Consider the following 44,456-nt stretch of genomic DNA (forward strand, 5'->3'; position numbering starts at 1 on the left):
TATCGCCCGCCAGTCGGCGCTTGCCGGCTTCCATGAACTCTTTCGACCAAGTGTAATAAAGGCTCTGCGCGATGCCTTCCTTGCGGCACAGTTCGGCAATGCTGTCTTCGCCGCGCAGACCATCGAGAACGATCCGGATCTTGTCTTCAGCTGAAAAGTGCCGTCGGGTCGCCCGGCGAATGTCCTTCACCACCTGCTCGGCAGGCTTTTTGGTGCTCGGGGATTTAGCAGTCATCTTGGTTCCTTCGTCAGACGACGAGACCAAAACACTCCTTAAAGCTCAACCCTGAATCTGTGCCATGGGCGCTGACGGGGAACACGCTGGCAATCATCGGAAATTCGGGTGCCGGCAAGACGACGCTCGGCAAGATGCTCGTCGGCTCAATTCTGCCGACTTCCGGCAGCGTACGTCTCGACCTGATGGACCTTCGCAACTGGGACCAGCGGCAGTTCGGCGAAAATATCGGCTATCTTCCGCAGGACGTGCAGCTCTTTCCGGGCACGATCAAGGCAAACATCGCACGCATGCGAGACGACGCCACGGACGAGCAGATCTTCGAAGCGGCAATGCTGGCTGATGTGCATGAGATGATCGCAAACCTTCCTCATGGCTACGAGACGATGGTGGCAGCGGACGGATCGCCGTTGTCGGGTGGCCAGAAACAGCGGATCGCGCTTGCACGGGCCTTTTTCGGCAGCCCACGCATGGTCATCCTTGATGAGCCGAACTCCAATCTCGACAGCGCCGGTGACGCTGCGCTCATGCGCGCTCTGGAACATGCAAAGCAGCACAAGATCACTGTCGCCACGATCACACAGCGCCCATCTCTGCTCGCAAGCGTCGACAAGGTGTTGCTGCTGGTCAATGGCACGGTGGCTCTCTTCGGGCGACGGCAGGAAGTGCTGAACGCGCTGGCCTCGCGCGGCATCAGCATCGAAACCGGCTCGTTCGGCCATCAGCTTCAATAGGAGCGGAAATCCGATGACAACAGACTTGGCAAAGATCCAGGATCTGGAATGGTACAGCGAGGTTCCGCGATCAATCCGCAAGCAAACGATCATCGGCCTGGCCATTCTCGCAGTTTCGTTCGGTGGTTTCGGAATATGGGCGACGACCGCGCCACTGGCGGCGGCGGTGATCTCTCAAGGCAGCTTCGTCGCCACCGGCCAGAACAAGGTGGTGCAGCACTTCGAGGGCGGCATCATCAAGGAGATGCTCGTAAGCGAGGGCGACGAGGTGAAGGAGGGGCAGCCGCTTGTGCGCCTGGACGAGACGGCGGCGCTTGCCAAGGAGCGCGAGCTTTTCCTGCGCCGCTCACGGCTCGAAATTATCGTCGCCCGGCTCAGCTCGCAATTCCGCGGTGACGAGACAATGGCTATTCCCGTTCCGGTGGAGCCACATATTGGCGACCCTGACGTGGCGGCGATCCTCGCAAGCCAGAAGCTGCATTTCGATACCGCACGAGTGAAGCGTTCAAGCGAACTCAAGTTGCTGGAGCAGAACGTCAAGTCTCTCGACTTCCGCATGCAGGGCTATCTGCATTTGCGTGACTCGATGATCGAACAGCTGGGGCTGTTGCGCGAAGAGCATGAGGGCAAGAAGATACTGCTCAACAAGGGGCTTTTGCGCGCGACGGAAGTCAGTGCGATCCTTCGTGCAATTTCAGAGGCTCAAGGCGAGATCGGCCGGCTTGAGGCCGAAATTTCCGAGACTGGTGCGCAGATGATCAAGGCCGAGCAGGAAATTGTCGGGACCACCGACAAATTCAGGGAAGACGCGCTCGATCAGCTCCAGAACATCCAGGGCGAACTCGAAGTGGTCCGCGAACAGTCGCGTGAGGCAGAGAGCGTTCTGCGACGCGCGACGATAAACGCGCCGGTTTCTGGCACGGTGATCCGCCTGCACTACCATACCCCGGGTGGGGTCATTGAAAGCGGAAAGGGCATCATGGAGATTCTGCCAGCCAATGTTCCGCTGATCATCGAAGCTCAGGTGCCACGCAACGATATCGACAGTGTCACCACCGGGCAGAAGGCAACTGTTCGCCTGACTGCGCTCAACCAGCGCACCACGCCCGTTCTTGAAGGCAAGGTCTTCTACGTTTCCGCGGACGCATTGCAGGATCAAAATACAAATTCACCCGCCGAGGTCTACGTTGCCCGCATCAGCCTGCCGGCAAGTGAACTTGGACGGGTTGCCGGCTTTTCACCCACGCCGGGCATGCCAGCGGAAGTCATGATCCAGACCGGCGAACGCACATTTTTCAGCTATCTTGCCAAGCCGATCACCGACAGCATGTCACGCGCATTCTCCGAGCGGTGATGGGTTCGTGCGTTCCCAATCGTTTCGGGGTTTCGCAGCTTAAAGTGAGACATTTCGCAAAGCCTCGACCTGATTGGGTTCATCATTATTATTGGCCACGCGTGCGCCAATAGCGCGCAACACCACGTCGTTCGATGAGGTCATGACGCAGCTCCCACCAGAAGAAAGTCCAGAACGATCCGGTTGAATTCACCTGGCACCGTTTGTGAGGCAGCGTGGGCAGTATCATGCTAGTGAGCCTCGCATTGGGATCGCAACACGCGCCTGTCTTGCCCTATGCAATGACGTTGAAGTGCCGCGAAATCCAGTAGATCTGATAGCCAAGTTTGAAGATCACGAATGCGACATGGAACGGTTTGTTGCGTACGATCGCAGCGATGATGCAAAGCAGGATGATGAGCGGTGTCCGAATGATATATTCAGGACCTAACGACACCAGGTAATCATTCCCTTTTATCAGTGTATCGGCGATATCCATGACGTAGGTGACGGCCAGGGCGCCGAAGAACCAGCCTCGCCGGTCATGAAAGAATTCCGCGTAGTTTCGATAATCCTCCATGCCGTCGGGGAAAAGAAGCGCGCACAGCAGGAACAGAACGACAGCATAGCTGATGACAAAGAGGTATTTTCCGAAGGTCCAGGTCTCCACCTGGTACAATCCAAACTCCCACCACCAGAAGCTTATCAGCATCAGCAATACCGATGCGACCCAGGCGAGATGGACAAAATACAAGCTGCTTCGCTTTGGGTACTGAACGATGCGGGCCACGCCCGAAAGCAGACGGGCAACGCCCAGACCGATGACCATGCCCATGACAATACGGATATGTGGAAACAGCTCCGGCGCGGCGACGACTTGTGGTTCCAATGGTACTCCCCCCATCGCATGAACAATATTCGCTGACGCTAAACGGATTTGGTTAAACCTATCCGTTCACATATCCACGCTTCCAGCGTTGTCGCTGTGTCCCGTTTCGAAAAGCGAACCTTGCACGATCAAAAACTGATCCGCATGCCCACACTCAGGGCGTGCGAGTTGGCGTTCCTTTGAAAGTTACCTTGATAGTGGGCGAACCAATCGCGGTTCTCGCTGGTGGCCAGGTTCAGTTCGGCTCCCAGCCGCAGGATGTCGCGCCCGAGGGCCGCGCTTTGTCCTTCAATCGAGCCGCCAAGCAGCGTAACCGATGTTGCGTTGCTGAGGTCGCCGCTCAAACGTGCATAGGAAATGTCACCTGCCAGACGCAGCGAGCCGTATTCCACCTGAAGAGCCGACGATTCGATGCGAAGCCCGGCTCCGGCCTCAACCTGGCCATAGCTTGCTGCCGGCAGGGATAGATCGAAAATTCCAGCCCCGGTTTCGTAGCCGGCGCCCGTGTTTTGCCAACGCGTTGCGACTGAGAGATAGGGGGCGATCGTGAAGTCATGGGAGAGGTCGAGGCGACGGCCGGCCTGAGCGGACAGCTCGAACCCTGTCCCCGATAAATTTGAGCGCCCGACCGGGGCAAAGCTCACGCCGACAGCACCGCCAATCGCACGTCGCTCGATCGACTGGTTGAAGATGGCTGCCTGTCCCGTGCCTTCCAGGAACCAGCCTCTATCGGTCCATCCGGCATATGCGCCAAGATGGAAGGCGTCGGAACTTCCGCTGTCGTCGGCGTGGCGCGTTTCCAGCCGGGTATTGGTGTAGCCGAGGGCAAGACCGAATCTGGCCTGATGGTTGCGAACGAAGTCTGCGCCGATGACGAGGCCACCCAGATGGCTTGTTGCACCGAAGGACGAGGACGATTCGTTGATTGAAGCGGTACCGAATAAAGGTGCGATCCAGATGTCTGGCGTTGCAGTGTTGGGGACCGTGATGACACTGCCTGCCTGGTCACGAAGCGTGCTGGCATAGCTGAGCAATGCGAAATCGGTGTCGAGAGACGGTTTTGGCAAATGCGGTGCCGTGAGGCGCTGTCGCAACAGTGTGCTGACATGCCCGAGCGTGGCGAAGCGCGACCACGCAGCGTTAGCAAACGTGCCCGCTGTGGCAGGCGCGGCCGTATCGACAATGTTGCCGATGTTGAGCAGGCCCCAGCCGTAGACCGGATCGATGCCGGGATCGCCGACGTCGGTTGCCGTCTGCAGGACAAGCTGCGTCAGCTCTGAACCTGTGGCTTGCGGGAACAGTTGCGCGGCAATCGCGACAGCGCCGGTGACGTGCGGCGTGGCCATCGATGTGCCGTTGATGCTGTAATATCCGCTGCCCGGCCATGAAGACCAGATGGCGTCGTTCGATCCGTCGTCGCCATCTCCGCCTGGCCCGGCCAGACACCATGCTGCCGCGACGCCGCAGCGTTCGGCGTAGCTTGCGATGTTGCCTGTCGGCCCCACGGAGGTCACTGCAATCCAATTGGACTGGAGTTCCGGATGAAAGTAGGGCAGCGCTGAAAATACATCTGGTTGAGGTTGTTTCGAGTTGCCGGTCGCGAAGACCTGAATGATGTCGGCGCGCGTCGATTCACGAAGGGCAGTCAGCGTGTCCTGAAAGTTCTGTTCAAAGAAATCGGGGGCGACGTCTGCAACCGTCAGGGTGCGTTTCTCGCCTGTTACGGGGTCGGTGAACTTCATTCCCCAGGAATTGTTGACGACCCGGACATTTTGCGCCGTCGCCCATCTGAAACCCGCTGCGTAGCTGGAATCAGTGCGGACCGGTACGGCCCAGTTGATGCCCGAGATCATGCTTTCCGACGCAACGCCCACCTTGTGCCCTGCAATCGTTCCAGTCACATGGGTGCCGTGAAAATCGTTCCCATAGGGACCGTAGGGAGTTCCATCAACGTTGAAGCCGCCAACCCAGCGGTCGCCAAATTCCGGATGGTCCGGTTGCGCCCACTCATCCATCACACCGATATGAACGCCGCGGCCACGCAACCCGTTTTCCCACGCCTTGCCGACGCCGATCATCGACATGCCCCACAGCCGCTCGTCGATTTGAGCGTGCGCATGGTCTATCGACGCCGCCATTGTTGCCAAAGTCAGCGCGCCAGCTGTCGCGAGAATATTCTTCATGTTGTCCCCGGTGCATCGAACGACTTCGAATCGCCTAGCTTCCAGTAATTACATGAAAACGCCGTCGCGCTAGCAGGTTTTGCCGAATTTGTCGTTTTTTGAGACATGCTTCGAGCGGTCAGGATTGCATGCGAGGTTGGATCGGCTCGCGCCAACTGGCGGACGCATCGAGACCTTTCCTCTCGAAAATTCATACGCCTTTTCACGCTGTCTGATAACGGATCTGCTGATCAAAATAAGCTTCAGTAGTTGTTGAAGCGGCTTGCGACAATTCAACCGTCCGGGAGTTTATTCCCCGTCAGTCTGGCGTTTTGCTATCGATCATTTCGACCGCGGAGCAATGCGCACTGGCAGGCTTTTCTTGCCGATGTACAGTATACACTGGACAAACAATATCATGAGTCATAGTTTGACCGCATTTTGGCTTGGAGGGGCTGGGTATTTCTATTCGTTCTTATGCGGCCGGTATGGCTATCGCCCTGCTGACTGGTTCTGTGGCACAGGCAACACAATTTTTCGTCGGCGTTGATCCCAGCAACCCTGGGCGGCTAGGGTTTTCGCCATCTGCGTCTCCGGACCGGCCTGCAGACGGCAGCGCTATTCCGGCAAATACGCCGTCGCTGGAAATCCTCAGGTCAAGGATTGATCAGCTTTCCTCAAGCGGTCACTTCCCCTCCGCAGGCCAGCAGCCGAGTCTGACGCCTGAACAGATTGCGGATGTTGTGGCCGCGATCTTGAACCCCACTCAACCGGACGGATCAGTCACCAGCGACGTTCCCGCGTGGGTAGCGGATGCTCTTGCCCGAGTTCCTGATCGCAGCTCTTCCGATGAAGCCCAGGCGGCACTTCGGGACATGCTTGGGCTTGATGGCGCGACGGGTGCAGGATCGGAAGGTGATCGGCGCACTGATGCCGAAAGGGCTGCGCATGAGCGTCTCCTCAGGGCTCGCCAACAAGCTCTACAGGCTGAACGGATAGCCGCCCTCGAACAGCAGCGACTGGATAGGTCTCGCCAGGAGGAGGAGAAGGAACGTCGCCTGGCTGAATTGATCCGCAAGCACACGGAAGCACGGGCGCCAGATCCAGAGCCAGACCCGCTGCCGCAGCCTGATCGCTTTGAGAACTACCCGTTTTCGTTTGCGCAAGACTATACGCTGGACCTTGACACGGACATCACGCGCAGCGGCGAATATCACGGATTTGCCAGAGGCATGGACTTTGCCGACAATGAGATTGACGGTGCGGTGTCACTGACGTTCGATCTGGCCACAGCAGCCCTTTCCGGCAGGTTCGATTTTGGTTCCACGGGATTGCTGCATGTCAGCGGCAACGTTGATGCCGGTGCCCTCAATATGGAGCTGGACCGTTCCCAAACGTCGTCCTTTGGCGGATTTGAGCTTGATCCCGCATCTGCAGCATTTGATGGCGTCAGTTTCTTCGGCCCTACAGGCGAAGAGATCGGCGGCTACTGGGGTATTGACATTGAGCAGGGCACTGCCTGGGGCCAGTTTGTCACGGCGAGGCAGCCGTGAAGGGGCGTCTTCTTGCCAGCTTGACGGCTGTGGCTCTGCTGGGTGCGGCCACAAGCGCATATGCCCGCATCAATGATGGTGCCGCGTCGACGCCGGACCCCCGCGCCGTGCTTGCTGCGGCTGAATTTCTTCGGGCGGGTCGTGCGGTGGAAACCTGCATGTTGCTCGACGTCGCCGCAGGACCACAGACATCCTATGTTCCCGCGCTGGTGCTTTACGGCCAGTGCCATCTGGATCAGGGACATATCTCGGATGCCGAGGTGTATTTTACGCGGGCACTGAAAATTGAGCCGCAAAATGGGATGCTTCGCAAGCGCGTCGAGCTTGTACGCGCAATACGCGAGTTTGTTCTGGCACCGGAGCCGGCCATCCGCCCGTCGGCGCGCCGGGTTGCCGAAAAGCTGCCAGCGCTGGTGGCAGAGCCACGCCCTGTGGCAATGCAGCCAGCGCCAAAGCGTGCGCCGCGTCTGAGTCAGTCGGTCACAGTCGCGCGCGGCTACGACAGCAACGTCAATAGCGGCACTTTTCAGACTTCTGTCGACGCTCTGATCGGGGGCGTAACCGTTCCCCTGACATTGACACCTGGCTCCAGGGCGCAGGGCGATGCGTTCACCCGACTGCGCAGTGATTTCGCGTTGATGCAACCGTTCTCCAGCAATAGTGCCGGGCAGCTGGTGGCATCTGTCGACGCTGTCGTGCACGACCGGTTGTCTGAATATGACAAGCTCGGCTTTGCTCTTTCTGCAAGATATTTGCGGTTGGGGCGTGAGTGGAGCGTCAGCTTCGGTCCGAATTTGTCCTATGAGCTTTCAGGCAGCAATCTGAACAAGGGAACGGTGGGCGGCACAGTCTTTGCCCGTCATGCGCTCAGCCGGCAGTTCGAGCTTCAGGGCCAGCTGGATTTGCGGCACGAATTCTATCCAGGCAGCGCCAGTGGCAACTCAAACGCTGCGACGACCCGCCTGGGCTTTTCCTATGAGCTTGGGAATGACTGGAAGCTCGGAGCATGGCTTGAAAATCGCCTGATGGACCGGTCGACGCCGTCGCGCAGTTTTGCGGGTGCCGGCGGCCGCCTTTTCCTGCGCGGGCAATTGAGCGAAGATCTCGCGCTTCAGGCCAGCTATTCCGTAATGCGAGATGCCTATAAGGCGGGGCTTGCCGCGTTCCCGCAGGATCGCATCGACATCGAGCAGGCAGCAAGCATCGGGCTTGACTGGAGGCTTCCTACGACCGAGGGGCTGAGTCTTCTGACCAGCTACAGCTTCCAGTCGATCGATTCGACGATTGATGCCTATGACGCGAAGCGACACGTCATCTCGACGGGGCTGCGTCTCGCCTTTTGAAGGCTGGGGCAGTGGACTTGGCGGTGCTCCTTTTGAGGGTGAACCGCCGAGCCTTGCTGCCAGCAGGTCGCTTTTCTCACATTATCTGGGTGTAACATTGCCGGGAGAGTGCTAGGCGGTGCCACCACCGCGCTGATTTTGCGTAGGGTGGTTGCACAGAGGCCGCCGACTACAGCATGTCTCCCGAACGTGGGAACCGGTTCCGGGATAAGACATGCGTAAAACAAGGAGCTAAAGCGCTGGGAGCGAATCTGAAAGATCGCGACGCGTTTTAGCCGGGATGATAGGGCAATGAACATCCAGATTTACGCAATCAACCTCGATCGTTCTGTCGACCGATGGAATGCGTTGTCGCGGCGCGCCGAAGAGTTTCAACTTCCGATCGTTCGTGTGTCCGGCGTTGATGGCACCCAGACGCCACCGGAGCAGCGCGTTGACTGCGACATTGCCGCGTTCGAATTCAAGAACGGGCGGACCATGTTGCCGGGCGAGTACGGGTGCTACCGCAGTCACCTGAAAGCGCTGACGCAATTTCTTGCAAGCGGCGACGGCCTTGCGGTCATCGTTGAAGACGACATTGTCTTGCCTGCCGATCTTCTCGATCGCGTGCGCGCGGCCGTGGCAGCTGTTCCGGATGCAGATGTCATCAAGTTCTTCAATCACCGGGTGGTTGCGTTCCGAAAGATTGCGACGTCCAGTCTGGGCGATGAAATCGGACGCGCTGCGCATGGTCCGCTGGGCTCATCGGCCTGCTATGTAGTCTCGCGCAGCGGTGCACAGCGCTTGCTGGAGGGGATGCAGGTAATGGAATTTCCGCTCGACATGGCGCTGGAGCGGGGGTGGGCGTCGGGCGCCAGCATCTATATCACGCGCTTGAATGTTGCCGAGCCGACACGCGAGCCGTCGACGATCGCCTCGCGAACAATCTATAAGACCAACAAGTTCCCGTGGTGGAAGCGCCTTGGAACTCTGGCCACGCGAACCGCAGAAGCGGTCAGGCGGACGGCCTATGCGTTGAAGGGCTGAGACGCGTCAGGCAGCGATTGCCTGATGGTCGTTGCTGCTGTCGAGGCGTCGGATTCTCTTGCGTTCAGTTGCCAGCACGCCGACGAAAACGAGCACGATTGCGGCCACGTTGCGGTCACCAAGCAGCAACCCGTGCAGCGAGCCGTAAAGCAGGAGCAGTGCAAGAAATATCGCCATGTTCACCCGCATCGGGTGGTCGGTGGTTCTGAAAATACGGGTGAAAACGACCGCAAACAGCCCGATGAGAAACACCAGTCCCACGATCCCCCGGTCACGCATCTCGTCCAGTGCGAAGAAGTGGACATGCACGAAATCGGCATAGAGGCTAGCGTTCGGATCGGGGATATTCTGCTTGATCCGCTCCATGCTTTCCTTGCCGCCGACACCCAGAAGTGGGTATTCGCGCACGACGTCGATCGTACCCTTCCAAAGATTGATCCGGATATCGAGGCCCGTGGTTTCCTTGTCCGACGGTCCTGTCAGATTGCCCATTTCAAGCATCGTATAGGCGATGCGACTGGAGACGATGTCGCGTGTTTCATAGGCACCGGCCGCGATGACGACCAGACCGGCAGCGCCTGCAACTGCCAGCCGCCGCGCGCCCAGTTTTCTTGCGGCGGTGAAAAGTTCAGTCCGCAGTTCGATGATGTCGATGATTGCCGCGATGACAAAGATCGGCAGCACGCTTCGTGTTCCTGTCATCAGGACGGGAATGATCGCGAAATAGAACCACGCACGGCTGTTCGGCAGGTATTTCGGCGCATTGCTGGCATGGAAGCGAGCCATGACCGCCAGAACGCAGATGACGAAGGCGGCATTTGCAGCGTTGCCGCCGAGGCCTATGCGCGTTTCGCCCATGAAGCTCTCGAAAAGCGCCATCCCGACCGTCAGGATGAGCCCGACGCGTGCACCGAGTGCCATCTGCCGTACCGGGTTCCTGATCAGGACGAAGCCAACGAAGAGCGCGATGCCGAGCGAAAAATAAAGCGGCAATCCGATCCATCGGAGATTTTCGATGACGTTGCCATGATAAAGGCCGATCGCAACAGCGACCCCGCCATAGGCGAGACTGGCAGCCGCATAGTGTGGATCGATCAGCTGGCGCGAACGATGCCATCCGCAGATGAGATAAATTCCGACGCCGCCGAAAAACGCCAGGAGGACTGTGTCGAGGCCCAGCTTGATCGGAAAGCAGGCGACGGCAATCGACAGAAGGATCGGGTCGACAGAACGCCGCCACAGCAACAGCCGATGCATCAAGCCTGGCTTTGGCGACTGCACGGAGTGCCCCTCTTTTTTTCGCGGCAACAGGTTGTTTGTCACGTCTGCCTACTGGGAAAGAGTAGATTGGTGTCGGGAAATAAGAACGAGAGGCACGAGGGCTTCGCTCTGATCTGGGCACAGTCGTGAAAGATGTCGCTGCTTCCTGTGGTTGTGGCGATAAACATTCATCACTGTTGCGTCAAGTATACCGATGGGTTCATGCTACGTACTTTGGTGATGGTGCATTCGGTTCAGCCTGGCGCGGCGGTTCCGTCATTTGCTCGATTCGAACAAATGACGGGTGGCCACGTAGTCTCGTGTCAGCAAGAGAGACGTCAATCAACTTGCCCGAACCCATCCTTGATTGATGGCGGTCGCACCCGTGCCGTTTCCGGCAGGCTGTGCTTACCCCACCTTCAATCCGATTGACATCCATATTGCGCAGCTCTCGCTGGCGATATTCACGGGGCAGGCGGGAACTTGGCCGTGCTGACGACGGGCCGTTCGATCGCAAAGCGCTCTGCCAGCGGCTTGCGCAGCAGATAGATGGCAATCGCAAGGCCTGCGAACAGTGCCCATGTCAGGGGGGTGGCGCGCAGATCCGGCGTGTTCAGCCACCAGGTGCCCGTCGACACATCGATCACTTCCGTGCGGCGCAGGAAGACCTTGGATCCGAGCAAGCCGCTGTGGACCGCCACGGCGCACCAGAACGAGCCGGTGACCAGATAGGTAACGCACAGCAGTATTCCCAGCAGGAACAGCCCCACGAACAGCATCGCGTCCTCAGGCTGGAACCACGCCAGCGGGTCGGTCAGATTGTGAACCGAGGCAAAAACGAAGGACGAGAACAGCACCGCCCCGATCGTCACCGCCTTTGACGTGTTCCACCGCAGATAGCGCATGAGGAAAACACGGAACATCAGCTCTTCGGTCACGGCAAGCACGAGGACGACCAGGAGGGCAACAAATGTCCGGCGCGCAACGCGCCACGTCATTTCGTCCCATGCTTCCTGCGACCATTGAACATAGCCAAGTGCGCCCATCACCAGATAGGCGGCGATGACGATGGCCCAGGCGATGGCCAGCATGGTGAAGAAGCCACGCAGCGCGACTCGCCAGTTGCGCAGATAGAGCATGAAGAATTCGCGCACATTATCCCGAGCGACCAGCGTGACATAGCCCAGCACCATGACGATGACGGTGAACAGCATCGAGACCTGGCCGATGCCGCGTGTGTCAAAAATCGACAGACCACTGCCGCTGACACGATATACGGTCTCAAGAAGGGCGAGCGGTAGAGGCAGGAACACCAGAAACAGGCAGATGTAGAGGTAGCGCATGAGGGTCCAGACGTGAGGGGCGAGATGAGCCGGGGCCGAAAATCGGATGGACTATTGTCGAAGGTGGGTGATTACCCGCTTGGATCATCAAGCGCAACGTTTGGAACGTTCACGACCTCTGGCGTCTCTGGGGCGCTTTCTGATACCGCTATGCGGTTGCGCAGTGCCGGAGGATGGCGCGCGCGAGGGAGTTCACATTCATGCTGAAACAGCAGGAAAGCTACGATGCGCTCTACGAGACCTTCCGATGGGACGTCCCGGAGCGCTTCAATATCGGTGTCGCGGTCTGCGACCGTTGGGCCAGTCGTGAGCCGGATCGGATCGCGCTCTATCATTATGACCCTGGCAGTGCGCCACAAACGCTGACTTATCAGGAGCTTGCCGCGCGCTCGAACGCACTTGCCAACGCGCTGCGTGCCTGCGGGGTGGCGCGCGGCGATCGTGTTGCGCTGCTGCTGCCGCAATGTTTCGAAACGGTCATTGCGCATGTCGCGATTTACAAGCTGGGCGCGATAGCGGTGCCTCTGGCGCTCCTGTTCGGGGTCGAGGCACTGGAGTACCGGCTTGAGACGGCTGGGGTGAAGGCGCTTGTGACCAACGAGGCTGGTCACGAAAAAGTGCGGGGCCTGCGCGCGCGGTTGCCGTCGCTGCAATGCGTTATCAGCGTTGATGGCGCAACTGGCGGAGCGCTCGGCTTTGACGAACTGGTGGCGCGCCATGCGTCGATCTTCGAGGCGGAGGACACCGCTTCAGATGATCCCGCGATGATGATCTTCACGTCGGGAACGACCGGCCCGCCCAAGGGCGCGCTGCATGGACACCGGGTGCTGCTGGGGCATTTGCCGGGCGTACAGATGGCGCATGAATTTCTGCCACAGCCTGACGACCGGCTCTGGACTCCCGCCGACTGGGCCTGGGCCGGCGGTCTGCTCAACGTTCTTCTGCCGGGGCTGTATTTCGGCGTTCCGGTGGTGTCAGGCCGTTTCGAACGGTTCGATCCGGAGATGGCGCTTGCCCTGATGGAGAAGATGGCGGTGCGCAATGCGTTCATTCCGCCGACAGCCTTGCGCATGTTGAAGGCAGTGCGGGGGATCAGGTCGCGCTACAAGCTCCAGCTTCGCACCGTTGGGTCCGGTGGCGAGGCTTTGGGCCGCGAAACCTATGATTGGGCAAAGGCGGAACTTGGCCTGACCATCAATGAATTCTACGGCCAGACCGAGTGCAATCTGGTGCTGTCGTCCTGTGCGGAGCTTGGTGTCAGTCGCGGCGGCGCCATCGGCAAGCCGGTGCCCGGTCATCAGGTCGCGGTGATCGACGGCGAGGGGCGTCCGGTCGGCGTCGGTGAGGCGGGCCAGATCGCGGTGCGCCGACCCGATCCGGTGATGTTTCTGGAATATTGGCAGAACCCCGAAGCAACAGCGAAAAAATTCATCGGCGACTGGATGGTCACCGGCGACCAGGGGGGTCTTGATCCCGATGGCTACATTCATTTCTTCGGGCGCGACGACGATGTCATCACCTCCGCCGGCTATCGCATTGGCCCCGGCGAGATCGAGGACTGCCTGACCGGGCATCCCGACGTGGCGCTGGCTGCCGTTGTCGGCAAGCCCGATCCGCTGCGCACGGAAATCGTCAAGGCCTATGTCGTACTCAAGCCGGGCGTCGAGCGCCACGAAGAGCTGGCGGGTGACATCAGCCTGTGGGTTCGCGAGCGTCTTTCGGCGCATGAATATCCGCGCGAGGTCGAGTTCGTCGATTCGATCCCGCTGACGACGACCGGCAAGGTGATCCGCCGCATTTTCCGTGACCGGGCGCGCGCCGAGGCGTCATGAGCGTTTCAGCGCCTGCTGGATTCTCTGGCGTACGATGCGCGCCATGTTGCGTGTCTGTTTCTCGCGGTGAAGCTGGGTCGCAGCGCGGCGCGTTGCACGATCCGACCCGGCGCTCAGTCCGACGACCATCGTGCCGATGGGGCGCCGCTCTTTCCATAGTCGGCTGACGATCGGGTGATCCGGTACCGCGCAGGAATCGGTGATAGCCACATTCGGATCGAGCAGATGCGTGTGCGTCACCTCGATCATCAGCAGGGTGCCGGGCGAGAACCGCGCGTAGTTTTCATCATAGGCTGTTTTCCATGTATAGGCGACGCCGGCTTCGACAAACACGATCAGGCTGGCGATCACCTCTCCATTCAGATGCAGCGCGTGGACCCGGCACTGGTCGTTTTCAGCCAAACGTTGAGCGGCCTCGCGAGCGAAGGCGGCGCGGTAGCGGTCGACGGCCATGGCCGAGCCTTCGCGTCCCTTCCAGCCTGAAGCTTCCAGCGCGAGGAAATCCTCCACCGCCTGCCGCACGTCGTCGGGCTGGCGTGCGATCCGGTACTCCAGCGTTCCAAGATCGGCGAGCCGTCGCTTCAGACGCTGATATTCACGCAGATGCCGTCGGCTGATCGAGTGGTCGAGATAGTCCTCGGGCAGAAGCTCGCTCTGCAGGTGGGGGCGTTGCACGCGATTGGTGATTTCGAGCGGCAGACCGCGGCTTTCCGCGAAGCGGTGCATCATCGCGGCAAAAGTTCCGTCAAGACGTACATCCGGCATGACGAATATCCCGGGCAGCTTCAGATGGGGTCGCGCCAACATGCTGAAGAAGTCGTCGATAACGCCTTCCGGGTCGTCAGGATCGACGAGCGGCGTGCCCAGCGGCCCGAACGGGCTCGACCAGGTTCGCATGATCGAAGTGCCAAACAGCGGCAACCGTTCGACGGTGAACGGGACAAGAAGGCGCAATCGGCTTTTCAGGTCGTCGCCGTCCCGGATCACTGCAAGGCACACTTCCCTGTCCTCCAGCCGCGGCATTGCCGGTGCCAGAAAGCGTGGATTGAAGAAGACATTCGGGTCGATCGCGCGGGCGCATAAATGGCTGAGTTCGTCCACCAGTTCGAAACCTGCCGATGCGGCATAGATCGCCAGTTTGCGCGGTGGCCGCTTCTGCATCTCCTCCAGCACTGCGGGCAGAACCGCTTCGGACGCGTAGTCGGCAAATTCCCCGATCATGCGACCGGAGGCGCTGCCGCTCAGCTCTTCGATGATGGGATTTGCGCCCATCAGACGGTCTCCTGACGACGGGGCAGGCGGGCGTTTGGAACGATCATGACGATGCCAAGCCTCTTCCATACGGTGAAAGCGAGCAGGGCGGCTTCGCAGCTCAGCGCCACCGCCATTGCAATTGATGCGCCCCAAAGGCCGTGGAGCGGGATGAGGATGAGATTGAGGACGACGCTTATGCTGAGTGTCAGCCCATAGACCAGAGCGCAGATGTTCTGGTTGCCGGTCATCGTCAGCAGGCTTTCCGCCGGGCCTACCGACGAGCGGGCAATGACGCCGACAACCAGTACGAACAAAAGCGGATAACCGGCCTCGAAGCCGGGTCCAAACATGCTCAGCAGGGGTTTGCCAAGGAGTAGCACCGCGCCTGCCATCACCAGGGAAGGCCAGAAGGTCCAGGCGACTGTCTCGCGCGCGAAATCCGCCAGTTTTGCGGAATTCCCATCCTGCGCATAATGGGCATAGCGTTGCGCGACACCTGCCTTCACGGCGAAATAGACGAAATGTACCAGCGCCAGAATCTTCGTGGTCGCGAAATACACCGCCACGTCGCCAGGCGGCATGAAGTAGCCGACCAGCAGCACGTCGGCATTCGTCAGCATGAAATAGAAGCCTTCGATCACGAAGATCGGCAGCGACACCATCAGCCATTGGCGATGGTGGTATTTTGGGCGCACCTGGCGCAAGCCGGCGCGCGTGCGCGGCACGATGGTGACGATCTGGAACAGTGCCGTCAGCAACGTGGCGATGATCGCGGCGATGACTGCGGTCTGCCCGGTGGCGGGATAGCCAAGCTGCAGCGCCAGCCCCATCAACGCCAGAATCAGCAGGGGGCGCAACAGGTAGATTGGCCCCAGACCTAGAGCTGCCCAGGAATGCGCCCGCGCCGTGCCTTCCAGAGTGTCTGACAGCGCGATGATCGGCAGGCAGGCGATCCCCAGATAGAACGGCAATACGTAATAGCTCTCGACCGCGTCTGAAAACAGCCAGACGCCGGCAATGCCGAGGGCCGCGATCAGCGTCGATGTGGCCAGCACGAATATCTTGCTGGTCGCCATGATGCCGCGCAATTCGCCCAGTCGCCCGCGGGCGCGATATTCGGGGATGAAGCGGATGATCGATGTGTGAAAGCCAAGGCACGAAAGGTTGCCGGCAATCACCATGACCGTCCAGACCATGACAAAGATGCCGTAGTCGAAGCTGCCGATCCAGCGGGCAATCAACACCTGGCTGACAAGGGCAATGACGGCGCTGAGGACACGAATGAGAAACGCGATCAGCGAAGCGCGTCCCGCGCTGCCGTGTCGATCACCGGAGGCAAAGAGTAGGGCATCCAGATTGGTGAGGCCCGGACGTGCGCGCGCCGCAAGAAAGCTGGGCAAGAGCCGGTCAGCGGTCGCAGCAGCGGAAAATCGCACACACAAAATCCGTTTCCCCACAAACATGGGTGAAACATAGCGCGGAGTCTTTAAGAAACACTGGATGGTGGGAGGTCGCCTTGGCACGACACCACCGCATTTTCGGCGTTCTTGCGTTTTACCCGGTGATCTCCTAGCATTCCGGCAGTTCGCAAACTTGATTTCTGCTTGGGGAGGATCGATGGCGAAGGTCGATCCATCAATGCTTATCGACAGCATCTATGAGGCGTCTATCGTCCCTGAGTTGTGGCCAGATGTCCTTGAGCAGATCTCGCGACTTTCCAAGACAGCATGGACCGTCGCGGTGGCGGTGCGGGAGGATGAGCCGCACTGGATTCTGTCAGAATCGACGGCGCATGATGCCGTGGCGGCGCATTATGATCTTTATCCGGGCAATCAGCGAACCAGCCGTCTGGCGGCGGCCGAGCCCTATGGATTTGTCACCGACTACGATCTCCTGACCCAGGAAGAGATTGATCGCGAGCCGCTCTATCAGGAATTTCTGATTCCCAATGGCTTCGGCTTTGCAGTCGGAACCAAGCTCGCCTTGCCAGATGGGGACATGGTGGTGGTGCACTCCGAGGGACACTACGGTGACGGCCCGGTCTCGTCCGATGTGGTGCGCCAGCTCGACATGATCAGGCCGCATCTGGCCCGCGCCGCGCTTCTGTCAACGCGACTGTCGTTTGAGCGCACGCGAACCGCCGTCGAGACGCTCGAGGCGATAGGCATGGCGGCGTGCGGGGTTTCCAGATCGGGCTCGGTGTTGATTGCCAATCGGATTTTCAACGACGAGAGCCAGTATCTGACGACGCGCGGCAGCGATCGTGTTGCGCTGCACGATGCGCGTGCCAATCTGCAGCTGGAGCAGGCTTTGGCGCAAACGCTCAATGCAGGTGTGCAGTCCATCCCGGTATTGAGCGGGACGCCGGACGGCCTGCCAGCGGTGCTGCATGTCGTGCCGGTTCGCAAAAGCGCGCGCGACGTGTTCAATCAGGTTTCAGCGATCCTGATCCTGACCAAGGCCACACAGAACCCGATTCGCTCGAATTCGCTTCTTCAGGTGTTGTTCGATCTGACGCCGATGGAGGCCTCGCTTGCAGCGCGTATTGCCTCGGCTCAGAGCATTGAAGAGATCGCGCTTGAGGATGGCAAGACGCCGGGCACTGTTCGCACCCAGCTCAAGGGCGTGTTCGCCAAGACCGGTTGTCACCGGCAGGCGGAACTGGCGCGTCTTCTGACCCAGATCGTTCCTGCCGGAATGTGAGCACCCTACGCTGATGAACCGGGTCCATCAGCGTAGCAGATAGCCCGATATCAGCCGAATGCGCCGTGGCAGTGCTTGAACTTCTTGCCTGAGCCGCATGGGCAGGCTTCGTTGCGCCCGACCCGGCCCCATGTCGATGGGTTCTCCGGATCGCGCTCTTCGGCTGGCACGACGCGATTGTCTGCCAGCGCCACGCCACCTTCGTTGAAGTCGTCTTCGCCGGTCGTGGCGTCGATATGCTGGCCGCGCATGTCGGACGGGGCCTGCGGCGGCGGGGCATCGGCAGCCTCGCGCACCAGTTCAACGCGCATCAGCTGCGAGGTGACGACCTGGCGCAGATTGCCAAGCATCGCCTGGAACAGCTCGAACCCTTCGGTCTTGTATTCCTGCAGCGGGTCGCGCTGGGCGTAGCCGCGGAAACCGACCACCGAGCGCAGATGGTCGAGATTGACCAGATGTTCGCGCCACAGATGGTCGAGCGCCTGCAAGACGATCGATTTTTCGACATAGGCCATCACGTCCGGGCCGAAGCGCTCGGCGCGGTCGGCGGCAGCCGCGTTGGCGGCCTGCGTCACGCGCTCGTGGATCTGCTCTTCGTCGATGCCTTCCTCGGCTGCCCATTCGTGCACAGGCAGGTCGAGGTTGAGGTTGGTGACAACCGCTTCCTTGAGGCCGTCAAGATCCCACTGCTCGGCATAGGCCGTTTCCGGGATGAACTTGGCGATCATGTCGTCGATGACGTCCTGGCGCATGTCAGCGACGGTGCCGCTGAGATTGCCGCCGTCCATCAGCTCAAGACGCTGCTCGAACACGACCTTGCGCTGGTCGTTCATCACGTCGTCATATTTGAGCAGGTTCTTGCGGATGTCGAAGTTGCGCGCCTCGACCTTCTTCTGCGCCTTTTCCAGTGCCTTGTTGATCCAGGGGTGGATGATGGCTTCGTCTTCCTTGAGACCGAGCTTCTGCAGCATCGAATCCATCCGGTCGGAACCGAAAATGCGCATCAGATCGTCCTGCAGCGACAGGAAGAATTTCGAGCGGCCGGGGTCACCCTGACGGCCGGAGCGGCCGCGCAGCTGGTTGTCGATGCGGCGGCTTTCGTGGCGTTCGGTGGCGAGAACATAAAGTCCGCCGGCGTCGAGCGCCTTCTGCTTCAGTTTGGCGATATCGGCGCGGATTGCCTTTTCCTTGGCATCGCGCTCTTCGCCTTCCGGCAGGTCCGCCAGTTCCTGCGCGATCCGCATGTCGGCGTTGCCGCCGAGCTGGATGTCGGTGCCGCGGCCTGCCATGTTGGTGGCGATGGTGATCGCGCCGGGACGCCCTGCCTGGGCGACGATGGAAGCTTCCTGCTCGTGGTGGCGAGCGTTCAGCACCTGGAAGTCGTTGAAGCCTTCATTGCGCAGGCGGTCGGCCAGATATTCCGATTTTTCAATCGAGGTCGTGCCGACCAGGGTCGGCTGGCCCTTGGCGTGGGCTTCCTTGATTTCGCGAATGATCGCGCGGTACTTTTCTTCGACCGTGCGATAGACCTCGTCGTCCTCGTCGATACGCGCAATCGGCACGTTGGTCGGGATTTCGGAGACTTCAAGACCGTAGATGTTGCCGAATTCCTCCGCTTCCGTCAGCGCCGTACCAGTCATGCCGGCCAGCTTCTTGTACATGCGGAAGTAATTCTGGAAGGTGATCGACGCCAGCGTCTGGTTCTCTGGGTGGATCTTGACGTGTTCCTTGGCTTCCAGCGCCTGATGGAGACCTTCCGAGAAGCGACGCCCTGGCATCATGCGGCCGGTGAATTCGTCAATGATGACGACTTCGCCATTGCGCACGATATAGTCCTTGTCGCGCTGGAACAGGCGATGGGCCTTCAGCGCGTTGTTGACGTGGTGGACGATGGCGACATTCTCGATGTCGTAGAGCGACTCGCCGCGCAGATGGCCTGCGTCGCGCAGCATGTTTTCCATCTTCTCGGTGCCTTCTTCGGTGAAGATGGCAGTGCGCTGTTTTTCGTCGACTTCGTAGTCCGCCTCGACCAGATGCGGCATGAAGGCGTCAATCGTGTTGTACAGTTCCGAGCGGTCTTCAAGCGGGCCGGAGATGATCAGCGGCGTACGCGCCTCGTCGATCAGGATCGAGTCCACCTCGTCGACGATGGCATAGTTGTGGTTGCGCTGAACCATCTGCGCACGATCATACTTCATGTTGTCGCGCAGATAGTCGAAGCCAAGCTCGTTGTTCGTGGCATAGGTGATGTCGCAGGCATAGGCCGCCTTGCGCTCTTCGTCCGACATGCCGTGGACGATCACGCCGGTGGTCAGGCCAAGGAAGCCGTAAAGCTTGCCCATGGTGGCAGCGTCGCGGCTGGCCAGATAATCGTTGACGGTCACGACATGAACACCGTCGCCGGCGAGCGCATTGAGATAGGTCGGCAGCGTGCCGACCAGCGTCTTGCCTTCACCGGTGCGCATTTCGGCAATAGCGCCTTCATGCAAGACCATGGCGCCGATCAGCTGAACGTCGAACGGGCGCAGGCCCAGGGTCCGCTTGGCAGCTTCGCGCACGGTTGCAAAGGCAGGCACCAGCAGGTCGTCGAGGGACTTGCCTTCCGCGAGTTCCTTTCGGAAGGCGTCGGTACGCGCCCGCAGTGCTTCATCGGACAGTGCTTCGAGTTCTTTTTCCAGCGCATTGATTGCCTCTACGCGAGGACGGAAGCCCTTGATGCGGCGATCGTTGGAAGAGCCGAAAATCTTGCGGGCAAATGCGCCAAAGCTGACCATGAAAGGTCCTTTCAGAATGAAACACCGGACGTTGCGCCGGTAACAACCCACAAACCGTGCCTGCGCGGGCTTTTTGCAACCAAGGAAAGCGCTCCAAAATCGCTTCTGGACGCCAAGTCGAAGGACAGATAAGAGGGGGCACCGGCGATGTCAACGCTGTGCGTCCAGTCCCGGGCGAGCGGAAAATCGCCACATTTTGGCTGGTTTGAACGTGGGTCGCCGCTTTGCCGGCAGTCCTCGACCTGGAGATCATTCAATGAATAACCCGTTCCGTCGCATGTCGATCGTTGGTATCGGCGCGGCTACCGCCATGACTTTGCTGGCAGGTGTCGCGCTCGCGCAAGGTGACAAGGTGGTCGCCACCATCAACGGCAATGCGGTGACGGAAACAGATCTTGAAATCGCACTGACGGATCTGGACCAACAATTTGCTCAGTTGCCGCAGGAGCAGCGCCGCGCTGCCGCGCTGTCCGCGCTCATTGAGATCCGTCTCCTGTCGGCCGAAGCCGAAGCCAAGGGCCTTGCCGACACGGATGATTTCAAGCGTCGCATGGAAGTGCTGCGCCAGCGTGCGCTGCACAGCGCCTATATCGAGCAGGAAGTTGCCGCCAAGGTCACCGACGAAGCGGTTCGCGCGGAGTATGACAAGCAGGTCGCCGCGATGACACCCGCCAAGGAGGTGCGCGCACGACACATTCTCGTGCCGACCGAGGAAGAGGCCAAGGCGATCATCGCCGATCTCGACAAGGGCGGCGACTTCGAGGCGATCGCCAAGGAAAAGTCGCAGGACGGCGCTGCTGCCAATGGCGGCGATCTGGGCTATTTCGGCGCCGGCCAGATGGTCCCGGATTTCGAGACGGCAGCTTTCGCGCTCAACGCTGGCGAATATTCCAAGGAGCCGGTCAAGACGCAGTTCGGCTTCCACGTCATCAAGGTTGAAGACAAGCGTGACCAGCAGCCGCCTGCATTCGAGCAGGTTCAGGGCCAGTTTCGTTCGCTCCTGCTGCGCCAGTCCTATTTCGAGGTCGTGACCAATTTGCGTGAAGCCGCAAATGTGGAAATTACCGATCCTGCGCTGAAGGCTGCTCTTGAGCCCGCTGACGAGGGCGAAGACGGCGGCGAGGCCGAAGACGGCCACGATCACGAATAATCATCTGAATTCACCGGAACCAGCAGCCATGTCCGACGCCATTTCTCCTCTTGCGCCCAAGAAGCAACCAAAAATGCCCGCCATCGACGGCGTGCGCATCGCGACCGCGCAAGCGGGGATCAAGTACAAGGGTCGGACAGACCTGCTGGCCATGGTGTTCGATGAGGGCACGACTGCGGCGGGTGTCTTCACCCGTTCGCTGTGCCCCTCGGCCCCAGTCGATTTCTGCCGCCAGAACCTGACCGGCGGCAAAGCGCGCATTCTCGTGGTGAATTCCGGCAACGCCAATGCGTTCACCGGCAAGAAGGGTCGCGAGACGACTGCTGCGACGGGCAAGGCGGCCAGCAAGGCGGCAGGTTGCGGCGAGAGCGAGGTTTTCCTTGCTTCCACCGGCGTGATCGGCGAGCCGCTCGACCCGGCAAAGTTCTCCCACCTGCTCGAAGGCATGGTGAAAGAGGCCGATGCGACGGGCTGGGCCGAGGCCGGCAAGGCCATCATGACCACCGACACCTATCCCAAATATGCGACCGCCAAGGTCATGCTGGGCGATGTCGAAGTCACCATCAACGGCATCGCCAAGGGTGCCGGGATGATCGCGCCGGACATGGCGACGATGCTGTCCTTCGTTGCCACCGATGCGCCGATCGATGCGCCCGCGCTTCAGGACATGTTGTCGAAGGGCGTTGGCAAGACCTTCAATTCGGTCACCGTCGACAGTGACACATCCACCAGCGATACGCTGATGCTGTTTGCCACCGGGGCTGCCGAAAAGCGTGGCGCGCCGCGCATCAGCGACCCCAAGGACGCAAGGCTGGCTCAGTTCCGCCGCGCGCTCAACAAGATGCTCAAGAACCTTGCCCTGCAGGTGGTTCGCGACGGCGAGGGCGCGCGCAAGCAGGTGGAGATCACCGTCACCGGCGCAAAGTCGTCGCGTTCCGCCAAGCGCATTGCGCTGTCGATTGCAAATTCGCCGCTGGTCAAGACCGCCGTTGCTGGCGAGGACGCCAATTGGGGCCGCGTGGTGATGGCTGTCGGCAAGGCAGGCGAACCGGCTGACCGCGACCTTCTCGACATCTGGTTCGGCGACATTCGCGTTGCACATCAGGGCGAGCGCGATCCGGCCTATTCGGAAAACGCAACGTCCGACTATATGAAGCGCGACGAGGTCGTCATCCGGGTCGATATCGGGCTTGGCCGCGGCAAGGCCACGGTCTGGACCTGCGACTTGACCAAAGAATATGTTGCCATCAACGGCGACTACCGGAGCTGACGCATCGGCTCGATGACCCATCGTACCCAAAATGGCCCCAGCCTGGCTACCGTCCGTCGCTTCGAGGCGGCGGGCGCGCGCGCATGGCCGGCAACGTCGGTGTTCTATGACGGCGCTTGGGCGATCCGCCTGACGGCGGGGCTTCCCGCCAAGCGCCTGAATTCCGTCAACCCGCTCGATCCGGGCGATCAGGGCAATCTTGCCGACCGCATCGAACGTCTGGGCCGTCGGTTTGAATCCTTCGGGCGCCCACTGACCTTCCGGATGTCGCCGCTGGCGGGAGGACAGATCGATGCGCATCTGGACGCGCTTGGCTGGCGGCGCTTTTCGCAATCGCTGGTTATGGCGGTGCGCCTCGATGAAGAGCTGCTGCACGACGCGCTGCACCAGATCCCGATGCAGGACACCGGCAGGTTTATCAGTGCCGCCATCTCGATCGGAAATCTGCCGCCTGAGCATCGCCCCGGCCTTTCGGAAGTCATCGGCACGATCCAGTCGCAAAAGGGTCTGTTCGTCCACGAGCAGGCCGGCGTGCCGATTTCGACTGCCATCTGCGTGCGCGACGGCGACCTGGCGGGGCTGTTCGAAGTCGCTACCGACGCCAACCAGCGTCGGCGCGGCTATGGCCGGCGCACTCTGCTGTCAGCGCTCAAATGGGCTTTTACACAAGGCGCGCGTCGCGCGTGGCTGCAGGTCGAAGCCGACAACGAAACCGCCATCGGGCTCTATCGCTCGATGGGTTTTTCAGAAATCTACCGCTATCATTACCGCCAGCCGGTGACCGGAGAGAGCCAATGAGCATCGACGAGCCGACCTCACAACCCCGCAAGCTGTTGCTGGTGGCCGCCTGCGCGCTGGTCGATGCCGATGGCCGTGTGCTGATCGCCCAGCGCCCTGAAGGCAAGCAGCTTGCCGGCATGTGGGAGTTTCCGGGTGGCAAGGTCGAGGCCGGCGAGACGCCGGAAGAGACCGTCGTGCGTGAACTGGCCGAAGAGCTTGGCATCGAGACCAAGACCGCCTGTCTTGCGCCACTCACCTTCGCCAGCCACAGCTATGAGGGCTTCAATCTTCTCATGCCGCTGTTTGTCTGCCGTCGCTTCTGGGGCACGCCGCAGCCGCTCGAGCATCAGGCGCTGAAATGGGTGCGGCCCAACAAGCTGCGTGACTACGACATGCCGCCAGCCGACGCGCCGTTGATTCCGTTCCTGATCGACCTGCTCTGACCGGTTCTGCCGTATCGTTAAGCAATCCTTCAACAGATGGTGAAAGATTGAATTATCGAGGCTCAGGCGGGGTTGGACATGGCATTGCGTGACGACTGGGAGCACCCGCGCGCGCGGCGCGGCTGGAACCTTGGTGGTGCTGGCATGGGCGTTCTGCGCCTTACTCTGCTGTTTGGTTCGATTGCCATCGCGATGGCGCTTTTCCTCACACCGTTTCTCGACAACCAGACCCGTCGTATTGCGCATTCCGGCCAGCCTTTTCCCGCTGGCGTTGATATGATGAGCACCGGATCGATCGGTCCGCGCAACGGCAACCATTATGTCGTTCGCCGCAGCGTTCTGCAGTCGTCACCAAGCTCCGTCTGCATCATCCGTGAAAACGGCATGCGCTCCGGGGATTGCTGAGTGCCAAAGCAATTCCAGCAAAAGTGCGAAGCGGTTTTGCGTCCGGAATTGCGGATAAACAAAGCGATTCTAGCAAAAGCGGACAATCGCTAGGAATGCACGGATTGCATTAACCTTTCCTCATCGCTTGCCCAGTAGCCTTTCCAAAACGTGCGGGTGAACCCGAACAGGGGAATTGGCCGATGATGAAACGGTTTCTGCGTGATGAGAGCGGCGCGACCGCGATCGAATACAGCCTGATCGGGACATTGGTTTCGCTCGCGATCATCGGTGTCGTCACGATCCTCGCCGGCAATCTCAGCGAAATCTTCGTCAATGTCGAAGCGGCGCTTCCCTGACTGATCCTGTCAGCCGTCCTATTCTTCTTCCGGCTTGAGGCTCAGAATTTTAGCCAGTGATACTTTCGCGCTGCCCGGTTCGAGCGGCTTTTGCTGCGACGCGTGGGGTGCCCAGCCCGACAGCCAGATCGTCGAGAAGGTGGCGCGAACCCGCCCGTCCGGGTCGGAGAAACGTTCCGCGTAAATCTCTGCGGCGCGCAGGAACAGCGCCTTGCTTGCGGGCTTCCGGCTTCGTGCCAGCAGGCTGTTGGTCGCCCCCATCGCACGCAGGTCACGGATCAGCGCAAACATCGAATCGTAGCGTACCGTGACGCTTTCGCTGTCGGTCACCGGCAGCGCAAATCCCGCCCGCTGCAACAGGCCGCCCATGTCGCGGACATCGGCAAAGGGGAAGACGCGCGGGCTGGCGCCGCCATAAAGCTCTGTCTCCGCCGCCAGCAGAGCTTCGCGCAGTTCGCCAAGCGTGCCCGCGCCGGCAAGGCACCCGAGAAACAGTCCGTCAGGACGCAGCGACCGTCGAATCTGGATCAGCATACCCGGCAGATCATTGGCTTCCTGCAGGGCGTAGAGCGAGATGACGAGGTCGACGCTTTCAGGTTGAAGTGGCAGGATTTCATCCTGTGCAACCAGCCCGTCACCGTCCAGCAGAGCAGCGTCGGTTTCGACGCGGAAGATGTTTTCGACCTTGCCGGACTGCTGCAGCATCCTTTGCGCTGCGTCTGTCTGCGACAATACGCTGGCGGCGGTGCCAAAGCTGCGCTGGACCGTCGACAGGCGGTCGGCAACGTCTTCTGCTGCCCGCTGCATGAGGAAGTGAGCGCCCCGGTCGTCAATGCGACGCGCGCGACGCTTGCGCGCCACCAGGCTTTGCAGATCAAATACAGGTTCCATGCAACTCCCCGGCGTATCCTGATGCCGATTGGCCGGCATCTGTGATATGGTGCCGGCAGGGTGGGATGTCTCGTGAACGATCGCGTCGTCAAGTTCAAGGGGCTGTTCGTCGCTGGATCGCAATGGGCAGCGCGAACGCTCTTCCCGCCCGTCTGTGGCGGGTGCCGCCGGCTGGTCGATGCGCCCGGCACCCTGTGCGCGGCCTGCTGGCCGACGCTGCGCTTCATCGAGCGTCCGTTCTGCGAGATATTGGGCACGCCCTTCCTCTATGACATTGGCGACGGCGTGGTCAGCGCCGATGCGTTGGCGAGCCCGCCACCCTTCTCGCGCGCGCGGGCGGCTGTCTCCTATTGCGGTGTTACGCGGCAGATGGTCCAGAATTTCAAGTTTGGCGACCGCACCGAAATGGCGCCGTGGATGGCGCGCTGGATGATGCGCGCAGGCGGCGATCTGATCCACGACGCGGATTTGATCGTCCCGGTCCCGCTCCATCGGCGTCGCTTCTTCCTGCGCCGGTTCAACCAGTCGGCGGAGCTGGCGCGTGCGCTCTCTCATCTTTGCGGCAAGCCGTTCGAGCCCGACGCGGTGCAGCGTATTCGCTTCACGCGCAGCCAGGTGGGGCTTGGTGCACGCGAGCGGGCAGACAATGTGCGCGGAGCATTTCGCGTGCCAGAAAGCCGACGCAGCCTTCTGCACGGACGCCGCGTGCTCCTGATCGACGATGTCTACACCACCGGCACGACGGTTTCGGCTGTCACAAAGGTGATTTTGGCCGCTGGCGCGCAAGGCGTGGATGTGCTCACCTTTGCACGGGTGTTGCCTGGGGACTTCCTGTCTGATGATCCCGAGACTATATGAGACGGATAACAACCGGACGGAATTCATGGTCGACGTTACAATTTACACACGCATGATGTGCTCCTACAGCACGGCAGCCAAGCGCCTGCTCGAGAGCAAGGGCGTTGAATTCACCGAGCACGACGCCAGCTTTTCGCCGGAACTGCGCCAGGAAATGATTACGCGCGCCAACGGCGCGTCGACCTTTCCGCAGATTTTCATCGGCGATGTGCATGTCGGCGGGTCGGATGACCTGCATGCACTGGAACGCGAGGGCAAGCTCGACGCCCTGCTGAACCAGGCCTGAGCAAGGATTATGTGATGAGCAGTTTCAAGGTTGCCGCCCTGCAGATGCGCTCGACGACCAGTCTGGAGCGCAATGTCGCCGCGTTTGAGGAACTGGTGCGCAACGCAGCCGCGCAGGGCGCGATCTATGTGCAGTCGCCTGAGATGACCGGCGCTTTGGTGCGCGACAAGGAATCGCTGAGAGCGATGTTGCGCAGTGAGGCGGAAGACCCGGTGGCTCTCAAGGCCGCCGCGTTGGCGCGTGAGCTTGGCATCGTCGTTCATGTCGGCTCGACAGCTATTGCGCGCCCCGACGGCAAGGTCGCCAACCGTGGGCTGTTGTATGATGGCGCTGGCGTCAAGCTCGCGAGCTACGACAAGATCCACATGTTCGACGTTGATCTCGACAATGGCGAGAGCTGGCGCGAATCGGCAACCTACCAGCCGGGCACGCGCGCGGTCGTTGTCGATCTTCCGTTTGCGCGTCTTGGCATGGGCGTCTGCTACGATGTCCGTTTCCCGCAATTGTTCCGCGCCCAGGCGCTGGCCGGTGCGCAGATCCTCACCATGCCGGCGGCGTTCACCCGCCAGACCGGCGAGGCGCATTGGCATGTCTTGCAGCGTGCCCGCGCGATCGAGAATGGCGCGTTCGTCATTTCTGCCGCGCAAGGCGGGTTGCATGAAGATGGCCGCGAGACCTACGGCCATTCGATCATCGTCGATCCATGGGGGCGCGTCCTTGCCGAAGCGGATCACGCTGAGCCTGCCGTCGTGGTGGCGGAAATTGACATTGCGGCCTCTCCACAGGCGCGCAGCAAGGTTCCCAACCTGAAGAATGCGCGTGAATTCGAGGTTGAGTTGATACGCGTACCGGAGATTGCGTCATGATCCGTTTCTCGCTCATTTGCGACGCGGAACACAAATTCGAAGGCTGGTTCCGCAACAGCGAAGACTTTGACACCCAGAAAAAGCGCGGATTCGTCGCTTGTCCGGTCTGTCACTCGGCAAAGGTCGAGAAGGCGTTGATGGCTCCAGCTGTGTCGACCGGGCGCAAACAGGAAACAATTGCGCTGGCGATGGGTGAAGAGCAGCGCAAGGCTTTGGCGCAACTCAGAAAGCTGGCCGAGAAGGCACGCGAAAACGCCGATTATGTCGGCGACAAATTCGCCGAGGAAGCCCGCAAGATCCATTTCGGAGAGACAGAAGCGCGTGGCATCTATGGCGAGGCGACTGTCGAAGAGGCAAGTGCGCTCGTCGAGGATGGTGTCGAGTTCATGCCGCTTCCCGTTTTTCCCGACGACAAGAATTGACCTTTCGTGGTTGAGACGAGAGGCGAGGGGTGCTCCACATGAATCTGCTGTGGCACTCCGCTATCAGTCTTCTCGTTGTCACCGGAGCGCTGTTGGGACTGACCTTGCCGCTCGGCAAGCTGGCAGCTGCCGCCGGCGTCGCGCCGACCGTCTGGTCGCTGCTGATTTCAGCAGGTGCCGGGCTGGTGCTGCTGGCTGCCTTTACCCTGCGGGGTGGTCGCCTTGGCCTTTCGCCCGGACATCTTCGCTATTATTGCGTGGTGGCGGCGCTTTCCTATGCCATTCCCAACCTTCTGATGTTTTCGGCCATGCCGCATCTGGGTGCCGGCTATGTCGGCATCATGTTCACGATGACGCCGATGCTGACCATGGTGATCTCCATCGCCATGCGCGTGCAAAAGCCCAATGCGCTGGGAATAGCGGGCATTGTGGTGGGCTTTCTTGGGGCATTGCTGGTGGCGATGACGCGCGGCGAGGCGGGTCAGCCGGCGTCGCTTGGCTGGGTAGCCATGGGCCTTGCGGTGCCGGTATTCCTGTCGATGGGCAATGTTTATCGCACCTGGGACTGGCCCAAGGGTGCTGATCCGATCGAGCTTGCGGCAGGAAGCCATCTCGCCTCCGCTTCGATGCTGCTTCTCTTGGCGCTGGTCACCGGGACTGCTTCATCCATCCCGGCCATTGCCGACGTTCCGGCACTGTCACTGATCCAGGTAATTTCCGCAGCCAGCATGTTTGCGTTCTTCTTCCGCCTGCAGGCGGTTGGAGGGCCGATCTATCTAAGCCAGATCGGCTATGTCGCCGCTGCCGTAGGCCTCATCTCCGGAACGCTGTTTCTGGGCGAAAGCTACCACGTGCTGACGTGGCTGGGCGCGGTGATCGTCTGCGCCGGCGTAGCCATGACCACGCGGGCGCAGATCAGGGCCTGACGCGTCAGGATGCGAGTTTTTCGGCCAGAACCATGTAATTGACGTCGAGGTCGCTGGATTTCGCCCAGCGGTCGGTCAGCGGGTTGTAGCTGACGCCGGCGCGGTCGGTGATGGTCATGCCGGCAGCGCTCAGCGCCTTCTCCAGCTCTTCCGGGCGCACCAGCTTGTTATACTGGTGGGTGCCGCGCGGCAGCCAGCGCAGCACATATTCGGCCCCGAAGATCGCCAGCCCGAGCGCCTTGAGCGTGCGGTTGATCGTCGCGATGAACATCATGCCGTCCGGCTTCACCATCTCGGCGCAGCGGCTGACGAAGAAATCGACATCGGCGACATGCTCGACGACTTCCATGTTGAGGACGACGTCGAACTTCTCGCCGGCATCGGCGAGCGCTTCGGCCGTGGTGGCGCGATAGTCGATCGAAACGCCGACCTCGGCTGCATGAAGTTTTGCAACTTCGATGTTCGTGTCGGAAGCGTCAGCGCCGACAACCTCTGCGCCAAGACGCGCCATCGGCTCGCACAACAGGCCGCCACCGCAGCCGATGTCGAGGATGCGCAAGCCTTCAAATGGCTTGGCTGCCCGCGGGTCGCGGCCAAAGCGCGTTGCCACACTGTCGCGGATATAAGCGAGGCGGACGGGATTGAACTTGTGCAGCGGACGGAATTTTCCGGTCGGGCTCCACCATTCAGCGGCCATTGCTGAGAAACGTTCGACTTCCCCTGCATCGATGGTCGTACGTCGAGCTTCGGTCATGCGATGGTCTCCTTCGATGCCTTGAAGTCGTGGAGGGCGCGCAGAATGTCAAGCTCCAACCATGCGCTCGCTTGCGCATCAAATCAGATTTGTCTATGGAACCCCCGCATTCGCACCTCGCGTCGCGGGGTGCATTTCTTTGAATCTCCCGTGGTGTTCTCACCCCGGCTGGCTTGCAAGGACTGTCGCTCTCATGGCGCGCATTGTGATGAAATTCGGTGGGACCTCGGTCGCCGACATCGCCCGCATCCGCAATGTGGCGCGGCACGTCAAACGCGAGGTCGACGCGGGCCATCAGGTCGCAGTCGTTGTGTCAGCCATGGCCGGCAAGACCAACGAGCTGGTCGGCTGGGTCCATGAAGCATCCAGGGCCGAAGGCTCGTCGCTGAACATCTACGATGCGCGCGAATACGATGCGGTCGTTGCTTCCGGCGAGCAGGTCACATCCGGCCTTCTGGCGCTGGTGCTGCAGTCGATGGGCGTTCACGCCCGTTCGTGGCAGGGCTGGCAGATCCCGCTCAAGACAGACAATTCCCATGGTGCCGCGCGCATCGAGGATATTGATGGCTCGTTCCTCATCCAGCGATTCGAGGAAGGCCAGGTTGCGGTCATCGCCGGCTTCCAGGGCATTGCGCCGGACAACCGTATCACCACGCTTGGCCGTGGCGGCTCCGACACCAGCGCGGTGGCACTTGCCGCAGCGGTGAAGGCGGATCGCTGCGATATTTATACCGACGTCGACGGCGTCTATACTACCGACCCGCGCATCGAGCCGAAGGCACGCCGCCTTGGCAAGATTTCCTTCGAGGAAATGCTTGAAATGGCGTCGCTGGGTGCGAAAGTGCTGCAGGTCCGGTCAGTTGAACTGGCAATGGTGCACAAGGTGCGCACATTCGTCCGCTCTTCGTTTGTGGAGCCGGATGCGCCGGGTATGGGCGATTTCGACAATCCGCCCGGAACCCTCATTTGCGACGAGGAAGAAATCGTGGAACAGCAGGTCGTCACCGGTATCGCTTACGCCAAGGACGAGGCGCAGATTTCGCTGCGTCGTGTCGCCGACAGACCCGGCGTTTCCGCAGGGATCTTCGGGCCACTGGCCGAAGCCTCGATCAACGTCGACATGATCGTCCAGAACATTTCCGAGGACGGTGGCACCACCGACATCACCTTCACCGTGCCTTCGGGCGACGTGAAGAAGGCGCTGTCCGTGCTGGAGAAGGTGCGTGAGACCATCGGTTTCGACGCCATTCAGCACGATGACGGCATGTCGAAAGTGTCGGTGATCGGCATCGGCATGCGCAGCCATGCCGGTGTGGCAGCGTCCGCGTTCCGGGCGCTTGCCGACAAGGGCATCAACATTCGTGCGATCACGACCTCGGAGATCAAGATCTCGATCCTGATCGACGGTCCTTACACGGAACTTGCAGTTCGCACTTTGCATTCCGTTTACGGACTGGATAAGCAGTAAGCGAGTTCGGCAATGTCGAATTCGCGAACGGCGGCCTGAAGCACAAGCCCACATTCTTGCGTTGGCCGCTCTTGTGGGAGAAAGAGAAGCGCCATGCGTGATACAGCCGCTGGCCCGCGTCTATTGCTGCGACGGCTTCGCGAGCTCATGGCGGAAGCGCTGGAGCCGCAGGACCGTCTTGATCGCATCGTTCACCACATTGCCCAGAACATGGTTGCGGAAGTCTGCTCGCTGTATGTCTTGCGGGCGGATTCGATTCTTGAGCTCTACGCGACAGAGGGTCTGAACCCCAGCGCGGTACACCAGGCGCAGTTGCGGCTGGGGCAGGGTCTGGTCGGCACCATTGCTGCCAGTGCGCGTCCCTTGAATCTCTCCGAAGCTCAGAAGCATCCGGCCTTCGCCTATCTGCCGGAAACCGGAGAAGAGATTTACAATTCGTTCCTCGGTGTGCCGGTGCTGCGCGCCGGACGCACCCTCGGTGTGCTGGTCGTCCAGAACAAGACGATGCGGCAATATCGCGAGGATGAGATCGAGGCGCTTGAAACCACGGCGATGGTGATCGCCGAGATGATCGCTTCCGGCGATCTGGCGCGTTTGACGCGGACTGGGCTGGAGCTGGACGTTTCGCGCCCCGTGACCGTGCGCGGCATGCCGTTCAACGAGGGCGTGGGTCTTGGCCATGTGGTTCTTCACGAGCCGCGTATCGTTGTCACCAATCTCTTCAACGAGGACAGCGAGCAGGAAGTCGCCCGGCTCGAGCACGCGCTCGGTTCGTTGCGCCTTTCCATCGACGACATGCTGGAGCGCCGCGAAGTTGCCTTCGAAGGCGAACATCGCGAGGTTCTGGAAGCCTACCGGATGTTCGCCAATGATCGCGGCTGGGTGCGCCGGCTTGAAGAGGCGATCAATAACGGCCTGACCGCCGAGGCTGCCGTCGAGAAGGTCCAGAGCGACATGCGTGCGCGCATGATGCATATGTCGGACCCTTATCTGCGCGAGCGGATGAGCGATTTCGAGGATCTCGCCAATCGCCTTTTGCGCATGCTCATGGGTCGCGGCCCTGAAGACATCGCGTCCGTTTTGCCGCGCGATGCGATCATCGTTGCGCGCTCGATGGGCGCGGCCGAACTTCTTGACTACCCGCGCGACAAGCTGCGTGGCCTTGTCATCGAGGAAGGCGCGATCACCAGCCATGTGGTGATCGTTGCCCGCGCCATGGGGATACCCGTCGCCGGCCAGATGAAAGGCGCCGTCTCCATGTCGGAGAATGGCGATCCCATCATCGTGGATGGCGAAGACGGTGTGATGCATCTGCGTCCGCAATCCGACGTGGAGGCCGCCTATGCCGAGAAGGTCCGGTTCCGTGCCCGCAAGCAGGAGATGTACCGCGAGCTTCGCGACAAGCCTTCGGTGACCAAAGACGGTGTGTCCGTCGACCTGATGATGAATGCCGGTCTGGTGGTCGACATTCCGCAGCTTGCCGATTCGGGTGCAGCCGGTATTGGCCTGTTCCGCACCGAGCTTCAGTTCATGGTCGCCGCGACCTTCCCGCGCGCCGAGGCCCAGCAGAAGCTTTATCGCGATGTTCTGGAAGCAGCAGGCGGCAAGCCGGTGACGTTCCGCACCATCGACATCGGTGGTGACAAGGTGCTCCCCTATTTTGATTCCAACGTGCAGGAGGAAAATCCCGCGCTTGGCTGGCGCGCGATACGCCTGACGCTTGATCGTCCGGGTCTGTTGCGCACGCAGGTGCGGGCCTTGCTCAAGGCTGCCGGTGGACGCGAATTGCGCATGATGCTGCCGATGGTCACCGAGATTTCGGAGATCCGTCAGGCGCGCGCCATCATCGACAAGGAAGTGCGGCATCTGGCGCGGTTTGCGCATCATCTGCCGAATACGCTAAAGCTCGGCGTCATGATCGAGGTGCCCTCGCTGCTCTGGCAGCTTGAAGAGGTGATGGATACGGTCGATTTCGTGTCGGTCGGGTCCAATGATCTGTTCCAGTTCGTCACGGCAACGGACAGGGGCAGCACGCAGCTTGCAGGTCGCTTCAACCCGATCTCGGCCCATTTCCTGCGCCTTCTGCGCCACATCACGCGCACCAGTGAGCAAACCGGAACGCCAGCCACCTTGTGCGGAGAGCTGGCTGGCCGGCCATTGTCAGCGATGGCTCTTCTGGGTGTCGGCTTCCGCTCAATCTCGATGGCACCGGCGGCAATCGGCCCGGTCAAGGCGATGCTGACGGAATTGCCGTTGGAAAAACTGACCGGCGTGATGAATGAAACTCTTGACGGGAAGTCAGCAGAGACCGACATCGTCGCATTGCTGACGGCTTTTGCGGCCGAACACGACATTCCTCTCTGACAGGCGTCCCATGATCGAATTGCCGCGCGACCGGATGAACCAGGTCCTGAAACACTTTGAGCTGCTCGAAGTGCAGATGGCTGCCGGGCCGGAACCGGACGCCTATGTGAAGCTGGCGTCCGAATATTCCGAGCTTCAGGATATTGCCGCCAAGATCCGCGAACTCCAGTCGGCGGAGGCCGAGCTGGCAGACCTGCAGGTCATGCTCAATGACAAGAGCATGGACGCAGACATGCGCGAGCTTGCCGATGCTGAAATCCCCGGCGTCGAGGACCGTCTGGAAGCCTTGCAGAAGGACATTCAGATCCTGCTTCTTCCCAAGGATGCGGCTGACGAGAAGAACGCCATTCTGGAAATTCGCGCCGGTACGGGCGGCGACGAGGCGGCGCTGTTTGCCGGCTCTCTCTATCGCATGTACGAGCGCTACGCCGCCTCGCGCGGCTGGCGCATCGAGGTCGTTGCCGCCAGCGAAGGCGATGTCGGCGGCTTCAAGGAAATCATTGCCTCCGTGTCGGGCAAGGGCGTGTTCGCCCATATGAAATTCGAGTCCGGCGTACATCGCGTCCAGCGCGTGCCGGAGACCGAGGCCGGTGGCCGCATTCACACGTCTGCTGCCACGGTCGCAGTGCTGCCCGAGGCAGAGGACGTCGATATCGAAATCCGCAACGAGGACATCCGCATCGACACGATGCGCGCATCGGGCGCTGGCGGACAGCACGTCAACACCACCGACTCCGCCGTGCGCATCACCCATATCCCGACCGGCATCATGGTCGTGTCGGCGGAAAAGTCCCAGCACCAGAACCGTGCCCGCGCGATGCAGATTCTGCGTGCGCGTCTTTATGATATGGAGCGCGAGAAGGCGGCGGGCGAGCGCTCGGAAGCGCGGCGGCTGCAGGTTGGCTCGGGCGACCGCTCAGAGCGCATCCGTACCTATAATTTTCCGCAAGGCCGTATCACCGATCACCGCATCAACCTGACGCTCTACAAGCTTGATCGGGTGATGGAAGGCGAACTCGATGACATCATTGATGCGCTGATCGCCGATCACCAGTCCAAGCTTTTGCTGGAATATGGCCGGAATGACTGATCCGGCGCCGTCGCAGCTCGGCGCGCTGGTTCGCCATGTGCGCGCCGCGCTTGAGGCTGCCGGAAAGCCGGATGCCGCGCTGGACGCCCGGCTTCTCGTTGAACATTTCACCGGCACGTCGCGCACCGAGGCTGTGACCGATCCGCACCGGGCCGTAACTCCGGCGCAGGTTGACGACATTATCTCCGCACTTGCCCGACGTCTGGCTGACGAGCCGCTCCACCGCATCCTTGGCGCGCGCGATTTTTACGGCATGACATTGTCGCTTTCGCGCGAGACGCTGGAGCCGCGACCTGACACCGAGGCGCTTGTCGATCTCGTGCTGCCGTCGGTTCGCGCATTTGCCGACACCACCGGGTCATGCCGTGTGCTTGACATGGGCACTGGCACCGGCGCGATCGTACTGGCACTGCTCAGTCAGGAGCCGCGGGCGCAGGCGCTTGCAACGGATATTTCTGTCGATGCCCTTGCGACAGCGCGTGCCAATGCCGATATGCTTGGCGTTGGTGATCGTTTGCAGACTTGTGCGTCACATTGGTTCGACGCAATTGACGAACGATTTGACGTCATCGTCTCAAATCCGCCCTATATCCCCAGCAGGGATATTGCGTTACTGGCGCCCGAAGTGAGGAACTACGATCCTCTTGCGGCGCTCGATGGCGGCGAGGACGGGCTGGATGCTTATCGCGCTATCGCAGAAGGATGCGTTTCCCGCCTGGCGGACAGCGGCGTGATCGCCGTCGAGATCGGACATGATCAGGAAGCTGATGTAGTGTCTATCTTTGAAGATCAGGGTCTGCGCCATGAACAATCGGCGCGAGACCTTGGCGGTGTCATGCGGGCAATGTTGTTCAGTTTGGCGAATGCCTGAAAGAACATGCAGAAAGTGCTTGGCAAGTCTCATGTTTGGCGATAGTTTCCGGTCACCGGATGAGACGAAGCAGGCAGTGCTGTTATCGATTCGGTTCCCTTAGGAACAAGCTGCCCTGTAAGTGAGTATCTCACCTTCGCGCGGGGTTCGTCCGGACTAGATACGAGCCGAAATGGGAAACGACGTGGCAAAGGCGCGGTTCTAGCGGCTGGTTGCCAACATGGAACGCGAAGCAGGCTTATTGTGACCTGCTCCCCAGGATATTCCTCAACATGAAGAGTTACGAATGAGGCCACAGCAAAACAGGCGCATGCGCGGGCGCGGCGGCAACAATAACAACAGCGGTAACAACAATAACAACAATAGTGGCCGCAAAGGTCCAAATCCGCTGACGCGCAGCTATGAAAGCAACGGGCCTGACGTCAAGATCCGTGGTTCGGCGCAGCAGATCGCAGAAAAATACACCACGCTGGCGCGTGACGCACAGACGTCCGGCGACCGCGTGATGGCTGAGAACTATCTTCAGCATGCGGAGCACTACAACCGCATCATTCTGACGGCGCAGGCCCAGATGCCGCAGCCGCAGGTGCGTGACACTCGCGATGACGATGACATCGACGATGACAGCGAAGAGAATTTCAACACGCAGTCGCACGATCATCAGCAGCCTCAATCGCAGCAGCCGCAGCGCAACCAGCAGCCGCGCGACCACGGAACCGGCCCGCAGCCGGTCATCGAAGGTGTGCCGGCCGAGGTGGTGCTGAAGCAGCAGGAGCTTTCCGAGCAGGGTGCCGAGGCTGAGGCCGACGCACAGCCGGAAGCGCGCAAGGAGCCGGCGCCGCGTCCGCGTGGCCGTGGTCGCCCGCGAGCCGAAGCTGCCCCGGAGCAGCCGCAGGCAGAAGCCGCCACCGCAAGTGAACCGGTTGCAGAAACCGGCGATGCGCCATCGGCTGAAGAGGCGGCAGCGGAGCGCAAGCCGCGCCGTCCACGTCGTCCCCGTCTCAAGGCTGGCGAGGAGGCAACTCCCGAAGGCGATGCACCTGCTGCCGAAACGGTTGTCGAAGCAGCGCAATAAGCGCCGATGCGTCAATATCTGCGAACGGCGGGCCTTGGTCCGCCGTTTTTCATTTCAGCGCTGCGTCAGCACCAAATTTTGTCTTGCGCAGAGGCTGGCGATCTTGAGGCGTGGGAAATAATACCCATATCCGCTTCGTCAGGATCTGCCGTCACGGCCATTGATTTGCGTCATTGCCCAGGGGGTCCGTCACCACAATTCTGACCGATGCCGCCAAGCGGGTCGGTGAGGGAACGGAGACATAAATGAATATCGAAAAATATTCCGAGCGCGTTCGGGGTTTCATCCAGTCTGCCCAGACCATGGCCCTGTCGCGTAACAATCAGCAGTTCATGCCGGAGCATCTGCTCAAGGTTCTGATTGACGACGAGGAAGGTTTTGCCGCCTCGCTGATCGACCGGGCCGGGGGCCGTTCGAAGGATGCGCGCCTGGGCGTCGAGGTTGCGCTTGAAGCATTGCCGCGTGTCGAAGGTGGCAATGGCCAGCTCTATCTTTCCCAGCCGCTCGCCAAGGTTTTCTCGACCGCCGAGGAACTGGCCACCAAGGCCGGCGATTCCTTCGTCACCGTTGAGCGTCTGCTCACCGCGATGGCCGTGGAGAAGTCCGCCAAGACCGCCGACATTCTGGCCAAGGCCGGTGTCACGCCGACCGCGCTCAACCGCGTCATCGAGGAAATTCGCAAAGGCCGGACCGCCGATTCGGCGTCCGCTGAGCAGGGCTATGATGCACTGAAGAAATATGCCCGCGATCTGACCGCCGACGCGCGCTCGGGCAAGCTCGATCCGGTCATTGGCCGCGATGACGAGATCCGCCGCACCATCCAGGTTCTGTCGCGCCGCACCAAGAATAACCCGGTCCTCATCGGCGAGCCCGGCGTCGGCAAGACGGCGATCGCCGAAGGGCTGGCGTTGCGCATCGTCAATGGTGACGTGCCGGAGTCCTTGAAGGACAAGCAGCTGATGGCGCTCGACATGGGCGCGCTGATTGCCGGTGCCAAATATCGCGGCGAGTTCGAGGAGCGGCTCAAGGCCGTGCTCAACGAGGTCACCTCGGCAGATGGCGGCATCATCCTGTTCATCGACGAGATGCACACGCTGGTCGGTGCCGGCAAGGCGGACGGCGCGATGGATGCGTCCAACCTCCTCAAGCCCGCGCTGGCGCGCGGCGAGTTGCACTGCGTTGGCGCAACCACGCTGGAGGAATATCGCAAGCACGTCGAAAAAGACGCTGCGCTGGCACGCCGGTTCCAGCCGGTCTTTGTTACCGAGCCGACCATCGAGGACACGATCTCGATCCTGCGCGGTATCAAGGAGAAGTACGAGCAGCACCACAAGGTGCGCATCCAGGACTCCGCGCTGGTGTCGGCGGCGACGCTGTCGAACCGCTACATCACCGACCGTTTCCTTCCGGACAAGGCCATCGACCTGATGGACGAGGCGGCCTCGCGCCTGCGCATGCAGGTCGATTCCAAGCCGGAAGAGCTGGACGAGATCGACCGCCGCATCATGCAGCTGAAGATCGAGCGTGAAGCGTTGAAGCTTGAGAAGGACGATGCCTCGCGCGACCGTCTGGTGCGGCTCGAAAAGGAGCTGACCGATCTTGAGGAAGAGTCGACCGAGATGACCGCCAAATGGCAGTCGGAAAAGCAGAAGCTTGGTCTGGCCGCCGACCTCAAGAAGCAGCTTGAAGATGCGCGCAACGAACTGGCGATCGCCCAGCGTCGTGGCGAATTCGCCAAGGCTGGCGAGATGGCCTATGGCCGCATCCCCGATCTGGAGAAGCAGCTGGCTGTTGCAGAAGCGCAGGACAGCCGCGGCTCGATGGTCGAGGAAGAAGTCACGCCAAGCCACGTCGCCCAGATTGTCTCGCGCTGGACCGGCATTCCGGTCGACAAGATGCTCGAAGGCGAGCGTGACAAGCTGTTGCGCATGGAAGACGAGATCGGCAAGCGTGTCGTTGGCCAGGGCGAAGCCGTGCAGGCCGTGTCCAAGGCGGTGCGCCGCGCGCGTGCCGGCTTGCAGGATCCGAACCGGCCGATTGGCTCGTTCATGTTCCTCGGGCCGACGGGCGTTGGCAAGACCGAGCTGACCAAGGCGCTGGCGAACTTCCTGTTCGACGACGAGACCGCAATGGTGCGCATCGACATGTCGGAATATATGGAGAAGCACTCCGTTGCCCGTCTGATCGGCGCTCCTCCCGGCTATGTCGGCTATGAGGAGGGCGGCGCTCTGACCGAGGCCGTGCGCCGTCGCCCGTATCAGGTGATCCTGTTCGACGAGATCGAGAAGGCGCACCCCGATGTCTTCAACGTGCTGCTGCAGGTGCTGGACGATGGTCGCCTGACCGACGGTCAGGGCCGCACGGTCGACTTCCGCAACACGCTGATCATCATGACGTCCAATCTTGGCGCCGAATATCTGGTTTCTCTTGGCGAGGATCAGGATGTCGATGTCGTGCGCGACGAGGTCATGAATGTCGTGAAAGCGTCGTTCCGCCCGGAATTCCTCAACCGCGTGGACGAGGTGATCCTGTTCCATCGCCTGCGTCGTCAGGATATGGGCCAGATCGTTGCGATCCAGCTCAAGCGCCTGGAAGCCCTGCTTGCCGACCGCAAGATCCATCTTGATCTCGATCAGGATGCGGTCGAGTGGCTGGCCAACAAGGGTTACGATCCGGCCTATGGCGCACGGCCGCTGAAGCGTGCGATGCAGAAGGAACTGCAGGATCCGCTGGCCGAGCGCATTCTTCTGGGCGACATCCTTGACGGCTCCATCGTCAAGGTTACGGCTGGCTCAGACCGGCTGAACTTCAAGCCGAAAGGCCGTATTGTGGAGGAAGCTGCTTGATCTGAACGACGAGGGTAGGGCGCGTGACGCTGGACGAATATAACGGCTTCTGCGCCCTCCTTCCGCACACCACGCATGTCGTTCAGTGGGGCGGAGCACATGTCTGGAAAGTCGGCGGTAAGGTGTTCACACTGGGTCGCGCTGACAATGGCGATGCGCTGGGCGTCACCTTCAAATGTTCCTGGATGAGTTTCGAGTTGTTGAAAGACAGTCCCGGCGTCCGGCCCGCGCCCTATCTGGCGTCGCGCGGCATGTCATGGCTCCAGCGCTATGCCGACACGTCGATGGATGACGTGACGTTGCAGGATTATCTGCGTGAAAGCCATCGGCTTGTTGCCAGCGGCCTGCCACGCAAGGTTCGCATTGATCTCGGCATCGCCTGAAACGTGCCATCTTCATGTCCGGTTCATATCGCATGAGGCATGATCGGACATGCTTGTTTGAGCTACTTGAATTTACGGAAAGCGCGGGACGAACACGAATGATCGGCAGAATTCTCTCGTTGACGGTTGCGGCGATGATCGGGCTGTCTGCGGAAGCGGGCGCGCAGGGACGCGACGTCGAGGTCTATTACGACCGCTACGGTCGCGAGGTCCTGGTCGACGTCTATACCGGCGAGGTCATCGAGGTTCGTGAGCCGCGCGGCTCGGTCCGGCGTTATGGTGAACAGCGTCCGCGCCGCGAAGATCGTGGCCAGGACCGCTATTATCTCGACGATCCCGAGGATGTCGCCCGCCTTCGCCGTGAACAGCGCCGCGAGGAGCTGGGACGTGACGGCTATTCCTATCGCGAACGCTTCCCCGAATATGACGACTATCGCGTCGAGCCGGATTATCGCCGCGACGACGGCTATGGCGGCGGCTTCCGCGACCAGCCCACTTATGAGCCGCCCTATCAGGGTGAGAATCGCTTCGAGCCGGGCGGTATCGAGCGCGCACCGCTCGGCGATCCATCGGGTGATTCCTCGATCGCAGCTATCCCCGGCCCGGACGCACCACAGGACGGCGTGATCATTGAGGATCAATCGCCTACGGCAGTGCCGGACATCAACAATGTTCCGAATGTCGCCCATCGCGGTGCCACCGAGGAAGTCGCCAAGATTCAGATTCTGCTCGACCGCGCCGGTGCATCGCCTGGCGTGATCGATGGACGCATGGGCGACAACGTCAACAAGGCGATCTCGGCCTACCGCGATCTCACGGGTCAGGCGCTGCGCACCTACGACACCGCGTTCATCGATGAACAGCTGGCGGCAACCGGCGGCGATCCGTTCCAGACATATGAAATCACTGCGCTCGACGTGGCTGGCCCGTTCGTTGCCTCCATCCCGTCCGACTATGGCGAGAAGGCGAAGCTGGAGCGCATGAGCTTCACGTCGGTGGTTGAAATGCTGGCCGAGCGTTTTCACATGGACGAGCGCTATCTGCGCGATCTCAACCCCGGTGTAAGCTTCGATCGGCCGGGAACGCGCCTGCGTGTCGTCAATGTGCCGCGCGTGCGCAAGGGCGAGGTCATGCGCATCATTGCCGACAAGGGGCGTCGTCAGGTCCGCACCTATGATGCTGCCGGCAAGTTGCTCGCAATCTATCCTTCAACCATCGGTTCGGCGGCAACCCCATCGCCGACCGGCACCCATACGGTCAAGCGCGTCGCGATCAATCCGGAATATACCTACAATCCGAAGATCAATTTCCAGCAGGGCAACAACACGCGCATCCTGACCATTCCGCCTGGCCCCAATGGCCCGGTCGGCACTGTCTGGGTCGGCCTGTCGAAGCCAACCTACGGTATTCACGGCACGCCGGAACCGTCCAAGATCGGCAAGACCGAATCCAATGGCTGCATCCGCCTGACCAATTGGGACGCGCAGGAACTGGCCAAGATGGTGAAGGTTGGCGCAACCGTCGAATTCGTCGACTGATAACTGCGACCGCATGTCTCCCGAAAGTGGGAACTGCTTTCGGGATAAACACATGCGCAAAGACAAGCATGTCTCCCGAAACCGGTTCCCACTTTCGGGAGACATGCGTGAAAACAACAAGCTGAAGCGCGAGGAGCGAACCTGAAAGATCGCGACGCGCTTCAGCTTGCGGAATGACCGACGCGTCTGTCCGGTCGCAGCCGGATCAGGCAAAGACGATTGCCATCGGATCGTGTTGATTGCGTCCCCTGGCAGTATCAGATCAAAAAATCAGGTTTTGGGCTTGTCCGCGCTGGCCATGCGCAAGGTGGGCTCATCATCTTCAAGCAGATCATCGATCCGCTCGCGCTCGCGCAGGAAGGCTTCCAGTTCGGGGCCCTTGAGCGCGCGCTCCACCGGCAGGCGCACCCGCATCGGGTCGACCTTGGTGCCGTTGACGATCAGCTCGTAGTGAAGATGGTTGCCGGTCGAAAGCCCGCTGGAGCCGACATAGCCAATGACCTGACCCTGACGGACGCGTGCGCCTTCGGTGACGCCATCGGCGATCGCGTTCTGATGGCTGTAGGATGATTTGTAGCCGTTGGCGTGCCGGATGATGGTCTGGCGTCCATAGCCGCCACTCCAGCCCGCCTTTTCGACCACGCCATTGCCGGACGCGATGATCGCTGTTCCGCGCGGTGCCGCCCAGTCGACGCCGGTGTGCATGCGCGTATAGCCAAGCACCGGGTGGCGTCGGCCACCAAAGCCCGAGGTAAATCGTCCGTTGGGCACCGGGTTGCGCAGCAGGAACTGGCGCGAGCTGCGGCCTTCCTCGTCAAAATAGTCGATCGCGCCGTCTTCCATCTGGAAGCGATAGAAGGTGCGGATATTGCCGGCGAAGTTCGATTGCACATAGAGCAGTTCGGACGTTTCGGTCGGCTGGTTGTCCTCGTTGGGTTGCGAGAAGAACACTTCGATGCTGTCCGTCGGGCTCAGGCGGGCCTGGAAGTCGACGTCCGAGGCAAGGAGCTTGACCAGCTGGCGCGTCATCGGTCGCGACATGCCGTAGGAAAACGCCGCGCGGTAGATCCCGTCATAGATGGTCGGCAATTCACCGCGCGTGCGCACCACTGGCGGTGTGCTGTCAAAAGCGGTCAGGACCGCCGGGTTGGGCTCGGGCTCGCTGCCGCGCACATATTGGTCCTTGTCGTCGAGCGCGACTGTCAGGAGATGATTGCGCCCATTATAGACGCTGCCGCGTACGATGCGGCTGAAATTGTCGTCCGTTTCGATGCCGAGACGGATCACATGCCCCGGCTTCAGCGCGGTCACATTCAGCAGCCTGGCGAATGATTGCGCCATGCCGGTGGCGTCCGCACCGCTATAGCCGGCCTCTTCGAGCGCTTCTTCAATCGGACGCTCAACCGGGAACGGAATGATATCTTCGGCATAGTCGCGGCCGAGTTCCCGATCGCTGTCGCGCGTCGCCACCGACACGTTTTCCGGCACGATGCGGATGCCATAGGAGGCGCTGAGCGTCTGGGTTGCCAGCGTGTCGCCAAATCGTTGCGGATCGACATAATGGAGCGCGGCCACCTGCACGTCGCCATCGGTCAGGATCGCGCCAATATTGCGCACCACGGTTTCGACTTCTTCTGCCGACAGGGCGCTGTTTTCATCGAACGACGCGGTGTCGATCGGAAAGTCTATCGACCGCAGGCTGACTTCACTTTCGATCTTGGCGCCATAAATGACGCCAGTCGTCTGGGCCGCGACAGCCGGCGCATTATCCTCGGCGAAAACTTCGAGCGGATCGAACGCGCCATAGGTGCGGCTGGTGGTGTGACCGGCCGCCAGCGCCATCTTCACCTGCATGAAGGGCAGGGTGCGGATCACCTCGCGGTCGCCCACCTTGGTCATGGTGGAAACTTCCATGCGGCGGCGATCATTGGTGCGGCGCAATGTGCGCTGTGGAACGACGCGCGCCGTCTTGATGATCTCGGTTCCTGCGGTGCCATTATTCATGGCGGCGAGGTTGAGAATTTCCGGCGGGGTTGCCAGCATCTCGCGACCGTTGAGGGCGGCAAACAAGGCCACGCCCATCAGGACGCTGGACGTAATGCCGGTCAGGAAGGTGCCCGACAGCCAGCGTGCCGACACTTCTCGCCGGTCGGGCGGTCCCGCGCGTCCATCGGCGACGATCGGTGGTTCGTTGCCAAGCGCTGTAATGGTGTCGTCGATCGGCTGCATCGCGAGTGGCGATATCCCTTCGGGCGGCTGCTTCTGTCATCAGCGCCATGACAATTGCCTGTCATGAGGCTGCAAGTCAACGAACGGTCTGGCTTCAATAGCGCCAAATCGGTGGACGTCGCCATCCACGATCGCGGATCGGCGCGGTTTATCACCGTCATCCACCGGGCCGCCTTGCGTCCAAAACACCGAAACAACCTCCTCCAGCACGGCGTTTTGTCAGCGCCTATATATAGAGCGTGGTAATCGGGTCGTTTGACGCCCGGCTGAGAGCCATTGCGTTGGTCGCGTGGGTAGGCAGTAAATCGGGCTGCTTTGTGTCCGCCATGTCCGCGCACACAAACCGGGCAAGCAGTTGATTTGCCTCTAAAACAGGCTGTCATCGATTTGTCAGAAATAATTCAAAAAACTGCAAAATAGCGCTTGACCCTTTTAGGAGTGGGGCCTATAACCCGCTCACCAACGACGGCGGCGACGCTGCTGGCGAGCGGGACGGTTTGTCCCTGACTTGCTGAGTTGGGCGAGATTTCAGAGTGACGCGCAAGTGAAGCTCGATGGGTTTGAGGCCGGAAGGCTGAGGCTCGTGACACGGTTCAGTGTCTGTTCTTTGACAATTGCATATAGAAGAAAGAGAAACGTGGGCGGCAGAGGCTCGCGGAACTCGGAAAGCTTTCGGGCTTGAAGGGTTCCTTACAGAGACTTTGGCGGACACGTTTTCTTGAGAGAATATAGTCTACCAGGGCGTTGATTGTCGCAAGATGA

At 60.6% G+C, this 44,456-nt stretch carries 36 protein-coding genes and 1 pseudogene; 26 read left to right on the forward strand and 11 right to left on the reverse strand.

All coding sequences use genetic code 11. The annotated features are described in order from the left end of the window. Positions 1–235: transposase (locus BMZ42_RS14905; protein WP_139207948.1), on the reverse strand; the 235-nt coding region annotated here is incomplete at its 3' end. A 77-nt stretch (positions 236–312) separates the two neighbouring features. Between BMZ42_RS14905 and BMZ42_RS14910 the strand changes: the two are divergent. Both BMZ42_RS14910 and BMZ42_RS14915 read left to right on the forward strand, forming a co-directional pair. Further along, positions 313–969: pseudogene (locus BMZ42_RS14910) on the forward strand (ATP-binding cassette domain-containing protein); the annotation flags it as partial. Positions 970–982: 13 nt separating this feature from the next. After that, positions 983–2,323, forward strand: coding sequence for an HlyD family type I secretion periplasmic adaptor subunit (locus BMZ42_RS14915; protein ID WP_091524005.1), 1,341 nt, complete (start codon positions 983–985; stop codon positions 2,321–2,323). 274 nt (positions 2,324–2,597) lie between these two features. On the opposite strand, the gene BMZ42_RS14920 is transcribed toward BMZ42_RS14915, so the two are convergent. Beyond that, positions 2,598–3,191 (reverse strand): hypothetical protein, encoded by a 594-nt coding sequence (locus tag BMZ42_RS14920; RefSeq protein WP_091524006.1) that lies wholly within the window; start codon positions 3,189–3,191, stop codon positions 2,598–2,600. A gap of 128 nt (positions 3,192–3,319) precedes the next feature. Further along, a complete protein-coding gene (locus tag BMZ42_RS14925; RefSeq protein WP_091524009.1) occupies positions 3,320–5,374 on the reverse strand; it encodes a S8 family peptidase in 2,055 nt (684 codons plus the stop codon). Between the two features lie 467 nt (positions 5,375–5,841). Between BMZ42_RS14925 and BMZ42_RS17815 the strand changes: the two genes are divergently transcribed. The 3 genes from BMZ42_RS17815 (at position 5,842) to BMZ42_RS14945 (ending at position 9,275) form a co-directional block, all read left to right on the forward strand. After that, entirely contained in the window at positions 5,842–6,906 is a 1,065-nt protein-coding gene (locus BMZ42_RS17815) for an SDR family oxidoreductase (RefSeq protein WP_139207952.1), read from the forward strand. Beyond that, the gene (locus tag BMZ42_RS14940; RefSeq protein WP_091524016.1) at positions 6,903–8,249 is read left to right on the forward strand and encodes a tetratricopeptide repeat protein; all 1,347 of its coding nucleotides are present in this window, start codon (positions 6,903–6,905) and stop codon (positions 8,247–8,249) included. The genes BMZ42_RS17815 and BMZ42_RS14940 overlap by 4 nt, the downstream gene beginning before the upstream one ends. A gap of 291 nt (positions 8,250–8,540) precedes the next feature. Continuing rightward, positions 8,541–9,275 (forward strand): glycosyltransferase family 25 protein, encoded by a 735-nt coding sequence (locus tag BMZ42_RS14945; RefSeq protein WP_091524018.1) that lies wholly within the window; start codon positions 8,541–8,543, stop codon positions 9,273–9,275. Between the two features lie 6 nt (positions 9,276–9,281). On the opposite strand, the gene BMZ42_RS14950 is transcribed toward BMZ42_RS14945, so the two are convergent. Continuing rightward, positions 9,282–10,556: an O-antigen ligase family protein gene (locus tag BMZ42_RS14950; protein ID WP_139207954.1), complete on the reverse strand. Its 1,275-nt coding sequence runs from the start codon at positions 10,554–10,556 to the stop codon at positions 9,282–9,284. Between the two features lie 443 nt (positions 10,557–10,999). Then, positions 11,000–11,878 (reverse strand): CPBP family intramembrane glutamic endopeptidase, encoded by an 879-nt coding sequence (locus BMZ42_RS14955; protein WP_091524023.1) that lies wholly within the window; start codon positions 11,876–11,878, stop codon positions 11,000–11,002. A gap of 200 nt (positions 11,879–12,078) precedes the next feature. Here BMZ42_RS14955 and BMZ42_RS14960 point away from each other — a divergent pair, with 200 nt between their 5' ends. Continuing rightward, positions 12,079–13,710 (forward strand): AMP-binding protein, encoded by a 1,632-nt coding sequence (locus BMZ42_RS14960; RefSeq protein WP_091524024.1) that lies wholly within the window; start codon positions 12,079–12,081, stop codon positions 13,708–13,710. Here BMZ42_RS14960 and BMZ42_RS14965 read toward each other — a convergent pair. Both BMZ42_RS14965 and BMZ42_RS14970 read right to left on the reverse strand, forming a co-directional pair. Next, positions 13,705–14,982: a GNAT family N-acetyltransferase gene (locus BMZ42_RS14965; protein WP_091524029.1), complete on the reverse strand. Its 1,278-nt coding sequence runs from the start codon at positions 14,980–14,982 to the stop codon at positions 13,705–13,707. The two genes, BMZ42_RS14960 and BMZ42_RS14965, sit on opposite strands and share 6 nt — an antisense overlap. After that, positions 14,982–16,400 carry a lipopolysaccharide biosynthesis protein gene (locus tag BMZ42_RS14970; RefSeq protein WP_091524031.1) on the reverse strand — a complete coding sequence of 473 codons (1,419 nt, stop codon included), beginning with the start codon at positions 16,398–16,400 and terminating at the stop codon, positions 14,982–14,984. Before BMZ42_RS14970 ends, BMZ42_RS14965 begins: the two co-directional genes overlap by 1 nt. Before the next feature lie 181 nt (positions 16,401–16,581). Between BMZ42_RS14970 and BMZ42_RS14975 the strand changes: the two genes are divergently transcribed. Then, entirely contained in the window at positions 16,582–17,667 is a 1,086-nt protein-coding gene (locus BMZ42_RS14975) for a helix-turn-helix transcriptional regulator (RefSeq protein WP_091524034.1), read from the forward strand. Between the two features lie 50 nt (positions 17,668–17,717). On the opposite strand, the gene secA is transcribed toward BMZ42_RS14975, so the two are convergent. Beyond that, complete coding sequence (gene secA, locus BMZ42_RS14980; RefSeq protein WP_091524038.1) at positions 17,718–20,441, reverse strand: preprotein translocase subunit SecA; 2,724 nt, start codon at positions 20,439–20,441, stop codon at positions 17,718–17,720. Positions 20,442–20,697: 256 nt separating this feature from the next. Between secA and BMZ42_RS14985 the strand changes: the two genes are divergently transcribed. The 6 genes from BMZ42_RS14985 (at position 20,698) to BMZ42_RS15010 (ending at position 24,827) form a co-directional block, all read left to right on the forward strand. Beyond that, positions 20,698–21,591: a peptidylprolyl isomerase gene (locus BMZ42_RS14985; protein WP_091524040.1), complete on the forward strand. Its 894-nt coding sequence runs from the start codon at positions 20,698–20,700 to the stop codon at positions 21,589–21,591. Positions 21,592–21,619: 28 nt separating this feature from the next. Next, positions 21,620–22,861, forward strand: coding sequence for a bifunctional glutamate N-acetyltransferase/amino-acid acetyltransferase ArgJ (gene argJ / locus BMZ42_RS14990; RefSeq protein ID WP_091524042.1), 1,242 nt, complete (start codon positions 21,620–21,622; stop codon positions 22,859–22,861). A gap of 12 nt (positions 22,862–22,873) precedes the next feature. Beyond that, positions 22,874–23,659 (forward strand): GNAT family N-acetyltransferase, encoded by a 786-nt coding sequence (locus BMZ42_RS14995; RefSeq protein WP_091524045.1) that lies wholly within the window; start codon positions 22,874–22,876, stop codon positions 23,657–23,659. After that, a complete protein-coding gene (locus BMZ42_RS15000) occupies positions 23,656–24,084 on the forward strand; it encodes a (deoxy)nucleoside triphosphate pyrophosphohydrolase (protein WP_091524046.1) in 429 nt (142 codons plus the stop codon). Before BMZ42_RS14995 ends, BMZ42_RS15000 begins: the two co-directional genes overlap by 4 nt. 78 nt (positions 24,085–24,162) lie before the next feature. Further along, positions 24,163–24,489, forward strand: a complete 327-nt coding sequence (locus BMZ42_RS15005) for a hypothetical protein (RefSeq protein WP_091524049.1) — start codon at positions 24,163–24,165, stop codon at positions 24,487–24,489. A 182-nt stretch (positions 24,490–24,671) separates the two neighbouring features. Continuing rightward, positions 24,672–24,827 (forward strand): Flp family type IVb pilin, encoded by a 156-nt coding sequence (locus tag BMZ42_RS15010; protein WP_420492477.1) that lies wholly within the window; start codon positions 24,672–24,674, stop codon positions 24,825–24,827. An 18-nt stretch (positions 24,828–24,845) separates the two neighbouring features. Here the strand turns inward: BMZ42_RS15010 and BMZ42_RS15015 are convergent, their stop codons facing one another. After that, positions 24,846–25,718 carry a methyltransferase domain-containing protein gene (locus BMZ42_RS15015; protein WP_091524051.1) on the reverse strand — a complete coding sequence of 291 codons (873 nt, stop codon included), beginning with the start codon at positions 25,716–25,718 and terminating at the stop codon, positions 24,846–24,848. 72 nt (positions 25,719–25,790) lie between these two features. On the opposite strand from BMZ42_RS15015, the gene BMZ42_RS15020 reads away from it, so the two are divergent. Genes BMZ42_RS15020 through BMZ42_RS15040 form a run of 5 tightly spaced genes read left to right on the forward strand, consistent with a single transcriptional unit; the run spans position 25,791 to position 29,076 of the window. After that, positions 25,791–26,576, forward strand: a complete 786-nt coding sequence (locus BMZ42_RS15020; RefSeq protein ID WP_244523281.1) for a ComF family protein — start codon at positions 25,791–25,793, stop codon at positions 26,574–26,576. A gap of 25 nt (positions 26,577–26,601) precedes the next feature. Continuing rightward, positions 26,602–26,862: a glutaredoxin 3 gene (gene grxC / locus BMZ42_RS15025; RefSeq protein ID WP_091524056.1), complete on the forward strand. Its 261-nt coding sequence runs from the start codon at positions 26,602–26,604 to the stop codon at positions 26,860–26,862. 14 nt (positions 26,863–26,876) lie between these two features. Next, a complete protein-coding gene (locus BMZ42_RS15030; protein WP_091524058.1) occupies positions 26,877–27,728 on the forward strand; it encodes a carbon-nitrogen hydrolase family protein in 852 nt (283 codons plus the stop codon). After that, positions 27,725–28,150: a DUF1178 family protein gene (locus BMZ42_RS15035; protein WP_091524060.1), complete on the forward strand. Its 426-nt coding sequence runs from the start codon at positions 27,725–27,727 to the stop codon at positions 28,148–28,150. The genes BMZ42_RS15030 and BMZ42_RS15035 overlap by 4 nt, the downstream gene beginning before the upstream one ends. Positions 28,151–28,188: 38 nt before the next feature. Then, a complete protein-coding gene (locus BMZ42_RS15040; protein WP_091524063.1) occupies positions 28,189–29,076 on the forward strand; it encodes a DMT family transporter in 888 nt (295 codons plus the stop codon). Positions 29,077–29,080: 4 nt separating this feature from the next. Here the strand turns inward: BMZ42_RS15040 and ubiG are convergent, their stop codons facing one another. Beyond that, positions 29,081–29,830 carry a bifunctional 2-polyprenyl-6-hydroxyphenol methylase/3-demethylubiquinol 3-O-methyltransferase UbiG gene (ubiG, locus tag BMZ42_RS15045; protein WP_091524065.1) on the reverse strand — a complete coding sequence of 250 codons (750 nt, stop codon included), beginning with the start codon at positions 29,828–29,830 and terminating at the stop codon, positions 29,081–29,083. Between the two features lie 193 nt (positions 29,831–30,023). Between ubiG and BMZ42_RS15050 the strand changes: the two genes are divergently transcribed. The 8 genes from BMZ42_RS15050 to BMZ42_RS15085 all read left to right on the forward strand — a co-directional run bounded on the left by BMZ42_RS15050 (position 30,024) and on the right by BMZ42_RS15085 (position 41,465). Continuing rightward, positions 30,024–31,298, forward strand: coding sequence for an aspartate kinase (locus BMZ42_RS15050; RefSeq protein ID WP_091524067.1), 1,275 nt, complete (start codon positions 30,024–30,026; stop codon positions 31,296–31,298). Between the two features lie 93 nt (positions 31,299–31,391). After that, entirely contained in the window at positions 31,392–33,662 is a 2,271-nt protein-coding gene (ptsP, locus tag BMZ42_RS15055) for a phosphoenolpyruvate--protein phosphotransferase (protein WP_091524069.1), read from the forward strand. A 10-nt stretch (positions 33,663–33,672) separates the two neighbouring features. Next, positions 33,673–34,752, forward strand: coding sequence for a peptide chain release factor 1 (gene prfA / locus BMZ42_RS15060; RefSeq protein WP_091524072.1), 1,080 nt, complete (start codon positions 33,673–33,675; stop codon positions 34,750–34,752). Next, complete coding sequence (gene prmC / locus BMZ42_RS15065; RefSeq protein WP_091524074.1) at positions 34,745–35,623, forward strand: peptide chain release factor N(5)-glutamine methyltransferase; 879 nt, start codon at positions 34,745–34,747, stop codon at positions 35,621–35,623. The genes prfA and prmC overlap by 8 nt, the downstream gene beginning before the upstream one ends. A gap of 286 nt (positions 35,624–35,909) precedes the next feature. Next, positions 35,910–36,698: a DUF4167 domain-containing protein gene (locus tag BMZ42_RS15070; protein ID WP_244523282.1), complete on the forward strand. Its 789-nt coding sequence runs from the start codon at positions 35,910–35,912 to the stop codon at positions 36,696–36,698. 245 nt (positions 36,699–36,943) lie between these two features. Next, on the forward strand, positions 36,944–39,544 hold the full coding sequence (gene clpB, locus BMZ42_RS15075; RefSeq protein ID WP_091524080.1) for an ATP-dependent chaperone ClpB: 2,601 nt from the start codon (positions 36,944–36,946) through the stop codon (positions 39,542–39,544). Positions 39,545–39,567: 23 nt separating this feature from the next. After that, the gene (locus tag BMZ42_RS15080; RefSeq protein ID WP_091524083.1) at positions 39,568–39,927 is read left to right on the forward strand and encodes an MmcQ/YjbR family DNA-binding protein; all 360 of its coding nucleotides are present in this window, start codon (positions 39,568–39,570) and stop codon (positions 39,925–39,927) included. Between the two features lie 98 nt (positions 39,928–40,025). Further along, the gene (locus BMZ42_RS15085) at positions 40,026–41,465 is read left to right on the forward strand and encodes a L,D-transpeptidase (RefSeq protein ID WP_091524085.1); all 1,440 of its coding nucleotides are present in this window, start codon (positions 40,026–40,028) and stop codon (positions 41,463–41,465) included. Positions 41,466–41,735: 270 nt separating this feature from the next. On the opposite strand, the gene BMZ42_RS15090 is transcribed toward BMZ42_RS15085, so the two are convergent. Next, positions 41,736–43,694 carry a M23 family metallopeptidase gene (locus BMZ42_RS15090; RefSeq protein ID WP_091524087.1) on the reverse strand — a complete coding sequence of 653 codons (1,959 nt, stop codon included), beginning with the start codon at positions 43,692–43,694 and terminating at the stop codon, positions 41,736–41,738. Positions 43,695–44,456 lie beyond the last annotated feature (762 nt).

Origin of the sequence: Aquamicrobium aerolatum DSM 21857, from assembly GCF_900113935.1 — a bacterium.
In the GTDB taxonomy this organism is placed as follows: Bacteria; Pseudomonadota; Alphaproteobacteria; order Rhizobiales; family Rhizobiaceae; genus Aerobium; species Aerobium aerolatum.

Bases quoted from the DNA above. Each gene is read 5' to 3' on its own strand.
- BMZ42_RS14915 (WP_091524005.1), top strand. From the start codon at position 983: ATGACAACAGACTTGGCAAAGATCCAGGATCTGGAATGGTACAGCGAG.
- BMZ42_RS14925 (WP_091524009.1), bottom strand. From the start codon at position 5,374: ATGAAGAATATTCTCGCGACAGCTGGCGCGCTGACTTTGGCAACAATG.
- BMZ42_RS17815 (WP_139207952.1), top strand. From the start codon at position 5,842: ATGGCTATCGCCCTGCTGACTGGTTCTGTGGCACAGGCAACACAATTT.
- BMZ42_RS14945 (WP_091524018.1), top strand. From the start codon at position 8,541: ATGAACATCCAGATTTACGCAATCAACCTCGATCGTTCTGTCGACCGA.
- BMZ42_RS14955 (WP_091524023.1), bottom strand. From the start codon at position 11,878: ATGCGCTACCTCTACATCTGCCTGTTTCTGGTGTTCCTGCCTCTACCG.
- BMZ42_RS14960 (WP_091524024.1), top strand. From the start codon at position 12,079: ATGCTGAAACAGCAGGAAAGCTACGATGCGCTCTACGAGACCTTCCGA.
- BMZ42_RS14965 (WP_091524029.1), bottom strand. From the start codon at position 14,982: ATGGGCGCAAATCCCATCATCGAAGAGCTGAGCGGCAGCGCCTCCGGT.
- BMZ42_RS14975 (WP_091524034.1), top strand. From the start codon at position 16,582: ATGGCGAAGGTCGATCCATCAATGCTTATCGACAGCATCTATGAGGCG.
- secA (WP_091524038.1), bottom strand. From the start codon at position 20,441: ATGGTCAGCTTTGGCGCATTTGCCCGCAAGATTTTCGGCTCTTCCAAC.
- BMZ42_RS14985 (WP_091524040.1), top strand. From the start codon at position 20,698: ATGAATAACCCGTTCCGTCGCATGTCGATCGTTGGTATCGGCGCGGCT.
- argJ (WP_091524042.1), top strand. From the start codon at position 21,620: ATGTCCGACGCCATTTCTCCTCTTGCGCCCAAGAAGCAACCAAAAATG.
- BMZ42_RS14995 (WP_091524045.1), top strand. From the start codon at position 22,874: ATGACCCATCGTACCCAAAATGGCCCCAGCCTGGCTACCGTCCGTCGC.
- BMZ42_RS15000 (WP_091524046.1), top strand. From the start codon at position 23,656: ATGAGCATCGACGAGCCGACCTCACAACCCCGCAAGCTGTTGCTGGTG.
- BMZ42_RS15005 (WP_091524049.1), top strand. From the start codon at position 24,163: ATGGCATTGCGTGACGACTGGGAGCACCCGCGCGCGCGGCGCGGCTGG.
- BMZ42_RS15010 (WP_420492477.1), top strand. From the start codon at position 24,672: ATGATGAAACGGTTTCTGCGTGATGAGAGCGGCGCGACCGCGATCGAA.
- BMZ42_RS15015 (WP_091524051.1), bottom strand. From the start codon at position 25,718: ATGGAACCTGTATTTGATCTGCAAAGCCTGGTGGCGCGCAAGCGTCGC.
- grxC (WP_091524056.1), top strand. From the start codon at position 26,602: ATGGTCGACGTTACAATTTACACACGCATGATGTGCTCCTACAGCACG.
- BMZ42_RS15030 (WP_091524058.1), top strand. From the start codon at position 26,877: ATGAGCAGTTTCAAGGTTGCCGCCCTGCAGATGCGCTCGACGACCAGT.
- BMZ42_RS15035 (WP_091524060.1), top strand. From the start codon at position 27,725: ATGATCCGTTTCTCGCTCATTTGCGACGCGGAACACAAATTCGAAGGC.
- BMZ42_RS15040 (WP_091524063.1), top strand. From the start codon at position 28,189: ATGAATCTGCTGTGGCACTCCGCTATCAGTCTTCTCGTTGTCACCGGA.
- ubiG (WP_091524065.1), bottom strand. From the start codon at position 29,830: ATGACCGAAGCTCGACGTACGACCATCGATGCAGGGGAAGTCGAACGT.
- BMZ42_RS15050 (WP_091524067.1), top strand. From the start codon at position 30,024: ATGGCGCGCATTGTGATGAAATTCGGTGGGACCTCGGTCGCCGACATC.
- ptsP (WP_091524069.1), top strand. From the start codon at position 31,392: ATGCGTGATACAGCCGCTGGCCCGCGTCTATTGCTGCGACGGCTTCGC.
- prfA (WP_091524072.1), top strand. From the start codon at position 33,673: ATGATCGAATTGCCGCGCGACCGGATGAACCAGGTCCTGAAACACTTT.
- prmC (WP_091524074.1), top strand. From the start codon at position 34,745: ATGACTGATCCGGCGCCGTCGCAGCTCGGCGCGCTGGTTCGCCATGTG.
- BMZ42_RS15070 (WP_244523282.1), top strand. From the start codon at position 35,910: ATGAGGCCACAGCAAAACAGGCGCATGCGCGGGCGCGGCGGCAACAAT.
- clpB (WP_091524080.1), top strand. From the start codon at position 36,944: ATGAATATCGAAAAATATTCCGAGCGCGTTCGGGGTTTCATCCAGTCT.
- BMZ42_RS15085 (WP_091524085.1), top strand. From the start codon at position 40,026: ATGATCGGCAGAATTCTCTCGTTGACGGTTGCGGCGATGATCGGGCTG.
- BMZ42_RS15090 (WP_091524087.1), bottom strand. From the start codon at position 43,694: ATGCAGCCGATCGACGACACCATTACAGCGCTTGGCAACGAACCACCG.